We start from the raw sequence: 56,241 nt of genomic DNA on the forward strand, positions 1-56,241 counted from the left end.
GCCCGCAGATGCGCCAGCGCGAGGAAGGCGACCACCACCGTCGCGGTGATCACGGCGGTCAGTGCCGTCGCCGCGTAGCCGGCCCGGGCCCGCTCGACCAGATCGCCGGGTTCGGGTGGCCGGGGCCGGGGTGCCACCGCCGGCACGCGGCGCGCTACCGGCGCCGTGGGCCGGACGAGCGGGCGGTACCCGTTCGCCCCGCCCCGGTGCGGTGCCGCGGCACAGGGGCGGAGCAGGGCGGGCCGCCGCGTGTCCGGGCCCGGCAATCCGCCCTCGTCCGGATGGGCGGTTCCGGTCTCCCCCGGCGGGACCGGACCACATTGCACCCGGGCGGCGACGTCTTTCCGCGTGCCGGTACCGGTCACGCTGATGGCGGTGTTCATCGGATAGCCCTCCGTGCTGGTTGCTCGCGGAACCATCGGTATTCGATCACATGTTCGACGAACGAATGTTCGATTTCTACCACGCCGGAGGGATAATGTCAGTAGCAACACCGGACATACCTCGAACAGATGTTTGATAGATCGGAGAGGGCCGACTAGATTCACTGCACGACATCAAACCTCGGGCACAGCCGGTCCGGGCCGTCTGCCGGGACGGCGGTCACCGGGCCGGAGACCGACGAGAAAGGGCGGTTGTGGTGAGCCAATCAGACGACACGGGTGCCGGGGCCGGCCCCGGCACCGAACCGGGGGCGACCGGTGCGGATCTCACCGTGCGTCAGCGCAAGGTGCTCGAGGTCATCCGGTCCTCGGTGAGCCTGCGCGGCTATCCGCCCAGCATCCGCGAGATCGGTGACGCGGTCGGCCTGAACTCCACCTCCTCGGTCGCCCATCAACTGCGCACCCTGGAGCGCAAGGGGTATCTACGCCGCGACCCCAATCGTCCCCGCGCCGTGGACGTCCGCGGTATGGACGAGGCGGTCCGCTCGGTAACCACGCTGCCGCCCGCCGATACCACCGCGGCCACCGAGGCGGCCGGCGATACCGATCACCCGATCCCGACCTATGTACCGGTGCTCGGCCGAATCGCCGCCGGTGGCCCGATCCTGGCGGAACAGGCGGTGGAAGACGTGTTCCCACTCCCTCGCGAACTGGTCGGCGACGGTTCGCTGTTCCTGCTGAAGGTGGTCGGCGAGTCCATGGTCGACGCAGCCATCTGCGACGGTGACTGGGTGGTGGTCCGGCAGCAGAATGTGGCCGACAACGGCGATATCGTCGCGGCGATGCTGGACGGCGAAGCGACCGTGAAGACGTTCAAACGCAGCGGCAAGGACGTCTGGCTGATGCCGCACAATCCGCATTTCGAGCCGATTCCGGGTAACGACGCCCGCATTCTCGGCAAAGTCGTCACCGTGATCCGCAAGGTCTGAGACCGTTTGCCGGCACCGGGCACGCGCCGGCGCCGGACCATCTCCCGGTGGCGGTGAGGAGCCCATGGCAGTACCCCAGGTCGCGGTCGTCCGGCCACGTTCGGGACTCGGCTCCGGGCCGATCCCGAACCGGGTCTGGTATGCCGCCTACGGATCGAATGCCGATCCGGAGCGCCTGCGCTGCTACCTCACCGGGGCCCGCCCCGCCGGCACGGTCCACCGCCCGCCCGGTACCGGGCCCGGTGCCCTGGAGGGTTGCCGCGACCGGGCGGCGCCGGCGCGTACGATCGCGCCGACGCTGCCCGGGTTGCTGTATTTCGCCACTCAATCGGCGATCTGGACCGGCGGCCGCGCCTTCTACGATCCCACCGCCCCCGCCGAGACCCCCGTGCGCGCCTACCTGCTCACCCGGTCGCAGTTCAGCGATATCGTCGCCCAGGAGATGTATCGTCCGGCCGGCACCGACCTCGACCTGTCCGAGGCGGTGCGCACGGGCCGGTCACGCCTCGGCCCCGGCCGCTACGAAACCCTGGTCTGCCCGGGCATATTCGACGGCCTTCCCATCTTGACCTGCACCGCCCCGTGGCGCTGGCGCGAGATCGCCGGGAACCCACCGGCCGCCGCGTACCTCCATCGGATCGGCACGGGTCTGCGTGCGGCACATCGATGGTCGGTCCACGAGGCAGCCGGTTATCTGGCCGGTCGCCCGGGCGCCGCCGGACACTGGACTGCCGGTGAGGTGGCCCGGCTGCTGCGCGGCGAATACGACACCTGAGCTCCGCGACGGTCGTATCGGCGCTACCGCGGCCCCGTCTCACCCGTCCGCGGTCCGCAGTGCCACCGAGATCGATCGGGCGCCCGCGCGCACGATGTCGATATACCGGGATCGGTCCGCCGGACCGGCCTCCGCCCGCAACGGGCCGAGCTGGACCTCGTAGGGTGCTTCGTCGCCATGGAAGACCGGCGCGGACACATAGCTGAGCGGCAGCGGGTGCCGGGTGCGAATATCGGCCTCGGTATATGCGCGCGAGGTCAATCGGCCGAGCTGGCGCAGTGCCTCGGCCCGCAACTTCGGCTGCAGGAGTTCGGCGCCGAGCGCGCCGAGCAGTTCGGTCAGCAGATCCACGAGCCCGGCGTCGTCGGCTTCGGGCCGGAACATGGCGAATCCGTGTGCGGTGACGAAGCCGAGTAGTTCCGCCGCCCCGGACCGCCCGTGTGTCGTAGCCAGCCAGCGCTGCCGTTCGGCGGGCGTCCGCCACGGCATCACCGCGGCCCCCGCCGGGTAGACGACCGGAACCGATTGCCCGACGGACAGACCCGGCACTATCCGCGCACCCGCGTACTGTTTGGCGACGATGGTGAGCCGATCGTCGGAGATCCGGCTCAGGGTGGCTCCGCAACCGGCGGCCTCGGCCAGAGCCGCCAGCTCCGCGCCCACCGCGACCGCCGCGCCCACGGGTTCGGCGGGTGACAGGCGGGCCAATGCGGGTCCGCGCCGGTAGGCCAGGCTCGCGTCCCGGACCACCCAATGCGCCTCGCACAGCTCGGTGAGCACCGCGGTGACCGTGGCCCGGGCCAGTTCCAGACGTTCGGCGATCTCCGAAACGGTCAGCGCCCGCTCCGATTCCGCGAGCAGTTCGACCACCGCCACCACCCGGCGTGTCGGCGGGGATCCGGCCGTCGCCATATCCGATGCTCCCTTGTCGCCCGGTATCCCGGGATCTACACTGCATCGACTATTCGATAACACGACGTCGAATAGTCGACATCAGCTTACTTCAGGAGGCGCCATGATTCTGGACCGGTTCCGGCTCGACGACCGGGTCGCCGTGGTGACCGGTGCCGGGCGCGGACTCGGCGCGGCCATCGCCCTCGGTTTCGCCGAGGCGGGAGCCGACGTCGTGATCGCCGCCCGCACCGAATCCGAACTGACCGCAGTGGCCGAGCAGATCCGCCGGGCGGGTCGCCGGGCCCATATCGTGGTCGCCGACCTGGCCGATCCCGCGGCCTGCGCCGCCCTCGCCGAGACCGCGGCGGCGGAGTTCGGGCGGCTCGACATCGTGGTGAACAATGTCGGCGGCGCCATGCCCACCCCACTACTGGACACCACACCCGACGCCCTGACCCAGGCCTTCGGCTTCAATGTCGCCAATGCCCACGCCCTGGTCCGGGCCGCCGTACCGATCATGCTGGACACCGCCGACGGCGGGTCGATCATCAACATCACCTCGACGATGGGCCGGCTCCCCGGCCGCGCCTTCGCCGCCTACGGCACCGCCAAAGCCGCGCTCGCGCACTACACCCGGCTGGCCGCCATGGATCTGTGCCCGCGCATCCGGGTCAATGCCATCGCCCCCGGCTCCATCGCGACCTCCGCGCTCGAGGTCGCCGCCGACGCCACCCTGCGCGGCGCCCTGGAGAAAGCCACCCCGCTGCGCCGGATCGGCGATCCCGCCGATATCGCGGCCACCGCACTGTTCCTGGCATCCCCTGCCGGCGGTTACTTGACCGGGAAGGTGATCGAGACCGACGGCGGCCTGATCGCCCCGAATCTCGATATCCCGATTCCGGATCTGTGAGGAGACAGCTGTGACGTATCGCGTAGTGCACTGGGGCACCGGCAATGTCGGCCGCCACGCCCTGGCCGGGATCATCGATGATCCGCGGCTCGAACTGGTCGGCGTCAAGGTGTCCGGCAGCGCCAAGGAAGGCCGCGACGCCGGGGAACTCGCCGGGGCGCAGGCCCGTACCGGGATCCTGGCCACCACCGACGCCGCCGCGCTCCTGGCCACGAAACCGGATTGCGTGGTCTACACGGCCATGACCGACAATCGGCTCGTCGAGGCGCTCGCGGATCTGCGCACGATTCTGGCCGCAGGCGTCAATATTGCCGCGAGCGCCCCGGTCTTCCTGCAATACCCCTGGCAGGTGCTGCCGCCGGAGATGCTCGCCCCGATCGAGGAGGCGGCCGCCGCGGGCGGTGCGTCGTTGTTCGTCAACGGGATCGACCCGGGCTTCGCCAATGACCTGCTGCCGCTGGCGCTGGCCGGTACCTGCCGGCGGGTGGACCAGATCCGCTGCATGGAGATACTGGACTACGCGACCTACGACAATGCCGCGGTGATGTTCGACATCATGGGGTTCGGCAAACCTCTGGACGAGACCCCGATGCTCCTGCAACCCGGGGTGCTCTCCCTGGCCTGGGGCAGCGTGGTGCGCCAGCTGGCGGCCGGGCTGGGCGTGGAACTCGACGCCGTCACCGAAACCCACGAGCGGATTCCCGCGCCCGAGGACATAGAGATCGCGGCGGGCACGGTCGCGGCGGGCACCACCGCGGCCTTGCGATTCGAGGTCCGCGGAATGGTCGGCGACCACGTCGTCACGGTACTGGAACACATCACCCGGACGCGCGCGGATCTGGCGCCCGACTGGCCGCGGCCGGCCCAGGAGGGCGGCTCGTACCGCGTCGAGATCACCGGCGAGCCGAATTACGCCATGGACCTCTGCTTGTCCAGCGACAACGGCGACCACAACCACGCCGGCCTGGTGGCCACGGCCATGCGGGTTGTCAACGCGGTCCCCGCGGTGGTGGCCGCCGCACCGGGTATCCGCACGACCCTGGACCTTCCGCTGATCACCGGGCCGGGGCGGGCGGGATCCGGCGGATCCTGAACCGGGACCGTCACATGCCGCTCCGGTGGATCCCGGAGCGGCCGACCGTCAGCAGAAGGTGATGACGGTGCCGTTGACCACCGAGACACCCGATCCCGGAGTGGCCTTCTCCTCGTGTGCGGGCGGTCCCTCGCCCGCCCCGTTCACACGACTCGCCACACTGGATCCCGAGGGTTCCCGGCGTTCAGGACAGCTTCAGGCTGCGCCCGATGATCTCCTTCATGATCTCGGTGGTGCCACCGTAGATCGTCTGCACCCGCGCATCGAGGTAGGCCTGGGCGATCGGGTATTCGCGCATATAGCCGTAGCCGCCGTGCAACTGCAGGCAGCGGTCGATCAGGTCGACCTGCTCCTCGGTGCTCCACCATTTGGCCATGGCGGCATCCTCGGCCGAGAGGGTGCCCGCATTGAGCTCGGTGATGCAGCGGTCGACCAGCACCCGCACGGCCGTGGTCTTGGTGGCCAGTTCGGCGAGCACGAACCGGGTGTTCTGCAGGGCGCCGATCGGCTTACCGAAGGCCTTGCGGTCGCGGACGTACTGGCAGGTGTAGTCCAGGCAGGACTCCATCGCCGCAGCCGCCATGACCGCGATCGACAGCCGCTCCTGCGGGAGGTTCTGCATCAGGTGGATGAAGCCCTTGCCCTCCTCACCGAGCAGGTTGGCCGCGGGGACCCGGACATCGGTGAAACTGAGTTCAGCGGTGTCCTGTGCTTTCAGGCCCAGTTTGTCCAGGTTGCGGCCCCGTTCGAAGCCCGGCATCCCACGTTCCACCACCAGCAGGCTGAAGCCCATGGCACCGGCGGAGGGGTCGGTCTGGGCGACGACGAGGACGATATCGGAGTTGATGCCGTTGGTGATGAAAGTCTTGGCACCGTTGAGGACCCAATCGTCACCGTCGCGGACCGCGCGGGTTTTGATGCCCTGCAGGTCCGAACCGGTGCCGGGCTCGGTCATGGCGATGGCGGTGATGAGCTCGCCGGAACAGAACTTCGGCAGCCAGCGCTGTTTCTGCTCCTCGTTGGCCAGTTCCAGCAGGTACGGCGCGATGACATCGTTGTGCAGGCTGAAGCCGAGGCCGGAGTACTGTCCGCGTACGGATTCCTCCGTGATGATGGAGTTGTAGCGGAAATCCTGCACACCACCGCCGCCATACTCCTCCGGCATAGCCATACCCAGAAAGCCCTGTTTACCGGCCTCGAGCCAGACCGACCGGTCCACGACGCCCTGTTCCGCCCACTGGTCGTGGAACGGCGCCACATGCATCTCGAGAAACTTGCGGTACGACTCCCGGAACAGCTCGTGCTCGGGCTCGAACAGTGTGCGCTCCACACCAACCTCCTAGTGAACACTCCGGACGGGACCGCGCCGGCCCGTCACTGTGATCCACCGTACCCGGAATGCGAATCAGTGTTCACTTCACGGCCCGAATTACCTGGTGCTCCCCTCCCGCGCGGGACAGTCGCACCGCCTTCTTATTCACCGGCGGGACCGGCCCGCGTCAGACGGGCAGCAGTTCGCGCAACCGTCCGCCGAGCGTGCGGCCGCGATCGACGGCCTGATGGCCGAGCAGGAAGAGCAGTTCCTCCCGCACCGCCTTCTGCACCACCCGCGAGAGTTGTTCCGCGGCCTCGTCGATATCGCCGGTATCGCGCCACGGCCCGGTATCGATGGGCGTCCCGGCGGTGAAATAGAACCGTTCGGGACGCGGAATAGGCGTGATACCGATACCGCGCACCAGCGGCGGAGTGAGCTCGGTGTGGATACCGAGCGATTCGACCAGCAGTCGCAGCGGTCGCAGCAACCGGTCGTCCTTGTCGGCGATGATGTCGTAGGCATCGTCGATCCCGATCATCGCCACCGGCACGATCGGCGCACCGCATTCGATGGCCATCCGCGCGAAGCCGGTGCGGCCCTCCCACCGCAGCGCGTACTTCTCCCCCTTGCGGCGGATCGCCTCCCGGCCCCCACCGGGAAAGACGAGAACGACTTCGCCCCGGTCGAGTAGTGTCCGGCAGTTGTCCCGGGTCCCGCGCACCGATCCGTAGTAATGCAGTAGATGCCGGACACCCGGTACGGAGATGAGCAGATTCTCGGCGAGACCGCGGATCAACCGGCCGCGCATCCGCAGCACTTCCGGTAGCAGCAGCGGCGCGTCGATCAAGCCGAGCAGGTTGTGATTGGCGACCAGTAGCACCGGACCTTCGGCGGGGATGTTGTCCAAGCCGAAGAAACGGGGACTGCTCCAGACCCGGAGCGGCGCCAAGGCCGCCTCCAGAACCCGAAGGTCGATCGCACTCAGATCGACCGAAGCCGGCGCGCCGTCACTGAGCCCGGTCCGGTCCATCAGCGCCCCGCGCTGTCGGTCGTCGCCGCCGAGAGCGGTGCGGCCAATCTGTGACATAAAACCCTCCTGAGGTCGACTCATACCGATTGTGAATCGACATGGGTCGATATCCCACAGGGTTATGCAATGTCCCACATTTTCTGGACCTAGATCAGCCCGGGCTGGGTGTGTGCGAATCCGTCACGCCGGTGCGGCGCCTGCGTTGGCATAACCGGACAGCGCCGCCGCCAGCGCATTCGGCACGCGCGCCTGGACCCGGGTGCCGTTCTCGGTGTGCTCGGATCGCGAAATCCGGCCGTCGGCATGGATTCTGGCGAGTAAATCGCCGCGAGTGTACGGAAGAAGTACGCTCACTTCCACATCCAGCCCGCCGAGAACTTCGTCAAGCCTGGTACGCAACCGGTCGATACCGAGATCCTTGTGCACGGAGACGAACTCGGCCCCGGGCAGCATCCCGCGCAGCCGGGTCAGTTCCACCGGATCGACTTCGTCGATCTTGTTCACCACCAGCAGTTCCGGCGGCGCGGGCTGTCCGGATTCCCGGATCACCTCGGTGACGACCTCCCGGACCGCCTTGATCTGCTCGGCGGGCAGCGCGTCGGAACCGTCCACCACGTGCAGCAGCAGATCCGCGCCGGTGACCTCTTCCAGAGTGGAGCGGAATGCCTCGACGAGCTGGGTGGGCAGGTGGCGGACGAAACCGACGGTATCGGTGAACACCACCTCACGGCCGTCCTCCAGCTCGGCGCGGCGGGTGGTCGGGTCGAGGGTTGCGAACAGCGCGTCCTGCACCAGGACGCCCGAGCCGGTGAGCGCGTTCATCAGGCTCGATTTACCGGCATTGGTGTAACCCACGATGGCCACCGATGGCACGCCACTGGAGGTACGCCGCGCGCGCTTGGTGTCGCGGGCGGTCTTCATCTCTCGGATCTCTCGCCGCAGTTTGGCCATCCGCTCCCGGATCCGCCGCCGATCGGTTTCGATCTTGGTCTCACCGGGGCCGCGCAGGCCCACCCCACCATTGCTACCGGCCCGGCCGCCTGCCTGCCGCGACATGGATTCACCCCAGCCGCGCAGCCGGGGCAGCATGTACTCCATCTGGGCCAGCGCGACCTGCGCCTTACCTTCGCGGGAGGTGGCGTGCTGGGCGAAGATGTCCAGGATCAGCGCGGTCCGGTCGACCACCTTGACCTTGACGACCTTCTCCAACGCGGTCAGCTGTGCCGGAGTGAGCTCACCGTCGCAGATCACGGTGTCCGCACCGGTAGCCAACACCACCGCGCGCAGCTCCTCGGCCTTACCCGACCCGATATAGGTCGCGGGATCGGGCCGGTCGCGCCGCTGGATCAGGGCTTCGAGCACTTCGGATCCGGCGGTTTCGGCGAGCCGGGCCAGTTCGGCCATACTCGCCTCGGCCCGCGCCACGCTGCCCTCGGTCCACACCCCGACCAGCACGACACGCTCCAGTCGCAGCTGCCGGTACTCGACCTCGGTGATATCGGTGAGCTCGGTGGACAGACCCGCGATACGGCGGAGCGCGCTCCGCTCGTCCAGCTGGAGTTCGCCGGTGGTCGGATCGGCGGACCAACCACCACGCCGGGTACTCGGCGTGGCCCCGCTGGCATCGGGCGCACCCGAGTCGATATCGTCGACGGTGGCGACCGAATCCGTCTCCTGCGCGTCGAACGATTCAGGGGACCCGTTCACGGTCCCGGAAATGTCAGAGTTTCTCATACACCATCCATGCTGCCACTGATGCGCTGGTCGGCGCACATGATTTTCCGTCCGGACGCTGCTACAGCGCCTCCCACCACTGCGCGGCGAGCCGGCCGGTCGCGAGCAGTTCGGAGGGGCCGCGCAGCCACGCCGCGCCCGCGCTCAGCCCGACGCGAACCTGCCCGCCCGGAATCCGGACGCCGACCTCGCCGGTCCCGTCCGCGAGATCGAATCCGTCGGCCGCCAGGGCCGCGGCGGCTGCGGCGACGGTCCCGGTACCGCAGGAGCGGGTCTCGCCGACACCGCGTTCATAGACCCGCATATCGACCGTGCCGTCGGCATCGAGTCCGGTCAGGATCTCGATATTGACGCCCCGCGGGAACATATCGGGGTCGTATCCGGGAGGCGCCGTGAGATCCAGTTCGGCCAGCGCACCGGGCGACAGATCCGCGACACACGCCAGATGCGGATTGCCGACATCGATCCCCAGGCCGGGATGGCCCCATCCGGCCACCGTGGCGGTCGAAGCACCGAGCACCCGCACCGGACCCATCTGCACGGTCACCTCGCCGACGACCGCACCGGCCGAATGCACCACGACCGGACGCGCCCCGGCCCGGCTGCCCACTACGAACTCCGGCCCCTCGGCCAGACCGCGGGACACGAGATAGTGCGCGAAGACCCGAACGCCGTTCCCGCACATCTCCGCGATCGAACCGTCGGCGTTGCGGTAATCCATGAACCAATCGCCCGGGCCCACATCCTCGGGGTACTCGTCGAGTACCCCCGCGGTGAGTAGTTCGCCCGCCCGGGCGACGCGCAGCACACCGTCGGCGCCGAGCCCGCGGCGCCGGTCGCACAAGGCCGCCACCCGGGACACGGTCAGGTCCAGCCGGACCTCCGGGTCGGGCAGCACCACGAAATCGTTCTGGGTGCCGTGGCCCTTGGTGAATTCCACGTCCTTGTCGTTCCCGCTCCGGGACACGTCGCGGCTCTCCTGCACGTCGGGACTGTTCTGCACGTCGGTTCGGTTCTCCTCGTCCGCTGTTCTCACCGGGCAAACGTCCGGCGCTGCCGGGAAATTTCGTACAGCGCCACAGCCGCGGCCGATGGCGCTCCGAGCGAACTCGCACTGCCGCCCATCGGAATGGTGACCGTCCGGTCGCAGGCCGCCAGCCAGGCGGCGCTCATACCACTGGTCTCGTTGCCGACGACCAGAATCGTGGCGTCGATCAGATCCTCGTCGAAGACGGCGCGCTCACCATTCTCGTCGGTCCCCACGATCCGGGTGGGCACACCGCGCGCCACCTGCCGGTTCCGGAACTCCAGGACCTCCGCGGGCCCGGGCACCCGGAAGACCGGGACCGAGAACAGCGATCCGGTGGAGGCCCGGACGCAGCGCGGGTCGTACTGGTCGGCACCGTGCCCGGCGACCACCACCGCCGACGCGCCGAACGCGTCGGCGGACCTGATCACGGTGCCCAGGTTCCCGGGCGAATTCGGCCGGTCGAAGACGACGACCACCGGCGCCTCCCCGGGCTCGCCGAGTTCGCAATCGGTCAGGTCGCCCCCGGCGTACTCCGCCACCGCCACCAGTTCGGGCGGTCCCGCCGTCTTCTCCCCCAGGTCGGCCATCAGCTCGGGCGCCAGCCCGACCGCGGGCACCGCACTCGACTCCAGGATGTCGCGCGCCCACGCGGACAGCCCCGGATCACCCAGGCGGTACAGCAGGGTTTCCAGCGGCCAGTCGTGTGCGAGCGCCTGGGTGATCGGCCGGACCCCGTGCACCAGGAAGCGGCTGTCCCGGTGCCGTTTGGCGCGATTGTCCAGATAGGCCGCCCACACCTGGACAGCGGCATTGCGGCGATGGATCTGCCGGGTCACGAGCGGGTTCGCTCCTCGGGTATGCGATCGGATGCCCGCGGACCGGGCGCCGGTGGATGGGATACCGCAGAGTCTGCCAGCAGGGCGAGGGCGGTCGCGGTCGAGCCCGGGGCAGCGCCGTCCAACCAGCGCACCCGGCGATCACGCCGGAACCAGGACCGCTGCCGCCGGACGTAGCGGCGGGTCCCGATGAAGGTGCGCTCGCGCGCCTGGGCCTCGTCGTACTCGCCGTCGAAACAGGCCAGCACCTGAGCGTAGCCGATGGCCCGGCGCGCGGTCTGCCCTTCGCGCAGCCCGCGGTCGAGCAGCCCACGCACCTCATCCATCAGGCCCTGCTCGAACATCGCGGCGGTACGCCGGACGATCCGCTCGTCCAGTTCGGCCGTCTCCCGGTCCACCCCGAGAATGCGGGTGCCCCAGCGCGGCGCACCGATCACCGGCGCGGAGGCCGCGAACGGCCGTCCGGTGATCTCGACTACCTCCAGCGCGCGCACCATCCGCCGGCCGTCGGTGGGCAGGATGGTGGCGGCGGCGGCCGGGTCGGCCCGGCGCAGGGCTTCGTGCACGGCGGCCACCCCCTGCGCGGCCAGCACCGCTTCCCATTTCGCCCGGACCGCGGGATCGGTGGCCGGGAACTCCCACCGGTCGAGCAGTGCCTGGACGTACATCATCGAACCGCCCACCACCACGGGCACCCGGCCGCGGGCCATGATCGCCTCGATATCGGCGGATGCGGCGGCCTGGTACGCCGCGACGGTCGCCGTGTCGGTGACGTCGAGGACATCCAGTTGATGGTGCGGGATTCCGCGCCGCTGGTCCGGGGGCAGTTTCGCGGTCCCGATATCCATACCTCGGTACAGCTGCATCGCGTCGATATTGACGATCTCACCACCGAGCTGTTCGGCCAGGTCGAGAGCAAGATCGGATTTACCGGTCGCGGTCGGTCCGACCACCGCGACCGGGCGTGGGCCCCCGCTCACCGGGCCACGGCGGCCGGCCGCCACAGGCCGGCGAACCAGCCGACACCGAAGGGTGCGCCCCGATACCGCTCGGTCACCAACGGTGGTGCGGTGTCGACGGCGAAGAGCCCGGCGAGGGCTTGGTAGGCGGCGCGGCCGGACATCATCAGGTCGGCGCACAGGGCAGGGTCGAGGGCGAGCAGGGCCTCCGTATCGCCCGTCCCGGCCGCCCGGTCGAGCACATCCTGTACCGGTGCCGCCCGCGGATCGAAATATCCGGGAGCGGCGGTGGACAGGGTCGCGGCACCGTCGGCGACCACCAGCACCCCCTGTGCTTCGTCCTCGGCGTCGAGTTCGGCGCGCAGCTTCGCACCGAACTCGACGCATTTGCGCGCCGGAGCGTCGGCGGCGAGCATCTGCGCCCGCGCCGGCACATGCGGAGCCACCGCCCCGCGCAACCAGCCGGCGACGAGGACCGCCAGCGGCAGGTCCGGGGCCGGGGCCCTGGAGGTGCCCGCGCCCGGTCCGCCCAGACTCACCCGCACATCCACGCCGAAGCCGCGGAAGGTACCCGCCGTATCGGCGCCGTAGCTCTGCTCGCCGGGCCCGACGCCGAGCACCGTCCAGTGCGGTGTCGCCTCCGCCAGGGCCGCCCCCGCCGCGAGCACGGCCGCGCGGAGATCGTTCACCGCTGCCTCCGGGGGCCGCGTCCCGTCCCGCGCACCGGTGGGGCCGGAACCCATACCGGCCGGCGCGCCGCCGCACAACTCGGGGACGAGAACGGGCGGCGAGGGGATCAGAGCCGCTAAACAGAACACGCCGTCAACCGTAGCCCGTACCCGCCGACCAGGGACGCGGCCGGTTCTCCGGCATCGCCGCGCCCCGCGCACGGTACGAGTGTCTCTCCCGGAAACCGCGTGGCAATTGCTAGGGTGCGAAGTATCCGGACCAGGTCCGACAGGTCCGGATCTGCAGGTCCGGCTAGTCGCCGCCGCTGTCGGCGGTGTGGTTTCCGGAGGTGCGGCCGGGTTGAATGGTGGAACGTGCGGCCGCACGGGCAACGCACGCACGAGACGTCTACCCCGCCACGGCCGAGACGGGCGGACGTAGCCAGAATGAGCAGGCGTAGCCAGAATGAGCAGAGCATAGCCAGAATGTGCAGCGCGTAAACCAGGCAGCCGTGACGCGCGGCAGGGACGAGGAGCAATGACCCACAGCAACGGAACCGCCAAACCCGGCCCGGGCAAGCCCGGTCGCCCGTCCAGCGCTCCCAAGCCGGGCAACCGTCCCAAACCCGGCGAGGCGCATCCCACCCCGGCCGCGCTGAAAACGTCCGGGCCCGCCGCCGAACACCCGCATCCGGTGGTGGTGCCCAGCTCCACCGACCCCGGTGCCTGGGGCCGGGTCGACGAGGACGGCACCGCCTGGGTCAAGACCGCCGACGGCGAGCGGATCATCGGTTCGTGGCAGGCCGGGGACGCCGCCGAAGGGCTGGCGCACTTCGGTCGCCGTTTCGATGATCTGGCCACCGAGGTCGCCCTGCTGGAGGCGCGGCTGGCCGCCGGCACCGATGCCCGCAAGACCAAGGCCGCCGCGCTCGCCCTCGCCGAAACACTGCCGACGGCCGCGGTGATCGGCGATATCGAGGGCCTGGCCGCGCGGCTCCGCGCCATCGCCGAACATTCCGACGAGGCGGCCGCCCAGGCCAGGGAGGAGAAGGAACGCACCCGGCACGAGCACACCGAGCGCAAGGAGGCGCTCGCGGCCGAAGCCGAACAGATCGCCGCCGAATCCACTCAGTGGAAAGCCGCCGGCGACCGGCTGCGCGAGATCCTCGACGAATGGAAGACCATCCGCGGGGTGGATCGTAAGGTAGACGATGCGCTCTGGCGCCGGTACTCCAAGGCCCGCGAGGCATTCAACCGCCGCCGCGGCGCTCATTTCGCCGAACTGGATCGGGAACGGGCCGCGGCCAAGGCGCGTAAAGAGGAACTCTGTGTCCAGGCCGAGGAACTGTCCGAGTCCACCGATTGGTCCGGAACCGCGGCGGTGTTCCGGGAACTGCTGGTCGAGTGGAAGAACGCGGGCCGGGCGCCCCGGGAAGCCGACGAGGCGTTGTGGCGCCGGTTCAAGAGCGCCCAGGACGTCTTCTTCGCCGCGCGCAATGCGGCAGCCTCCGAACGCGATGCCGAGTTCGCCGATAACGCGGTCGCCAAGGAAGAACTGCTGAGCAGCTACGAACCGGCCATCGATCCCGATACCGACCTGGAAGGGGCCCGAGCCGCCCTGCGCGATCTGCAAGAACGCTGGGACGCTATCGGCAAGGTTCCCCGCGAGCGGATGCACGATCTCGAAGGCCGGTTGCGCGCCCTCGAGAAGCGGGTCCGGCAGGCCGCCGACGCCCAGTGGCGCCGTACCGACCCGGAAGCGCTGGCCCGGGCCGCGCAGTTCCGGGAGCGGGTCGCCCAGTTCGAGGAACAGGCGGCCAAGGCCACCGCCGCCGGGAGAACGCGCGACGCGGAGAAGGCTCTCGCGCAGGCACAGCAGTGGCGGGAATGGGCCGATGCGGCGGAGGGCGCGGTCAGCAACCTCTGATCGGCCCCGTTCGGTGATCCGTCCGCCCTGGCCACCGGCCGCGGCGGACGGCCCCTCTCTTCGGCGTCAGTCCTTACCGAACCGGTCGCGCCGCTGCCGCTCCTCTTCGCGGGCCGCGGCGAGCCGCCGCTGTTCCTCGGCCGCCAGTTGCAGCGCGGTCCGGCTCCAAACGACCTTCACCCAGTGGAAGGTCAGCACCATGATCGCCAGGGTGCCCAGCACCAGGCCGATACCGGGCCCGGACCCGACATAGTTGTTCAGGCCCGGGGTCTGCCGGTGCCAGATCGAGAACACCCCGAACGCACTGGCGACCGCCGAGCCGGCCACCGCGATCCACGCGAGCACCCAGCGCCGGGTCATCAGGGCCAGCAGCGAGAAGCCGATTCCGAAGATCAGGACGAACCAGACGAAGATCCGCGACGGCAGCCCGACGTGCTCGGCCGCGGCCGCCTCGGAACCCAGCAGCACATCGAAACCGCGTGCGCCGCCGGTATGCGGCAACACCAGCGACAGCAGCAGCAGGAACACCGCACCGGCCACCACCATGGCACGCACGCCCGGGTCGATCTCACCCGCGATCCGGCGCTCCACCGCGTCGAGATCTTCGCGGAATTCTTCGAACTGCTCGGTCTCGGCCGGATTCACGTGGTCCTCGTCTCCCTCGCCTGGTCGGTCGCTGGGGGTCGGCGCGTCGTGCGCCGGCGGGGTCGCGTCCCGCGCATCCTCCGCCGCGCGATCCGCGTCGCGCCGGTCGTCGTCGCCGGCGCCGTTCATGTTCCGCACCCGGAGGCGCAGCCCGCAGCGACCGGTTCCGGTGTGGGCGCCCCGATCCGCGGCAGCCCGAGCCCGACACCGATCGGCGCGGTCTTCGGCGTGGTACCGGCCTCGTGCGCGTCACCGGCCCGGGTCCGGCGATGCGCGCGGATCCCCGAGTCCGCGACCAGGTGATGCGGTGCCGCACCGGTCACCTCGACGGTGACCAGGTCGCCCGGACGGATCGGCGCGCCGGCGCCGTCGGGCCGGAAATGCACCAGGCGCCCGTCCCGGGCCCGCCCGCTCATCCGGGCGGTCGCGGCGTTCTTCTTGCCCGCGCCGTCGGCGACCAGGAGTTCCACCTCGGTGCCGATCAGGGCGTGATTGGCCTCCACACAGATCTGCTCCTGCAGCGCGATCAACCGGTCGTAACGCTCCTGGACCACCTTCTTGGGGACCTGATCGGCCATGTCCGCGGCCGGGGTGCCCGGTCGCGGCGAGTACTGGAAGGTGAAAGCGCTGGTGAACCGGGCCTGCCGCACCACCTCGAGGGTCTGCTGGAAATCCTCCTCGGTCTCCCCCGGGAAACCGACGATGATATCGGTGGTGATTGCCGCTTGCGGCATCGCCGCCCGCACCTTCTCGATGATCCTCAGATAGCGGGCCTGCCGGTAGGACCGGCGCATGGACTTCAGCACACGGTCCGAACCCGACTGCAGCGGCATGTGCAACTGCGGGCATACATTCGGGGTCTCGGCCATAGCCTCGATCACATCGTCGGTGAACTCCGCCGGATGCGGCGAGGTGAAGCGCACCCGCTCCAGCCCCTCGATCCCGCCGCAGGCCCGCAGCAGTTTGGCGAACGCACCCCGGTCACGGGGCTGTTCGGGGTCGGCGAAGGAGGCGCCGTAGGCGTTGACGTTCTGCCCGAGCAGCGTCACCTCGAGCACGCCCTGGCCCACCAGCGCCTGGACCTCGGCCAGCACATCGCCGGGACGCCGGTCCACTTCCTTGCCGCGCAGGGCGGGCACGATGCAGAAGGTGCAGGTGTTGTTGCAGCCGACCGAGATCGACACCCACCCCGCGTAGGCCGATTCCCGGCGCGCCGGCAGTGTCGACGGGAACGCCTCGAGCGATTCCAGGATCTCGACCTGGGCTTCGTCATTGTGCCGGGCACGTTCCAGGAGCACCGGCAGCGAACCGATATTGTGGGTCCCGAACACCACGTCCACCCAGGGCGCCCGGCGCAGGACCGAATCGCGGTCCTTCTGGGCCAGGCAGCCGCCGACCGCGATCTGCATACCCGGCCGGGACGCCTTGATCGGCGCGAGATGGCCGAGGGTTCCGTACAGCTTGTTATCCGCGTTCTCCCGCACCGCGCAGGTGTTGAAGACCACCAGATCGGCCGTCGCGCCGGGCGCGGCCTTCCGATAGCCCGCATCCTCGAGCAGGCCGGACAAGCGTTCGGAATCGTGCACGTTCATCTGGCAACCGAAGGTGCGGACCTCGTAACTGCGCGCGCCGGCCGACTCGATCCGGGTGGGGAGCGCTACCTGTCCGATCGAATCCACGCGTCCAGGGTACGGGCCACCGTCCGGGCCTTTTCCAGCAGATCCGCACCACCCGCCGTGGGGGCCGGACCGGGCCCGCCGCGACCGTGCCCGCAGAGCGCACCCGCCGTGGCACTTCCCACATATGGGGACGCGACCGATCCGTCCGCCACTGATGCCCCGGCGGCCCCGCGACGGGCAAATCCGGGCCGAGCGAACGGATTACAGCGGATGACCACCGGGTTAAACCCGAATTTCGGCTCGGTGTGGCGCCGGGGAGTGTCGCCGAAAGGCTCGCAAAACCGAAATTTCGGCTTAAGGTCAGTGCCATGACCGACACCGACGCCGACACGCCAGAGGCGGCCGGCGACACCACTGCTGTGCCCATGATCACCCTACGCGCCGTCGACAAGCACTTCGGTGCCCTGCACGTGCTGCGCGATATCAACCTCGAGGTGCCCCGTGGGCAGGTCGTGATCGTGCTCGGACCGTCGGGCTCCGGGAAATCGACGCTCTGCCGCACCATCAACCGGCTGGAGCCGATCGATTCGGGTGAGATCAGCGTCGACGGCGTACCGCTGCCGGCCGAGGGTCGCGCCCTCGCCGCCCTGCGCGCCGATGTCGGCATGGTCTTCCAGTCGTTCAACCTCTTCGCGCACAAGACGATCGTGGACAACGTCATGCTCGCGCCGTTGAAGGTCCGCGGCACCAAGAAGGACGCGGCCCGCCGCCACGCCATGGAACTGCTGGAACGGGTCGGTATCGCCAACCAGGCCGATAAGTATCCCGCCCAGCTCTCCGGCGGTCAGCAGCAACGCGTCGCCATCGCCCGGGCCCTCGCCATGAACCCCAAGGTGATGCTGTTCGACGAGCCGACCTCGGCTCTCGACCCGGAAATGGTCAACGAAGTCCTCGATGTGATGGTCTCGCTGGCCAAAGAGGGCATGACCATGCTGGTGGTCACCCATGAGATGGGCTTCGCCCGCCGTGCCGGCGATCGGGTGTTGTTCATGGCCGACGGCCAAATCGTCGAGGACACCGATCCGGAGACATTCTTCAGCGCACCGAAGTCCGATCGTGCCAAGGACTTCCTGGGCAAGATTCTCAGTCACTGAATCTGCCCGGCGGATAGACAGGCACAGACTCGAGGGCATCGCGCCGTCGAGGAGATGAGGGAAGGAAACCGATGAGGATCAACCGAGCACTCCGCATGGCGGTCGGCGCGGTCGCGGTGGCCGTCACCGCTGCCACCACCGCGGCCTGCGGCAGCGGCAGCGACAAGACCGCGCTGGAGAACGCCCAGGAGGGCGGACTCACCATCGGCATCAAATACGATCAGCCCGGTCTGGGCCTGCGTAACACCGACGGGACCTTCAGCGGCTTCGATATCGAGGTCGCCAAATACGTGGCCTCGAAACTCGGCGTCCAGCCGGACGGCATCAACTTCAAGGAAGCCCCCTCCGCGCAGCGCGAGACCCTGATCGAGAACGGGCAGGTCGATTTCGTGGTCGCCAGCTACTCGATCACCGACGCCCGCAAGGAGAAGGTCGATTTCGCCGGCCCCTACTACATCGCGGGGCAGAGCCTGCTGGTGCGGGCCGACAACAACGATGTCACCGGCCCGGACAGCCTGAAGGGTAAGACGGTGTGCTCGGTGACCGGTTCCACGCCCGCGCAGAATATTCAGAAGAAGTACCCCGAGACCCAGCTGCAGACCTACGACACCTACTCGCTGTGCCTGGAGGGCCTGAACAGCGGTGCCGTCGCGGCGGTGACCACCGATGACATCATCCTGGCCGGTTACGCGTCGCAGTCGCCCGGCAAGTACAAGGTCGTCGGCGAGAAGTTCACCACCGAGAACTACGGGATCGGCCTGAAGAAGGGCGATCAGGAAACTCGCGACAAGATCAACGACGCGATCGAGGAAATGATCAGCTCGGGCGCCTGGGACACCGCGTTCCAGGAGACGGTAGGTAAGGCCGCGAGCTACGAAACCCCGCAGGCCCCGCAGGTGGACCGGTACTGACCACCGCATCGGAGGGCCGGGCCGCGATCGTGGCCCGGCCCTCCGATCCCGGCCCATCCCGCCGATCGGAGGCGCGCAACCACCGTGTTCGATTTGATCTCGGAATACGACACCCAGTTGCTCGAAGCATTCTGGATGACCATAAAACTGACCGTGTTCTCGGTGGTGGGTTCCCTGGTGCTGGGTACCGTTGTCGCCGGAATGCGAGTATCGCCGGTCCCCGTGGCCCGCTGGGTCGGCACGGCCTATGTGACCGTGTTCCGCAACACCCCGCTCACCCTCATCCTGGTGTTCTGCTCTCTGGGTCTGTACTCCACCCTCGGGATGAACCTGGCCTCCGAGGGGCCCACCTCGCTGGCCGACAACAACTTCCGCTGGGCCGTGATCGGCCTCAGTGTGTACACGGCGGCATTCGTCTGTGAATCACTGCGGGCCGGTATCAACACCGTGCCGATGGGCCAGTCGGAGGCCGGCCGCTCACTGGGGTTGAGCTTCCTGCAGAATCTGCGGATCATCGTGCTGCCCCAGGCGTTCCGCTCGGTGATCGCCCCGCTGGGCAGCGTGTTCATCGCGCTGACCAAGAACACGACGGTCGCCTCCGCGATCAGCGTCGCCGAGGCGTCGTTCCTGATGAAGAACATGATCGAGACCGAAGCGGCGCTGCTGGCCATCGGCCTGATCTTCACGCTCGGTTTCGTGATCCTGACGCTGCCCGCCGGCCTGCTGTTCGGACATCTGGCCAAACGATTCGAGGTGGCCCGATGAGGCAATCCCTTCGCCTTCGCCGCGGCCTTCGCGGACCGCATGAACCTGCTCCGTGGGGGGCCAAATGACACGCCAGGCTTCTGTTCTGTACGACGCCCCGGGGCCCGTCGCCCGTGTCCGCAATATCATCTACTCGGTCGTATTGTTCGTGGTGGTCGTTGCCGCGGGCTGGTTCGTCTACCGCGGTTTCGCCGACAAAGGGCAGTTCACGGCCGAGAAATGGGAGCCGTTCCTGGACGGGGCGGTCTGGAGCACCTATATCCTGCCCGGCCTGCGCGGCACGGTGGTGGCTGCGCTGCTGTCCATCGTGTTCGCGATGGTGATCGGCATGGTCTTCGGTATCGCCCGGCTCTCGGATCACCGCTGGGTGCGCTGGACCGCGGGCACGATCGTGGAGATCGCCCGCGCGATCCCGGTGCTGATCCTCATGATCTTCCTGTTCGCCCTGTACTCCCAATACAACCTCTTCGAATCCGAATATCTGGCATTGGGCGCCGTGGTGACGGCACTGACCATCTACAACGGGTCGGTGATCGCCGAGATCGTGCGCGCCGGCATCCTGTCGCTGCCCAAGGGGCAGACCGAGGCCGGGGCGGCGCTGGGCCTGCGCAAGGGTCAGCTGATGCGACTCATCCTGCTCCCGCAGGCGATCACGGCGATGCTGCCGGCGCTGATCTCCCAGATGGTGGTCGCGCTGAAGGATTCGGCGCTGGGCTATGTGATCACCTACGAGGAGGTTGTCCGCAGCGCACAGCAGCTCGGCGCGGCCGAATCCAATACGATTCCCGCGCTCATCGTGGTCGCCATCATCATGATCGTGCTGAACGTGCTCCTCTCCACGGTCGCCACCGGACTGGAGAAGCGCCTGCGGGCCGGTCGTCGCAAACGCGGCGGCGCGGTCGTCGCGGCCGATTCGGTCATTGCCGACGCTGTTCCCGGAGTGGATATCACCAAGTAGTCCGCCGTGGTGCCGGGCCTCACGGGGTCCGGCACCACGGACCGTCGGCGGGAAACCACCACGCTGGGAGAAGCCGGTCCGGCCGAGATCCCGATGGAGACCGCCCGAGCCCGCGTCGAGTACTCCGGCCCCGGGGGTCCGGGAACATCCACGAGAAAAGTCACGCTAAGGAGTTACCGCAGATAGTGTCTTACTATGTGCGGTAACTGACGAGCCGTCCTGGCGCGATGCCCTGTCCGGGCGGCGGCGACTCGGGAAACCATCTGCGGTAGCGGTGTGGGAGGTTGGTAGTGGGGCGGGTTCGGGTGTTGCCGCGGCCGGCGGCAGGGGTGCGGTTGGCGGATGCGGTGCAGATCTATCTGGCCACGATCACGGTCCGTAATACCCGCGCGACGTATGCGGCGGCGCTGGATCGCCTCGTCGCCGATTTCGGCGCCGATACCGATGTGGCGCAGCTGGGCGCGGAACCGGACCGGGTCAGCGGCTGGTTCACCTATGTGTGGGGTCCGAAGTCCGCGAAGACGTTCAACATCCGGTTGACTGCGCTGGGTTCGGCGTTCGGGTACTGGCGTGAGCAGGGCTGGCTGGCCGGGGATCCGCTGGTGCGGTTGCGGGCGAGGCCCGCGCCGCCGGATTCGAGCAAGGCGTTGAGCCGGGAGCGGGTCGCCCAGATTCTGGGGTCGCAGGCACCGCTGCGGGAGCGGGTGTTGTGGCATCTGCTCTACGAATCGTCAGCCCGCGCCGAGGAAGTGCTGATGCTGGATGCCGGGGATCTCGACACGGCGAATCGGTGTGCGGTGGTGACCCGCAAGGGCGGAGCCCGGGAGGTCATCGCGTGGCAGACCGGTACCGCCCGGTTGTTACCGCGGATGCTCGCCGGCCGTCGGTCCGGGCCGCTGTTCCTCACCGACCGCAAGGCACGGCCGTCGGTGGCCATCAACGATGTCGACCCGGCGACGGGGCGGGCCCGGTTGTCCTACCGCCGTGCCGCCGAGCTGTTCGAGACCCACACCGCGGTCTTCGACGGCGGCCCGTACACGTTGCATCAGCTACGCCACTCCAGGCTCACCCACGCCGCGGAGGAGGGCGCGTCGACGCCGGTGTTGATGAAGCTGTCCGGGCACACCTCGGTACGCAGCCTCGTCAGGTACGCGCGGATCTCCGACGACGGGTTGCGGCGTTATCAGGCCGACAGCGACCCGGCTGCTCGCCGTCGTCGGTAGGAGCTTGATGCTGCGGATATCTCCGATGTCTCCGGACTTGCGAGGTGTTCTGCTATTCGTCGGTCGCGGCGCGGTCGGTGTCGTGGAGGCGGGGTGCCGTTGTTTCCTGGTGGGCGATTTCTCGGGTGTACCAGTCGGCGACGTCGTGGTCGGTCATCTGCAGTGCGGCGCCGATGGTGGTCCAGTCGTCACCGGCTTCGCGGGCCTCTCGTATCACCGGCCACCGACGGGTGGTGAGAAGTTCGATGAGGCGGCGGTTGGCTTCCAGGGCCTGCGCTGAGGTGACCTCGGCCAGTGCGGCGTGTTCGGTGAGTGTGGCGCGGAGGTGGTCGGCGGCGGGTCGGTGATCTGGCGGTGGCGGGTTCGGCGGGGAGGTAGTGGTGGGCAGCGGTGCGCTGGTCGCCCATGCGTGCAATCTACGGGACATCGCCGGTGCCTTGGAGTGCACTGTGTGGCACCGAGCCTGTGTTCACGATGTGAGATACGACTCGATGCGGGTTGCGGCGGGCCCGGTAGGTTTTCTGCTTGCTAATCTATGCAAATAGCAGGGTGGTCGACCGAAAGGCGGGAAGATGCCGGGATCGAGCAGGCCCTTATATCAGATGAAGGCGGAGTTCTTCAAGACGTTGGGGCATCCGGTGCGGATTCGGGTGCTGGAGTTGCTCAGCCAGCGGGAGCATGCGGTGTCGGAGATGCTGGCCGATATCGATGTCGAGGCGGCGAATTTGTCGCAACAGCTGGCAGTTTTGCGGCGAGCGGGGTTGATCACCAGTCGCCGGGAGGGTTTGTCGGTGACCTATGAGCTGACCTCGCCGCAGGTGGCGCAGTTGCTGACCACGGCGCGGGCCATCTTGACCGGAGTGGTGGCGGGTCAGGCGGAGGTTCTGGAACAGCCCGCCTGACGGTTCGGGCTCTCGGCGATCCTCGCGGCGCGTATCGGGGAGGATCGCGGGCTTCCTGTTTGCATATTTTCCTACATAGTCATCTAGTTGTTCACGGAGGAGATAGTGGTGGATACCGATCACATGCCCGCGCCGGCGATGGCGCCGGTGGCCGCGCCCACTGATCATGCGCAGGTCTTGGCGTGGGTGGCCGAGGTCGCGGATCTGACCGCGCCCGAGGATGTGGTGTGGTGCGATGGGTCGCGCCAGGAGTGGGATCGGTTGACCGCTCGCTTGGTGGACAAGGGCACCTTTGTGGCGTTGTCGGGGAAGCCGAACTCGTTCTGGTGTGTCTCCGATCCCGAGGATGTGGCGCGGGTGGAGGACCGCACCTTCATCTGCTCTCGAGACAAGCGGGACGCGGGGCCGACGAACAACTGGGTGGATCCGGTGGATATGCGCACGGTGATGACCGAGCACTATCGCGGCGCGATGGCCGGGCGCACCATGTATGTGATCGCGTTCTGCATGGGTCCACTCGACGCCGAGGACCCGAAATACGGTGTGCAGATCACCGATTCGGAGTATGTGGCGGTGTCGATGCAGATCATGACCCATTCCGGGGCGCCGGTGTGGAACAAGCTCGGCAACGACGCGGAGTTCGTCGAGTGTCTGCACTCGGTCGGTGCACCGCTGAGCCCGGGACAACAGGATGTGGCGTGGCCGTGTGACCACACGAAATACATTGCGCATTTCCCCGAAGACCGGACCATCTGGAGTTACGGCTCCGGCTACGGCGGCAACGCCCTGCTGGGCAAGAAGTGCTTCGCGCTGCGGATCGCCTCGGTTCTGGCCCGCGACGAGGGGTGGCTGGCCGAACACATGCTGATCCTCAAACTCACTTCCCCGCAGGGCCGTACCCATTATGGGGCGGCGGCGTTCCCGTCCTCCTGCGGCAAAACCAACCTCGCCATGCTCGAACCCGCCCTGGAGGGTTGGAAGGCCGAAACGGTCGGCGACGATATCGCCTGGTTGCGGTTCGGGCCCGACGGCCGGTTGTATGCGGTGAACCCGGAGGCCGGGTTCTTCGGTGTCGCCCCAGGGACCGGGGCGAAGACCAACCCGAACGCGATCGCCACCATCGAGCAGGGCAACTCGATCTTCACCAACACCGCTCTCACCGATGACGGGGATGTGTGGTGGGAAGGACTCACCGACACCCCACCGCAGCATCTGACCGATTGGCGTGGCAACGACTGGACTCCCGAGTCCGCGGCCGGGCCGGCCGCGCATCCGAACTCGCGGTATTGCACCCCGATCGAGCAGTGCCCGTCGGTGGCCCCGGAATGGGACGACCCTGCCGGGGTGCCGCTGTCGGCGATCTTCTTCGGCGGCCGCCGCGCCACCACGATCCCGTTGATCGCCGAATCCTTCGACTGGACCCACGGGGTGTTCACCGCCTCGGTGCTGTCCTCGGAAACCACAGCCGCCGCTGCGGGCCGGGTCGGTGTGGTGCGGCGAGACCCGATGGCGATGCTGCCTTTTCTCGGATACCACGTCGGTGACTACTTCGCGCACTGGCTGCGCCTCGGCGAAACAGCGGACCCAGGCAAGCTGCCGAAGATCTTCCAGGTCAACTGGTTCCGCCGTGATGCCGACGGACGGTTCCTGTGGCCCGGATTCGGCGACAACGTGCGCGTGCTGAAATGGGCACTGGAACGGATCGAAGGCACCGCGGCAGCGGATACCACCGCGATCGGCTACGTCCCGGTACCGCGCTCGCTGGATCTGTCCGGATTCTCCGAAACGGACCGACGCTCGGCACGGGCCGCGCTCGAAGTCCACCATGACGAATGGGCCGCCGAGGTCGCCTCCATCGAGGACTGGTATGCCAGCATCGGCGCCGAAACGCTACCCAATCCGCTGTGTGATCAGCTCGCCGCGCTGAAGAACCGCCTCGCCCACACCCCGGTCCGCCCCGCCGACACCACCGCCGGGGCATCGTGACCCTGCGCGCGCTGCTGCCCACCCGGGCGGACTGGACACCGGCGCTGCGCCGCCCAGGCCCGGACCTGCTCGCCGGTGTCATCGTCGCGCTGGTCGCGCTGCCGTTGGCACTCGGTTTCGGGATCAGCTCCGGTCTCGGGGCCGCCGCGGGCCTGGCCACCGCGATCATCGCCGGTGTAGTGGCCGCGGTGTTCGGTGGCTCCCGTTTCCAGGTCTCCGGTCCTACCGGCGCCATGACCGTGGTGTTGCTGCCGATCGTGGCCGAACACGGCGGATCCGGCGTGCTCGCCGTCGGATTGATGGCCGGCGTGGTATTGATAGTGCTCGCCGCTGCCGGTGTCGGGCGTGCCGTCCGCTATATGCCGGCGCCGGTGATCGAGGGATTCACCGCCGGTATCGCCGTGGTGATCGCGTTGCAGCAGTTCCCGTCCGCCCTCGGCGTCGGCGAGGCCGAGGGCGAGAAAATGTGGCAGCTGGCCTCCGACGCCGTCTCCCGTTACCTCGACCACCCCGACCCCGCCCCGCCGGTCACCGCCCTGCTGGTCGCCGCCGCCGTGCTGATCGGCGGCCGCTACCTGCCCAAACTGCCGTTCGCGCTCCTGGCGGTCGCGGTCGCCACCGCTGTGGCCGGACTCACCGGGCTCGACCTCACCCGCATCGGGGCCCTGCCCGCCGGGCTGCCCGCCCCGTCCCTCGGGTTCCTCGACCCTGGTCAGCTCGCATCGCTGATCGCGCCCGCGCTGGCTGTGGCCGCGCTCGCCGCGTTGGAATCACTACTGTCGGCCACCGCCGCGGATTCGATGTCGGTGGGCACCCGCCACAATCCCGACCGCGAACTGTTCGGCCAGGGCCTGGCCAACATCGCCGCACCACTGTTCGGTGGGGTCCCCGCCACCGGCGCGATCGCCCGCACCGCGGTCAGCGTCCGCTCCGGCGCCCGCACCCGCCTCGCCGCCCTCACCCACGCGGTCGTGCTGGCCGCCCTGCTCTACCTCGCCGCACCACTGGTCGCCCAGATACCGCTGGCCGCCCTCGCCGGTGTCCTGCTGGCCACCACGGTGCGGATGGTCGAAACCGCATCCCTGGCCGCTATCGCCCGCGCCTCCCGCGGGGACACCGCGATCATGGTGATCACCTTCGCCGCCACCGTCGCCTTCGACCTCGTCACCGCCGTCGCCATCGGTGTCGGCATCGCGGTCCTGCTGGCCCTGCGCTCGGTCGCCCGCGAAGCCCGCCTGGACCAGGTCCCCCTCGACGAGGGCGACCACCTCACCGAAGAACACGACCTGCTGCGCGACCACATCGTCGCCTACCGCATCGAGGGCCCGCTGTTCTTCGCTGCCGCGCACCGATTCCTGCTCGAACTGGCCGACGTCTCCGACGTGAAAGTCGTCATCCTGCGCATGTCCCGCATCACCGCCCTCGACACCACCGGCGCCCTCGTCCTCAAAGACGCCATCCGCAAGCTCGAACACCACCACATCACCGTCCTCATGTCCGGGCTGCGCGCCGATCACCTCCGCCGCCTCACCGCGATCGGTGCACTACCTGCTGCGGGCGAGGAAGCAGTCTTCGACAACACGGTCGCCGCGATCGCTCACGCGCGCGGCGAGCTTCCCGAACCGGTCGGCGGAATTCGATGAGCGGCGAACCGGCCACGCCGACCTTGACCCAGCGTGTGCGCTACACCGCCGGCGCGACCCTGCCACCGTCGATGCACCAATGGGTGATCGACGACCTCACCGGCCCCGGCGCGGCACGCCGATACCATCTGCGGATCCTGCTGCCGATCATGGCACCGCTGTGCGTGTTCCTGCTCATTCCGGGACCGCTGTGGATGGGGCTGGCGATGATGGCGCTGCTATACCTGCCACTGATCTACTTCACCACCGCGCTCATGTACGTCTACCGCCGCCACCGCCTCGCCAAGCACGGACTCGACCCGGCACTCGCCGATGCGCGAGAGCGCCAGAAACACGCCGCAGAACGCGAGGCCTACGAACGACGCCACGGGCGGTGAAGCGCTGTCGGCGCCGTCCGGTACAGTCCCGCATCCCCACGTCTCCGAAAACACCGGACCGGCATGTCCCCGCAGCGTGACTCCTCGAAGACATGCCTCATTCGTCGTCACGAGAGTCGGGATCGCGCAACGGTCGGTGGGCTCCCCCGAGATCGGTTAGATGAAAGCTGTAGTGCCCGTCGATGCCGATGTGGCTCCGGACGAACGGCGAGAGCCGCCCCACATCCGCATCCAGCACCGGGTAACCCTGGCCGCGCAGCTCGGCCAGCACGCGGTCCATGTAGACGGTGTTCCACAGCACCACGCAGTTCAACACCAGGCCCAGTGCCGAGAGCTGGTCTTCCATCCCTTCGTAATAGACCCGGGTCATCTCGCCTTTGCGGCCGTGGAAGATCCGGCGCGCGAGGTCGTGGCGGCCCTCGGTGAGGTTGGCTTGGGCTTTGATCTCGCGACGGTAGGGTTCGTCGTCGGCCAGGCGCAGCACGTGCAGGGTTTTGAAGATCCGCCCGAAATGCGCGACCGCGTGCCCGAGTGAGGTCGGTTGTCCGTCGCGGGAGATCATGCGGGTGACCTCGTGCGCGGACACTTCGCCGGTGTGGATGGATACCGCGATCCGGCACATGTCCTCCCAGTGCCGGCCGATCCGCTCGACATCGATGCGACCGCGGGCGGCCTTGTCCAGGGGTCCGTAGTCGGCGGCCGGGTCGATCCGCCACAACCGTTGATCGGGCAGGTTCGCCAACTGCGGCCGGTATTGGCGGCCGAGCAGGTGCAGCAGCCCGAACACGATATCGCTGTAGGAGCCGGTGTCGGTGATGATCGCCTCCGGCACCGTCCCACCGGACTGGCGCAACACCACATCCACAGCATGCAGCGAATCACGCGGCGTCCCCGACAACACCTGCGCGGCAAGGCCGGCGGCCTGGTCGTTGATCATGTTCAACCAGGTGATCCCGCGTTTGCGGCCGAAATACTTCGCGTTCGGGCGGGCATGGATGGTGCGCACCGGGACCACGAACCGCAAGCCGTCCACCGACGCGACCAGCCCACCGCCCCACGCCTGGGCCAGCGGGATACGGGCCTGGGCCTCGACCAGGGCGGTGTTGGCGGCGGCCAGGGTGTCGAACCGGAGATAGGACTGGTCGACGTGGTGCAACCGGTCCCGGGTCAACGCTTCCACCCCGGGGCTGGTGACCGGCCCGAACCCGACGTTCATCGCATGCGCGCACAACACCGCCGCGACCGACAACCCCAGATCGGCGACCCGAGCCGGATTGCCGGAGGCGTGGGTGAAGGCCTCGGTGAACCCGGGATGCCACGACATCACCTCCAACACCAGCTCCGGCAGATCGATCCGCGGCAACATCGCCTCCACCCGGCGGCGCAGATCGGTCAGGCTCGCCGGATCGGGTACCGCGGTCAGCGCGGCGGCGTGCAGCTTGCCGTCGTCGTCGACCGTGGCCGGCGTATCGCCGTCGAGCCGGGCCGCGACCTCCCGATACGCGGCATCCAATGCTTCGGCATGCTCAGCGAGCATCACCGCCGGCTCATGCGGAAGACCCAGCGCGTTGAGCCCGGCCTCACGCGCGGTTTCCCAACTCGCGCCGGTCAACAGGTGCGCGCGGGGATCACGCCATTTCGACGACGCCTCCACGAAGATGTTGCGGTGCTTGAGATGACGGTGGAACTGCTCGAGCACACAGAACGTGTAGGCCGCGCGATCAACGGTCTCGGCCGGACGGCCGGCCACATAGACCAGCCGCGACCACGCCCCGCCGATCAGATCGTGATCGATCCGGCGGGCATCGAGCCACCGCGCCCCGGACTTGCCGGGTTTCTCCGTGATCAATTCGGCCAGAGTGCGCATCGCGGCCAGCGCCGACGCACCCTCAGGAGTTGCGCCGAAAGCCAGGCCGCGCATCAGCCGGGGCAGAAACGGCCGCACGGTCGCGAACCGTCCGGCCAGCTCCTCGGCGCGCTGACCGTCGAGTTCAGCGTCGCCGGGTGGGACCAGTTCGTCGATGACCGCGACCGCCGACCGCAACACTGTGCCGGTCACCTTCGCCTCGATCAGGTCCCACACCACGCCCAACTCGATGCCCTGATCGATTTCCACCATTTCCAGCAGCACCCGCACCGCCTCGGCCAGTTTGCCGGCGTTCCGTGAGACCTGCGGATAGCGGCGCAGCTTCTCCTCTTTCGACTGCCGTTCGGCCTTGGACAGCAGCTCCGTGGTCATCAGCAGGTCGAACAGCTCCAGCACGTCATCCACAGCGCGGGCGCTCAGCACCGACACCGTGGCCGCCAAGACCGCCAACCTGTGCTCCCGGCTCATCCGGCGTAATTGAGTGGCCTTGCCCGACAATCCGTGCTGGGCCAAACCCAGCAGCCGCCGCGGCGGCACCGCCGACACATCCACCCCCGCCGAACCCGCCACCGCCAGATCACCGACCCGCTCCAAGGCGGCCAGCACCCCTTTCGACGACGGCCTAAACACCCCCTTACGCAGCCGATCCAGCTCACTGAACCGCTGTTTCGTGCCCGCCGGAACCTCCAGCAACCCCAACAACGCACCCGCCGAAGGCGGCGACAGCTGACCTGCCAGCTGTGCCCATAACCGCTGCTCGGCAGCCTCCCGCCCCGCAGCAACCAGCTTCTCCAGCGTCGTCACACCCGGCAGCAGTACGCGCCGGGCCCGGCACCACGCCACCGCACCCTCGAAAATCACCTTCGGGCCGTCCCCGGTGATCCACGCCTGATCGGCGATCCATGCCGCCAGATCCGCCTCCGACTCGCCGAACCCCACCAGCCCGTATGCGGCCTCGATCTCGGCCTGATGTTCGAACCGCGTCGTGCGTCGCACCATGTACTCGCCCAGACACGACGGATCCTCGATTTCCAACTGCTCGGCCAGATAAGCCACCAGCTCGACCGGCACATCGATCGGATCGGACAGGAACATCCCCAGGTAGCGGACAGTCACCACCTGCACCGCGAACCCGAGCCGGTTGTAACCCCGGCGCCGTGCCGCGACCAACCGCCGATCCTCATCATCCAGATAGCAGAACCGCTCCAACTCCACCCGGGACAACACACCGAACCGCCCATAACCGGGCACACCCGCATCAATCACGCCGACATGAAATCACCAGCTCAACAACAGGATTCAGCCCGTCTGCTTAGCGTGACTTTTCTCCCGGATGAGCCTCAACCCCCGACCCGCAACGCGCCGCCGTCGCACCGGACTATCGGGCGATCGCCGAGCGTGTTCGACCGGCGTCCGAACTCGAGCAGCACATCAGCTGTCCGGTCGGCGTACGTGGCGCCTCGATGAGACGGGCGATGGCCGGACTCCGCCGATCGCGAACCCGTGTTCGGGTCCGCTCCACTTCGTCGACCGCATCCATCTCCACATAACCGGGCCCGCCGCGGCTGATCGGCGCGAGGCATGCTCAATCCGGCGGGACGTCCTCGTCGCCGAACCCGGCGGACTCGTATTCGGCCTTGACCACCGCGTACGACACCGAATGCCCGTAGCCGCGGCGAGCGAGCATGCCGACCAGCCGCCGGATGGCCTTCTCCCGGTCCAGCCCCGCCGGCAGACTCCGCAGTTTGCGCCGCACCAGTTCGGTGGCGCGTTCGTATTCGTCGTCCGCGGTCACTGTGTCCAGCGCGGCCGCGGAATCCTCCTGCGATACCCCTTTACGCCGCAGCTCCTGTTCCAGCGCGCGCCGCCCCTTGCCGGAGACACCGTGCCGCTGCCGTACCCACTGCCGCGCGAAATCGGCGTCGTCGATCAGCCCGACCTCGGCCAGCCGGTCGAGTACCCGCTCGATCACCTCGAGCGGGTACCCCTTGGCGGACAGCCGCTGCGCGAGCTCGGCTCGGCTCCGGGCCCGGACGGCCAGTAACCGCAGGGCGGCCTCTTTCGCCTGTTCGATACCGTCCTGCGCGGCGTCGCCGACGCACCGGTCGATCCGCAGGTCGTCCGGTGAACCGGAGTCGGCCGGACGAGCCCGCTGCGGATCGGGCTCGTCCGGCCGTGGACTCCTGGCGGGATCGGTGGCCACACCACCGGCCGCCAGGAGTTCGTCGAGTCGGCGCCGCATCTGCGCCACCGGATCGGTGGCCTCGGTGCGCGCCCCGGACCGTTCGTCCACCGGGTCAGAAATCGGCCGGGGTCTCTTCCGTCGCGGTCACATCCGCACCGATCCCCAGCTTTTCCTTGATCTTCTTCTCGACCTCGTCCCGGATATCGGTGTTCTCCAGGAGGAACTTGCGGGCGTTCTCCTTACCTTGGCCGAGCTGATCGCCCTCGTAGGTGTACCAGGAGCCGGACTTGCGGATGAATCCGTGCTCCACCCCCATATCGATCAGCGAGCCCTCCTTCGAAATTCCGTGCCCGTACAGAATGTCGAATTCGGCCTGCTTGAACGGCGGGGAGACCTTGTTCTTCACGACCTTGACGCGGGTCCGGTTACCGACCGCGTCGCTCCCGTCCTTCAGGGTTTCGATACGGCGCACATCCAGCCGCACGGACGCGTAGAACTTCAGCGCCTTACCACCCGTGGTCGTTTCGGGGGAACCGAACATGACGCCGATCTTCTCGCGCAGCTGGTTGATGAAGATGGCGGTGGTGCCGGAATTGTTCAGGGCACTGGTCATCTTGCGCAGCGCCTGGCTCATCAGGCGGGCCTGCAGGCCGACGTGACTGTCACCCATTTCACCCTCGATCTCGGCGCGGGGCACCAGGGCGGCCACCGAGTCGATGACGATGATGTCGATGGCGCCGGAGCGGACCAGCATATCGGCGATTTCCAGGGCCTGTTCACCGGTATCGGGCTGGGACACCAGCAGCGCATCGGTATCGACACCGAGTTTGGCGGCGTAATCGGGATCGAGGGCGTGCTCGGCGTCGATGAAGGCCGCGACGCCCCCGGCGGCCTGCGCGTTGGCGACCGCGTGCAGCGCGACCGTGGTCTTACCGGAGGACTCCGGACCGTAGACCTCCACGATGCGGCCGCGGGGCAGACCCCCGATCCCCAGGGCGACGTCGAGCGCGATGGAACCGGTCGGGATCACCGAGACCGGCTGGCGGGCTTCTTCACCGAGGCGCATCACCGCCCCTTTGCCGAAGCTCTTCTCGACCTGCGCGAGCGCGAGTTCGAGCGCTTTGTCGCGGTCATAGGGCTGTGGCGCCATCTGACTCCCCTTTTCACCGGGTGGTAGGTAGGTGGTGTGGTTGGCGCCCACAGTAGAGGGCGGCACCGACAAGTTCCGGCCTCAGCCTAGACGAACAGGTGTTCGAGTCAAGCTACGCGGCCGCGCGTCGCGGGCCCCTCGGCACGCGGGTTCATCACTGCGGGAGCTCGGTCGTATCGCCCTCCGGCCGGGGCCCGTGGATGCGCCGCTGTGCCCAGGTGATGGGTATGGCGTCGATACTCGCCTCCCGCCGCGCCACCAGCCCGTCCGGCGCGAACTACCGCTGTTCGTTGCCGTAGCTGCGCCACCACCAGGCATGCTCGATCAACGCCCCCACCTCGGTGAACCGCCGGCCTTCGATGGCGACCTGCGGCAACCGCGCGAAAGCGGCGCGAATCATGCGCGCCGCGGCTCACCGCCCCGTGCGCGCGACATCACCAGCGCGAGCGCGGCACGTCGAATTCGGCGCACAGTGCACGCCACACATCACGCGGATCGACACCGGCTTCGATGGCGACAGCACCGGTCCGGCCGCCGAGCGCGGGGATGACGTGATCGTTGAGCAGGGTGTCGCCCCGGGCCTCGCCGAATTCGGTGTGCATGAGTTCCTGGAATTCCGTCAACCGCACCCGGCACAAGATACCCGCATCGACCTCGGCGGGCTCGGGACGGTCAGTGCGCCCGCACCGAGTCCAGGACCCGGTGGCAGATCTGTACCGGATCGGCCACCTCGGCGGTTCCCGCGGCCGCCGTCCGCGCCGCCGCCGTGAAACCCGGCTCGGCCAGCAGCCGCAGCACCGCGACGCGCACCGCCTCCGGGGTGAGCGGGCGGACCAGCAACGACGACCCCTGACGTTGCGCGCGATTGGCGAGTTCCCACTGGTCGCCGCCACCCGGGACGGTCACCACGGGTACTCCCGCGGCCAATGATTTCGCCAGGAGCCCGTGTCCACCGCCGCCGACCACCACGGCGGCGTGGGTGAGGAGTTCGTCCTGCCGGCCGAGCCCGGCGGTCGCCCATTCCGGCAACGATCCCGGTGGCTCGTCGAGCATCGAGATCGCCACCCGCACTCCGGCTCCCGCCAGTGCCTTCAGCACCGTCTCCGCCATTCCGGCCACCCCGGTGTGCGCGGTGGACGGCGCCACCACCACCAAGGGGCCGTCCCCCGGCGGTAATTCCAGGCGCCGGTCGGTGGGCTCCCACAACAGCGGGCCGACCAGTTCGGCCTCCTGCGGCCAGTCCGGCCGTGGTACCTCCAGCGCGGGCAGGGTGGCGACGAGCCGCGCCGCCGGACCCGGATCGGTGGCCGGCAGCCCCACCCCGGTCCGAGCGGCCTCCCGCTGCCGCTGCCCGGTCCGCACCGCGCGCGCGGTGAACATGCGCAGCACCGAGTCCCGGGCGCGACCGCGTACCCCGGTGCCCGGCGCGAGCCCGCTGCCGATCGGCGGCAGCCCTTTCGATGGAAGGTAGAGCGGATGCGGTGACAGTTCGACCCACGGCACCCGCAACCGTTCGGCGGCCATTCCGCCTCCCGCGGTGAGCACATCGGAGACGACGAGCTCCGGCAGCATCGCCCCGAGTTCGGGCAGGATCTCGGTCGAGATGTAGGCCGCCCGTTGATGAATCCGCGCACCGGCGTCGCCGTCGTCGTCGATCGGCCTGGGCGCCAGCCCCTTCAACCGCCGCACGCCGATACCGGCCGCCCGCGCGGCCTCGAACCAGCGCGGTCCGGTGAAGAGGACAGGATCGTCACCCGCATCCCGGAAACGCAGGCAGAGCGCGATAGCGGGAAACGCATGACCCGGATCGGGACCGGCGACGACAGCCACTCGCATCCGGTCATGCTATCGGCGCGCCCGCGGGCGCCGAGTCCGGGCCGTGCTTCGGTGGCCGTGCCGAGCCGGCCGCCGGGGCGCTGTCCGCCACAGCGATACCGCATTTCCCGTGCCGGCGGCTCAGCCGGCGAAGGTGTACAGCTCGAACCCGACGGCGCGCTCACCGGCGAAACCGTCCACCGGGCCCGTGGTCATCGCGACCACCGCGCGCACCTGATCGGCCACCGGCTCCGGACTCAACGCCTCCAGGTAGCGCCGGTGTTCGGCCAATGACGCCTCGGCGGCGCCGATGGTGGCGGTGACGTCCACCGCGTGGGTGGCGCCCGTGGGGACGGCCACGGCCGCCCAGCGGGCGGTCCACGGCGGTACCGCGGTGATCTCGGGGAAGATCCACTCGTTGCCGGCATCGGATACCGCGTCGAGCGCCGCGCGGCCGACGGCCCGGTGGTCGGCGCTGTTGACGATCCCGGGGGCCCAGGTCGACCCGAAATGTCCCAGCACCACCAGTTCCGGACGATGCCGGCGGATCGCCGCGGCCAGATCGCGGCGCAGCGCCGGGTTCGCTTCGATCCGACCGTCCGGATAGCCGAGGAAGTGCACCTCGCCGACCCCGACGACCGCGGCCGCGGCCCGCTCTTCGGCTTCCCGTAGCGGGCCCGCCTCGGCGGGCGGCATACCGACGATCCCCGCCTCGCCGTAGGTCACCAGCAGATAGCGCACATCTTTCCCCTGACCGGTCCAGCGGGCCACCGCGGCGGCCACTCCGTACTCGATATCGTCGGGGTGCGCGACGATCACCAGGGCCCGCTGCCAATCCTCCGGAAGGTGCTGCATGGCGCCATTCGAACACAGACGCCCGCCCGGTGACACGGAAAAGCCGGATGACCCTCCGGGCGAAGAGGCATCCGGCCGCATGTTCGCGCGGATCAGACCTTGGTGACCGAGTTGTCGTCCGAGCCGGAAATCGCCTTGTAGAGCAGGTACAGCCCGAACACCACCGCACTGATCACCAGGATCGGGAACAGTCCTTTGATGAGTGCGCCGATCACCGCCAGCGCGATCCAGACGACGGCGACCACGCCGATGATCTTCCACAACATTTTGTGCCTCCCAGCGGTTGTCTCCTGCTTCGAGCATGGCACCGCGGACACGGGAAATCACCAGGTGAAGCGCAATATCCGGGGAAGATCAGGGTTGACCCTGAGACCGTTACGGGCGGGTGTGAGCGCCGGGCGCCCCGGCCACGGGCGGCTGCCACGCGGGGTGCCCCGCGGCGGGGGCCCGGTCGGCGAGCTCGGTGAGTGCCTGCGCCCAGCCGTCCATCCGATCGGCGGCGTGTCGCAGCTCGGCGACGATACCGTCGAACTCGTAGCGGAGCGCTCCGGATTCGTCGACGGCGAGCACCCGGGTGGCCGCGGCGACCACCTGCTCGTACTCGGCCACGCCGCCGTCGAGCCGGGCGACGATCGACTGCAATGTCTCCCCGAGCCGATGCACGTCGGCCGCGTCGGTGATCTCGGCCGCTCCCCCACCGAGGACACGAACCGCACCTTCCATCGTGGCGATATCGGCGGCCAGCGCGGTGAGCGCGGCGGCGCCGGAACCGGCGGTGGCGATCAGATCCTCGAGTTCGTCGGCGGGCAGCCGCCTCGACCGGGCGATCTGCCCGGCCACCTCGTGCAACGCGCGTTCGGCGCGCGCCAATCGAGCCATGGCGGGCCGGGCGGCGGACCGACCGGAGGGAAGTTTGCGCGGGAGATAGCCGGCGAGCGGCAGCGGCGTCTGCCGGAGCCGCAGATAACGGCGGGTACTCAACGCGGCACCGGTGACCAGAGCGACCGCCCCGCCGCCGAGCACCACGACCGCCCAGGCGGGAGCGGACAGGATCACCAGCCCGACCGCCCCGGCGGTGGTGAGACCGGAGACCGTGCCGAGACCGATACTGCGCCGTCGGGCCCGGCGGCGCCGGCGGAGTTCGCGTTCCCGGGGATCCGCCCAGCGGCGGACCGCGACGAGCGCGTTCTCGCCGGCCTCTCGCAGACTGTCGGCGACATAGGCCGCCTGCGGCTGCAGTTCGGGCCAGGCGCGGGCGAACTCCCGGGACCCGCTGCGGAATCGGGACCTGTCAGACTTCATCGCTGTCCTCGCCGAACTCGGTGGAGCCGCTACTGCTGTGCGGTTCGATCCTTGTCCATCTGTGGTTGTGGTTGTGCGGGTTCGGCTGCCGACTTCCCGGCGTCGAGCGCCGAACCGGTGTTTCCGGCGGGCAGGGCATCGCCGCGCATGGATGCCCGGATCTGCTCGAGCCGGCTGTGACCGGCCATCTGGACGCTGGCCTGCTGCACCTCGAGCATGCGCCCCTGGACGGTGTTCTGGGCGAGTTCGGCGGATCCCAGCGCAGTGGCGTAGCGGCGTTCGATCTTCTCCCGCACGGCGTCCAGGCTGGGGACGCTGCCGGGCGCGGACAGCGTGCTGTCCATCTGCTGCAGGGAGGCGCTGACCTGCTCCTGCATCTTGGCCTGTTCGAGCTGGCTGAGCAGTTTGGTGCGCTCGGCGACCTTCTGCTGGAGCAGCATGGCGTTCTGCTCCACCGCCTTCTTCGCCTGCGCGGCGGCCTGCAGCGACTGATCGTGCAGTACCTTCAGGTCCTCGACCGACTGTTCGGCGGTGACCAACTGCGCGGCGAACGCCTCTGCGGCGTTCGTGTACTGGATGGCCTTCTCGGCATCACCCGCGGCATTGGCCTGGTCGGCGAGGACGACGGCCTGACGGGCGTTGGCGTTGAGCTTCTCGACCTCGTCGAGCTGCCGGTTCAGCTTCATCTCCAGCTGACGCTGGTTCCCGATCACCGAGGCGGCCTGCTGGGACAGGGCCTGGTGCTGACGCTGGGCCTCTTCGATAGCCTGCTGAATCTGGACCTTCGGATCCGCGTGCTCCTCGATCTTGGAATCGAAGAGGGCCATCAGGTATTTCCAGGCCTTCGTGAACGGATTAGCCATCGGTTGATCCCGCCTCCATCTACTGTGCCGCCTGGGCGACTCGGAGTGCGCGACCGTCACGCACTCGGTATCTGCCTATCCTCCACCATGCGGCGCCGGGTCCCGGCCACCGAACGACGCCGCGTCTCGCCGAGAACGGCCGCGCCGACGCATACTACGAATCTATCCGGTCACCGGCGCCACGCGCATTGTCACGATCGGGTATACGACGGCTATAACCGATCAGGCCGCTTCGACCAGCACGAGCGGGCCGTTGGTGGGCGCCGGGATGACGATCCTGGTCTCGCCGTCGACCTGGGTCCGGGCACCGGTCGCGGCCGACGCGACGGCGGGTTCGGCGGCCGCGGGCTCGGCGGCCGGCTCGGCCGGTGCCGGAGTGGCCGCTGCGGCGGGTTCGCGGGCCGAGGTGGCGCCCGCCGGCAGGTCCTCGCCGGCGATCGCGGTGCTCACGTCCCACAGCACCCGGGACAGCGGGACGTCGAGCGCCTCGCAGATCGCGGCCAGCAATTCACTGGACGCTTCCTTACGACCCCGTTCGACCTCGGAGAGATAGCCCAGGCTCACCCGCGCCGAGGTGGATACTTCGCGCAGGGTCCGGCTCTGGGCGAGGCGCGCACGCCGCAGACTGTCCCCGATCGCTTCTCGCAGCAGCGTCATCGAGTTCTCCTTCTCCCGGTAGGCGTCGCCCACGGCACGCACGCGGTTCTCTCTTCGCACAACGTCGGAACCGGCCCCGGGGGTTCCCGGGCCGGTCGCGGAACTGCTCACCGGGTGGGTGAATCGCCCCGCACGCACCGCAGCAGTTCCCGAACCGCGGCTTGTGTCGCTGTGAACCTGATATTCCACCGGTCGCCGGTGAGTTTCAACCGCATCACCTCGGTATGCCCGGGTCCGGCGAGTCCGAGGAAGACGGTGCCCACCTCGATCCCGTCCTGGGGATCGGGCCCGGCGACCCCGGTGAGCGCGATTCCCCAGTCGGCACCGCAGCGGGTCCGGGCGCCGACCGCGAGCTCCTGTGCGGTACTCGCGGCCACCGGGCCCTCGGCGGCCAGGACCTGCTCATCGACCCCGGCCAGACTGTGTTTGAGGTCGGTCGCGTACACCACCAGTCCACCGCGTAGCACGGCGCTGGCACCGGGCACGCCGGCGATGGTGGCAGATACCAGGCCCGCGGTCAGCGATTCGGCGGTGGCGACGGTCTGTCCGCCGCCCTTCAGAGCGGCGACGAGATCGGCGGCCGCGCTGTCCGCGGTCAGCGGACCGGAGTGCCCGGCCGTCATCCGCGGGTCCGGTGCGGTCCGGCGAGCCAGAGCCTGGCCGCCTGGCCGACGTAGTCAAGGCCGGTGACCACGGTGAGGACCAACGCGATCCACATCAGCGTCATTCCCGCGGTGGCGAAACCGCCCGAGAGCGGTAGCAGCAGCACCCCGATGGCCACCGATTGGACGAGGGTTTTGAGTTTCCCGCCGCGACCGGCCGGGATGACGCCGCGGCGCACCACCGCCAACCGCAACAGGGTGATCCCGATCTCGCGGGCGCAGATGACGACGGTCATCCACCACGGCAGATCACCCAGCAGCGAGAGCCCGATCAGTGCCGCACCGATCAGCGCCTTGTCCGCGATGGGGTCGGCGAGTTTGCCGAAATCGGTGACGAGACCGTATTTGCGGGCGAGCTGACCATCGAACCGGTCGGTGATCGCGGCGAGGGCGAAGAGGAGGGTCGCGGTGATTCGCCAGCCGGTCTGGTGTCCGCCACCGGCGAACAGCGCCAGAACGAACAGCGGCACCAGCGCGATCCGGATCATGGTGAGGATGTTCGCGATGTTCAGCAGTGGAACCGCGGATTCGGCGGGTGCGGGCACCGGCCCGCCGCGCGGTGGTCCGGGCACGGTCAGCCGCCGGTCCATCTCTTCGGGGTGCACGCTCATGGCCGCCTCTGCGTCGCGGCGCCGGGACAAGCGCGCGAGGTCGAGCGGGAGGGCGGAGTCTGCGGCACACACTCAGACTATCGGTAGCCCGGCCGACTACTGTGCACCCCATGACCTCACGGGGACCACTGAGTGGTTCGATCAGCGACGTGCCCGGTACGCAGACCGCCACCGTGCGGGTGCGTCGCGCCCGCACCTCCGATGTCCCGGCGATCAAATCGCTCGTCGATGTGTACGCGGGCCGCATCCTGCTGGAGAAGAACCTCGTCAATCTGTACGAGTCGGTCCAGGAGTTCTGGGTGGCCGAGCTCGGCGACCGCGTGGTGGGCTGCGGTGCGCTGCACGTGCTGTGGGCCGACCTCGGTGAGGTACGCACGGTGGCGGTTCTGCCCGAGGTGAAGGGCCACGGTGTGGGCAAAGTCATCGTGGAGCATCTGGTCGAGGTGGCGCGGGAGCTCGAGCTGCGGCGGTTGTTCGTCCTCACCTTCGAGGTCGAATTCTTCGCCCGGCACGGTTTCGCGGAGATCGAGGGCACCCCGGTGACCGCCGAGGTATACGCGGAGATGTGCCGGTCCTACGACACCGGTGTGGCGGAGTTCCTGGACCTCAGCTTTGTGAAACCCAACACTCTCGGCAACACCCGGATGCTCCTCACGCTCTGAGATTCACCGCCCACGGCCGGACACCCTCCGTGGTGGAGGACACCACGGCACCACGGCGCGCACTAGAGTCGGCTGGTGCCTCTTTTCGCTGTTCACTACACCTATTCCGAAGCGACCGCCCCCGCTCGGGACATGCATCGCCCGCGCCACCGGGCGTGGCTGTCCGACCGGCTCGCCGAGGGCGCGCTGGTGAGCAGCGGACCGTACCCGGACGGTTCGGGCGCCCTGCTGCTGTTTCGCGCGGCCGACGCCGCGGCCCTGGACGAGCTACTTGCCCAGGATCCATTCACGCAGGAGAAGCTGATCGACGGCGTGCGGGCGGTCGAATGGCGGCCCGCGCTCGGCGCGTTCGCCGACTGAGCAGTACCGCGTCCCGGCCGGGCGTCGGCCGGGACGCATCGGCTCTATTCGCCCGGACCGGCGGCCGACTTCGGCCGGGACTGCCCACGGGTGCGCAGCAGGCTGGCGACGGTCGCGACGACCAGGATGCCGAGGATCACCGACAGCGACAGTGCGGTGGAGATCTCCGGGACGCTCACGTGCTCGCCGCCGTTGATGAACGACAGGTTGTTCTCATGCAACGCGTGCAGTATCAGTTTGACACCGATGAAGGCCAGGATGGCCGCCAGACCGTAGGACAGGTAGACCAGCCGGTCCAGCAGGCCGCCGATCAGGAAGAAGAGCTGCCGCAACCCCATCAGCGCGAACGCGTTCGCGGTGAACACGATGTAGGGCTCCTCGGTGAGGCCGTAGATGGCCGGAATCGAGTCGAGCGCGAACAGTAGATCGGCGAAGCCGATGGCCACCAGGGCGAGCAGCATCGGTGTGAGCGCGCGCCGGCCGTCGATCCGGGTCACCAGTTTGTCGCCGTCGTAGGTCTCGGTGGTCGGCACGAAGCGCTTGATGAGCGCGACGATCCGGCTGTCGCGTTTCTGTTCCTCTTCTACCTCGTGGCCGCTCTCCTTCAGGAGTTTGGCCGCGGTGTAGACCAGGAAGAATCCGAACAGGTAGAACACCCAGCTGAAGGCGCTGATGGCGGCGGCGCCCACCGCGATGAAGACGCCGCGCATGACCAGGGCCACCACGATGCCGATGAGGAGCACCTTCTGCTGGTAGATCCGGGGCACCGCGAAGGTGGACATGATGATCAGGAAGATGAACAGGTTGTCGACCGAGAGCGCTTTCTCGGTGACGAAACCGGCGTAGTACTCGCCGGCGAAGGTGCCGCCCCATTTCCAGGCGATCACCCCGCCGAAGGCCAGGGCCAGCCCGATGTACACCGCGGACCAGAAGCCGGACTCGCGGAAGGTCGGTTCGTGCGGGGTGCGCACATGGGCGAAGAAGTCGAAGACGAACAACCCGAGGATCACCAGGATCGTGATTCCCCAGACGAGAGCGGTTACCTGCATACGGTGATCCGTTCAGCGGTGCGAGTCATGCCACCAATAATGCCCGATATGCCCGTTTCGGCCGACTTGCGGGGTGGTTGCCCGCCATCGTCGCATATCGGCTCCCCGGCCACCGGCAGCACGCCGGTCAGCCCGCATCCGGTGCCGGTGGCTCCTCGCCGCCACCGCCCCGGATCGACCACAGTAGGCCGTCGAGTTCGTCGGGTTTGATCAGCACATCGCGCGCCTTGGAACCTTCGCTCGGCCCCACCACGCCCCGGGTCTCCATCAGGTCCATCAAACGGCCCGCCTTCGCGAACCCCACCCGCAATTTGCGCTGCAGCATGGATGTGGACCCGAACTGCGAGGTGACCACCAGTTCCACCGCCTGCAGGAAGACATCGAGATCGTCGCCGATATCGGGGTCGACATCCTTCTTCTCCCCGGCCTTGGCCGCGGTGACGCCCTCGGTGTAATCCGGTTCGGCCTGGTTCTTGGTGAACTCGACGACCCCGTGGATCTCCTCGTCGCTGATGAAGGCGCCCTGCAACCGGGTCGGTTTACCGGCACCCATCGGCAGGAAGAGACCGTCGCCCATCCCGATGAGTTTCTCGGCGCCGGGCTGATCGAGGATAACGCGGGAATCGGTGAGCGAGGAGGTCGCGAACGCCAGCCGGGACGGCACATTGGTCTTGATCAGGCCGGTCACCACATCCACCGATGGCCGTTGGGTGGCCAGCACCAGATGGATACCGGCGGCGCGGGCCTTCTGGGTGATCCGGACGATGGCGTCCTCGACATCGCGGGGCGCGGTCATCATCAGATCGGCGAGTTCGTCGACGATGGCCAGAATGTAGGGATAGGGCCGGTACACCCGTTCGCTGCCCAGCGGCGTGGTGATGGCGCCGGATTTCACCTTGCGGTTGAAATCGTCGATATGGCGGACCTTGCTGGCCTGCATGTCCTGATACCGCTGTTCCATCTCCTCCACCAGCCAGGCCAGCGCGGCGGCGGCCTTCTTCGGCTGGGTGATGATGGGCGTGATCAGATGCGGGATCCCCTCGTAGGGGGTCAGTTCCACCATCTTCGGGTCGATCAGGATCATCCGGACCTCGTCCGGGGTGGCCCGCTGCAACAGCGACACCAGCATCGAGTTCACGAAACTCGACTTACCGGAACCGGTGGAACCCGCGACCAGCAGATGCGGCATCTTGGCCAGATTGGCCGAGACGAACTCGCCCTCGATGTTCTTGCCGAGGCCGATGACCAGCGGATGGTGATCATTGCGGGTGGCCGGCGCGGTGAGCACGTCGGCGAGGCGGACCAACTCACGGTCGGCATTGGGCACCTCGATACCGACGGCGGATTTCCCGGGGATCGGCGCGAGCAGGCGTACGTTCTCGGTCGCCACGGCGTAGGCGATATTGCGGGTCAGCGCGGTGATCTTCTCGACCTTCACGCCGGGCCCGAGTTCCACCTCGTATCGGGTGACGGTCGGGCCCCGGACGAACCCGGTGACCGCGGCATCGATCTTGAACTGCACCAGCACCTCGGTGATCGCCTCGATCATCGATTCGTTGGCGGCGCTGCGTTTCCGGGGCGGGTCACCTTCGACCAGCAAATCGATCGGCGGCAGCGTGTAATCACCCTCGGTGACCCGGTCGGTGACGAACTCCGGTTCCGGAGGCGGCGGCGGGGTCTGATCGACCACCGCGGGCGCGGCGGATTTGCGCTTCTTGCGCTTTGCGGGTTGTTCGCCGTCCGGGGCACCGGTGATCGGTTTGGCGTCCCGCAGGGGTGGCTCGGAGGCGGATCCCGCGAATTCGTCGGCCGGGTAGTTCTCGGCGGGAGCACGGCCGCGGCGGCGAGACCTGGTGGGTGCCTCCCCGGCATCGGTCTCGTACTCGTCGACCGGGTCGTAGCCGTCCCGGTAGTCCGCCTCGCCCTCGTAACCGGGGGCGCCGAAGAACTCACGGAGCCGCTGTGGCGCCTCGCGCACCGTCGTGCCGGTCACCAGCAGTACACCGAACACCATCGCGAGCAGCAGTATCGGCACCGACAGCCAGGCGGTGAAGCCATCGGTCACCGGGCCGCCGATGACGAATCCCACGAACCCGGCTCCCTCGGCACGCCCGGCCGCGTCGGTGGGACCGCCGTCGGCGATATGCCACAGCCCGAGCAACGGTAAGCCGATCAGCAGACCGCCCAGCACCAGCCGCGGCCGGATCTCCGGGTGGGGTTCGGTACGCATGAGCACCACCGCGATACCGGAGGCGACGAACGGCAGCAGTGCCGAGGCCGACCCGGTGAACGCGCGAATGACCGCGTCCACCGCGCGCCCGATCGGCCCACCGGCGGACAACCAGACAGCGGCCGCGATCACCGCGCTGAGCGCGATCAGACCGAGCGCGACCCCGTCGCGCCGATGGCCGTGCTCGATCTCGCCGGCCCGGCTGATGGCCCGGGTGGTGGCGCCCAGTCCCCGGGCGGCCATGGTCCAGCCGCCGCCCACCATCCGGCCGAACACCGCCAGCGGCGCCGTATCGGAGCGTCGGGCGGCGGGCCGGCGCGCCGCGGGGCGGCGGGGACGGGCGCCGGCAGCCGGGCGCGCGGCCGCCTTACGGGTGGTTCTACGAGCCGGACCCTGGGCCGCGGCCGCGCCGGCCGCGCCGCGTGTACTACCCGAACGAGAACGCGCCGCGGTGGTCCGCCCCCGAGCCGATCCCGCCCGCGCACCAGGTGTGGTTGTGCCGCGGGACTTACCTGCCATGGCCTCAGGCTAGCCGCAACAACCCCAACCGGACCATCCGCAACACTGGTTACCGCCGCCCCGGCGGTGTGCGCGGCCGGTTCGCGCCGCGGTGCGGGCCGGTCGGCGCGGGGTGATCGGCGGCGGCGATTCGCGCCTCGACCGCCGTCGATGCCGGATGCGGTGGACGGGCCGGGCGGTGCTGCGCCACCCCGGCCGTGCCTCCGTCGGCGGCGTTCAGATGGAGCGGTCGAGTTCGAGTACCTGCCGGACCGCGTCGGGTTCCCCGGCCGTTTCGATCCGGACCTGATCACGCCCGAAGGCGTGCAGCAACAGTTCGGACGGCGCACCGGTCAGCGTCACCACCGGTCCGGTGCCGTCCACGATCCGAGCCCGGTCCTCGCCGAGCGTCGAGAGCTCCACCGGTACGGGGGATTTCCGATACGCAATCTTCCCCATCCTGCGCACCGTCGCCCACAACCGCTGCTGATCCTCGGCCGGCAGGTCCCGCGGTTCCCAGCCCGGGCTCGCCCGGCGGACATCCTCGTGATGGACGAACATCTCGCCGAGATTGGCGATCGCGTCCACCGGGCGCAGCGGTGACCACCAGGGTGGTCCGGTACGGATCTTGTCCAGCAGTCGGTCGAACTCCTGCCGGGCCGTCTTGCCCTGCACCTTCTGCAGATAACCGGCGAGGGGACGCAACATGATTCCCGGTGCGGCATCGGGCCGTCGCTCCCGGACCACCAGGTGCGCCGCGAGGTCACGTACCGTCCACGCACCACAGAGGGTGGGCGCGTCCGGGCCGGTGCTCTTCATCGTTTCGACCAATGCACGGCGTTCACGCTGAGCCATGTTCACACGATGAATCTAGCCGAGACCCAGCCATCGGGGAGGGAACGTGTTGCCGATCCGGTTGCTCACCGGCAGAGATGCTCTGTACGTTGTCATCGGTCCATAGGGTCGTGGACCGAAAACACAGAGGGGAATACCTTTGAAGAAGATTCTCACCGTTGCCGCCGTTCTGGTGGCGACCATCGGCTCGATGTTCGTCGCTTCGGTGACGCCGGCGCACGCCCAGTACAGCAGTCACTACGGCGCCATCGCGGTGTCCCTGTCCACCGGCAACTACGGCTGGTCCTACGACTACGACAGCTACGCCGAGGCCGAATCGGCCGCGGAGAGCAGCTGCGGTGCCGCCGACTGCGTCGCCAAGATCTCCTGGCGCAACGGATGTGGCGCGCTGGCGGTTTCGGACAACTGGCTGAGCTACGGCTCCGGCGCCACCAAGGCCGCCGCCCGGTCCGAGGCGCTGGCCAACAACCCGGGCAATGCCTACATCGAGCACTGGAACTGCACTTCCGGCTACGACCTGTGAGCTCGTACCGACCACATCTTCCGGCCGGCGCCGAACTCGCCGATTACACCGTAGGGGAATCAGAACTGTGAAAATTCGACCGATCCGGGTCGTGGCCGCCGCGACGATGGCCGCCGCCGCCCTCACCTTCACCGCGTGCTCGTCCACCGAGGATTCCTCGACCGAGGCCGCCGCGACCAGCACCGAGACCGCCGCCGAGTTCGAATCGGGTAAAACCCAGGACGGCCGCGAGGAGGGCAAGGCGCCGACCACCACACCCGCGCCGAATCTGCCCAAGCCGACGGCCGAGGAACTCAACGACAAGATCAACCGGGCGCTCGACGGCTCGGTCGGCGAAGACGAGAAGGTGGCCTGGATCGAGGATGCCGAACAGGATCCGCAGCTGGTCGACAAGCTGGTCGAGGCGGCCAAGAAGAACGAGGTCACCGTCAAGATCACCAATGTCGGCGAACCGGCCGCCGGCAAGGTGACCGCCGATGCCGATGTGACCATCGGCGGCAGCCCGGTGGAGAACGCGACCGTCGATTTCGTGGCCGAAGGCGATCAGTGGAAGATCGCGCACGGATTCGCCTGCAATATCGTCAAATCCGCACAGCTGGATTCGGCGGCCTGCCAGCCCGACGCCTGAGTCGACGCAGCTCCACAGAGACGAGAAACCGCCGGAGGGCCGAGCCCTCCGGCGGTTTCGTTCGTCCGGCTAGACGCCGATGACGGTCGGCACGATCATCGGGCGCCGCCGGTAGGTGTCGGCGACCCAGCGGCCCACGATCCGCCGCACACCCTGCGCGATGCGATGGGTATCGGTAACGCCCTCACCGGCCAGCCGCAGCAGCTCGGCCTCCACCAGCTCCGCCGCCTCCGCCAGCGCGGTCGGATCATCGGAGAACCCGCGCCCGCTGACCTCCGGTGGACTCACCGCCTTACCGGTGGTCTCGTCGACGGCCACCGTAATGGCGATGAAACCACCCTCGCCGAGTACCAGCCGGTCCGACAGCGTGGATTCGCCGACATCGCCGACCGACAGGCCGTCCACATAGACGTGCCCGACCGGGACGCGGCCGACGATGGAGGCGATTCCATCGACCAGATCCACCACCACACCGTCCTCGGCCAGCACCACCCGCTCCTCGGGCACGCCGGTGGCGACGGCGAGCGCGGCATTGGCGCGTAGATGCCGCCATTCGCCGTGGACGGGCATGGCGTTGGTCGGCCGAACGGCGTTGTACAGGTACAGCAGTTCCCCGGCCGACGCGTGCCCGGAGACGTGCACCTTCGCGTTCTGCTGGGTGATGACGGTGGCGCCGAGACGGGCCAGCCCGTTGACGACCGTGAACACCGAGTTCTCGTTACCCGGGATCAACGAGGAGGCCAGCACCACCAGATCGTCGGCGCGGATATGGATCTGCCGGTGGTCACCGCGGGCCATCCGGGACAGCGCCGACAGCGGTTCGCCCTGGGAACCGGTGGAGATGAGCACCAGTTTGTCGCCGGGCAGGGTGGCGGCCTGATCGAGATCGACCACGATCCCGTCGGGCACCGACAGATAGCCCAGATCCTGCGCGATCTGCATATTGCGCACCATGGACCGGCCGACGAAGCACACCCGGCGCCCGTACTTCTGCGCCACGTCCACCACCTGCTGGATCCGGTGCACATGGCTGGCGAAGGACGCCACGATCACCCGGTTGCGCGCCTTGCCGATCACGGTGTCCAGGACACCGCCGATCTCGCGCTCCGGGGTGACGAAACCGGGGACCTCGGCGTTGGTGGAATCGACCAGGAACAGGTCCACGCCCTCGTCGCCGAGGCGGGAGAATCCGGCGAGATCGGTGAGGCGGCCGTCGAGCGGCAGCTGATCGAGCTTGATGTCCCCGGTGTGCAGCACCGTCCCCGCGGGGGTGCGGATGGCCACCGCGAGGGCATCCGGAATGGAGTGGTTGACCGCGAAGTATTCGCATTCGAACGGTCCGTGCTCGGTGCGCTCCCCCTCGGTGACCTCGAGCAGCCGCGGATGCAATCGGTGCTCCCGGCCTTTCGCGGCGACCAGCGCGAGGGTGAACTTGGAGCCGATCACGGGGATATCCGGGCGTAGCCGCAGCAGGAACGGCACCGCGCCGATATGGTCCTCGTGTCCGTGGGTCAGGACCACGGCCACTACATCGTCGATACGATCCTCTATCGGCCGGAAATCGGGCAGGATCAGATCCACACCGGGCTGCTGGTCCTCGGGGAAGAGCACCCCGCAGTCGACGATCAGCAGCTTGCCGCCGTACTCGAAAACGGTCATATTGCGACCGATTTCGCCGATACCGCCGAGCGCGAAGACCCGCAGGCCATGCTTCGGGAGTTTCGGGGGCAGCGCGAGCCGGTCCTGGGCGGCGGCCTCCGGAGTAACGGGGGGCGCGGAACGGGCCTGATCGCCGCGGCCGCGGCCGGACTGCCGGCCCTTCCCGCCGCGACGCGATCGCTGGCCCCGGGCTTCCGGGGCGGCGGTTTCGGTCACGGGCGCGGATTCGGTTGCCACCGTCTCGGTTTCCCTTTCGACAGTGGGTTCGGCGGGCTCGGCCACCTCGGGCGTAGGTACGGGTTCCTGCTGCGGTTCGGGCGCGGGGGCGGCCGGACCGGCCTCGCGCCGGGCGGTACGGCGGGGGCGGCGGGCGGCGGGTTCACTCATTCGAGCACCCCGGCGGCCCGCAGATCCGCGGCCAGATCCTCGAGCTGTTCCGGACTGGGCATGATCTGCGGCAGTCGCGGTTCACCGGCGTCGATACCGAGCAGGCGGAGCCCGCCCTTGGTCATCGCGACACCGCCGAGGCGGGCCATCGCGGCATTGAGCCACAGCAGACTGGTGTTGATATCACGTGCCCGCACCACATCTCCGGCGCTGAACGCGTCCACCATCTCGCGCAGCCGCTCCGGGACCAGATGCCCGATCACACTGATGAAACCGACCGCGCCCATCGCCAGCCACGGCAGGTTCAACATATCGTCGCCGGAGTAGAAGGCCAGATCGGTCTCGGCGATGAGTGCCGCACCCGCGTTCAGATCACCCTTGGCGTCCTTGACCGCGACGATCCGCGGGTGTTCGGCGAGCCGGCGAATGGTGTCGGAGGCGATCGGAACGACCGAGCGCGGCGGAATGTCGTACAGGGTGACCGGGAGGTCGGTGGCATCGGCGACCGCGGTGAAATGCGCGTACAGGCCTTCCTGGGTGGGCCGCGAGTAGTAAGGGGTCACCACCAGCAGGCCGTGCGCGCCCGCGCGCTGGGCGTTGCGCGCCAGTTCGATCGAATGCGCCGTGTCATAGGTGCCGGCGCCGGCGATCACGGTGGCGCGGTTGCCGACCGCGTCGACGACCGCGCGCAGCAGATCCGCCTTCTCCGATTCGGTGGTGGTCGGCGATTCGCCGGTGGTACCGGAGATCGCGAGCAGGTCGACACCGCGGTCGACCAGACGATGTGCCAGGGAGACGCCGGTGTCTATGTCGAGCTTGCCCTCGGCACTGAAGGGGGTCACCATCGCGACACCTACTGTGCCGGACGCGCTCAACACCGGGGGCGTCGATTCACCGTTCGTCATGGTCAGAAAGGCTACCCGGTCACCTGGTAGGGCTCGACACCCTCGTCGGTGTTCGCGGCCACCGAACCCACCGAAGACGGCATGATACCGCCATAGCGTCGTCATTTCCGTCCTTGAAAGACATCAGAAATGGCGTCACACTGGTGTCATGGATCTGACCCGATACACCGTCCGCATCCGCGAGGACCTGGTGGCCGCCGCCGCCCTGGGCGACGAGAAGACGCAGGCCACGGCCGCCGCGCTGGCCGGCGCCGTGGAGAACTCGGCCCGGCTGGCCCTGCTCTCGGCCCTCACCGAACTCGCCGATACCGTCAGCGCCGAACTGGGCGACCGCACTGTGCGTGTCTCGCTGCACGGCACCGAGGCCGATATCGAGGTGCGGCGCGCTCCGGCCGGCGACAATCCGAGCTTCGAGGAGATGACCGGCGATATCAGCCGGGTCACCCTGCGTCTGGTCGAACAGGTGAAGGCGCGTGCCGAGGAAGCCGCCGCGCAGAGCGGGCAGTCGTTGAACTCCTGGATGTCCGGCGTGGTGTCCGGCGCGCTGCGCGACCAGATGCGCGGCGGTTACGGCCACCCAAAACGCGACGAGCAGTCCTAGTCACCGGACACCGCGGCATGGCGGCCTCACTCGGAGACCAGTATCTCGCCCGAGGCCGCGATATCGGTGCGGCGATCGTCTCCACCGGCGCTGACCAGCACGGTCGCCACAGTGCGGCGCCCCCGCGGGCAGCACCCGGACCGTCACCGCACCGTCGGCGGCGGTCTCCAGAGCCGCGACCGCGAGCCGCACGACCCGCGCCCGGATCGCATCCGGCACCTCCGCGAAGCCCCCGTCGTCGAGCAACAGCACCTCTACGCCGCGGGCACGGTCCGCCCGCGCCGCACCGCTGAGGCGATTCCTCGTGAACCTGATCGCCTGCCTCTTGTCCTTGCGGGACCGGAAACGCGGCGGTGAAACCTTCGAGCCCTTACGTTTCCCCGTCACAGAAAGAAGTTGCGGTAGGCGGTATTCAGGTCCGCCAACGCCTGTTGCAACACCACCGACGACACCTCGGCCAGTCACACCCGCTCCCGCGTTTTCTTCACCTCGGTCAGGCGTTAGGACAACTCACCGTCGGGGATGTATGACAACCCGTTCTCGAAGGCCTCCCGCCGAGCGGCGCGTCGTTGAACACCACTCGCGCGCACCCGAACGCCTGCGCCAACGACACCTGCTGACCCGGGTCGGGTAGACGCGGAACAGCACCAACCCGACGCCCTCGCCGCGCTGGTCGTCACGCATGACGTGCTGGCCGACGCTGCCGGGCAACGGCCGTTCACCTTCGAAGAGGCGGAACTGCCGCACTCGCAGTCGACACAATGACCGCGATTGTTGCCTTATCCAAGTGATGTCTCCATTAGTTGAGCGGCGACCGTGGCGCCGAGTTCCCAGCACGCTTCGAGGTCCGCCTTGGATGGCTTCCCGGATACCACCATGTAGTCGGCTACCTTCACCCACCCGAGCCCGGTCGTGATCGAGGTGATGCCCTTCTCCGCGCCCTCGGTGCCCTCGTTGCCGTGGAAGTACGCCCCGAACGGGCGGCCACGGGTCGAATCGAGACAGGGGTAGTAAATGACATCCAGGCCGTGTTTCAGGCCGCCGCTCATGTACCCGAGGTTGGCCGGGGTACCGAGCACGTACCCGTCGGCTTCCAATACGTCCGTTGGGGAGAGCGACAGGGCGGCGCTGCGCACGACCTCCACGCCCTCGATCTCCGGGTCGGTCGCCCCCGCCAGGACCGCTTCGAACATCGCCTGCATATGCGGGGACGGTGTGTGGTGGACGATCAGCAGCCTCGGCACATCACCGAGCCTAACGGCTCCCGGCGACGGTCTCAGGCTCCGGTGCGGCGCTCGTGTTTCTCCAGTTCCACCGCGCGGCGCATGGTGTCGCGGGCCCGGGAACGATCGCCGGCGCAGTCGTAGGCACGCGCCAGCCGGTAGGACACCCGCCAGTTGTCGGGGTCGGCTTCCCATTCCTTCTTCACCGACAGGAACAGTTCGTCGGCAGCCGCGCGTTCGACCCGTCCGGACGGACGACGCGGCAGATCCGCGGTATCCAATTCCAGGCCCTCGTCGTGGATCCGGCGGGCCAGCCGCTGATGATCCAGCGCCGACCGCAGGGTGGACACGACCATCCACACCCCCAGCAACGGCAGGATCAGCACCCCGACACCCAGCGCGATGGCCGCGACCTCCCCAGAGGTCAGCAGCGCCACCGCGATCCGGCCCAGCCACAAGAAATAGAAGATCAGCGCCAGCACCAGCGCCGCCACCATCGCGACGATCTTCCACACCTCGCGGCCGGATCCACCGGCGGAATCGCTCACAGGTCGAGGAACGGGTCGAGGCCGACGGTGAGCCCCGGCCGCAGACCGATCTGGCGCACCCCGAGCAGGACACCGGGCGCGAACGACGAGCGGTCGATCGAATCGTGGCGAATGGTGAGCGTCTCCCCCTGGGTCCCGAACAGCACCTCCTGATGCGCCACCAGACCCGCCAGCCGCACCGAATGCACCCGCACCCCGCCGACCTCCGCCCCGCGCGCACCCGCGAGTTCGGTGGTGGTGGCATCCGGGACCGGCCCGGCGCCCGCCTTCTCCCGGGCCTCGGCGATGATCCCGGCGGTCCGGTAGGCGGTACCCGACGGCGCGTCGGCCTTGTTCGGATGATGCAGCTCGATCACCTCGACCGATTCGAAGAACCGGGCGGCCTGTTCGGCGAACCGCATGGACAGCACCGCTCCGATCGCGAAATTCGGCGCGATCAGCACGCCGACCTCCGCCCGCCCGGCCAGCCAGCCCCGCACCTGGTCGAGCCGCGCGTCGTCGAACCCGGTCGTCCCGACCACCGCGTGGATCCCGTTCTCCACCAGGAACTGCAGATTGCCCATCACCACATCGGGGTGGGTGAAGTCGACCACGACCTGGGCGCCGGTTTCGACGAACCGGCTCAGCGGGTCGTCCTTGTCGACCGCGGCGACGAGCTCGAGATCGGCGGCCGCCTCGACGGCCGCACAGATGGCCTGCCCGACCTTGCCCTGCGCTCCCAGAACGCCAACCCGAATCGGTTCCGTCACCTCGCCACTCCCTGTTCGTCGTCCGACCTGCGCACCGAGCCTACTGTCTATATTTGCGCCGCCTGCGACGGCGCGGGGTCGAGGCCCCCTCGGTCCCGCCGTTCGGGCCTCGAGACTCGCGCCTTCGGCGCATGCGCTTCGAGGCTCGAAAGGCGGGACGGGCCTCGCCCCTTCGAGGGCCTGGCTGAACTCGGCACCGGATCGGTGTGCCCGTTCGTCGCTGTATCAGGTGGCAGGCTCTGCACCCGGTGCTTCGATCAGGCCGCTCGCTTGCCATGCCGAGCCTTGTGGCCCGATCCGGAGTGCACATCAGCGGTGATCGTGGCCGCCCCTTCCGGATCAGCACCCGAACTGGGCAACAACGGAGCGTTGCGGCCGACCGTCCGGAAACCAGCGATCATTGAGCACTTATAGGGTCGTGAGCCTCGCCGGGCTGATCCAGGTGCACGACAGCGTCCACCTTCTGTCTGTTCCGGGTGGTCTACCTCAGTGGTCGGGGCCCGCCCCGATTCCGGACCGACGGGGCGAAGGAGGGAAGACTCGGGGGCACAGGGCCCCGACCCGCGGCGCCGGAGGCGCCGCAAACAAACACAGTTCAGAAGATGATCACCTGGCGGAGGGCATGCCCGGCGGCGAGTTCGTCCATGGCGCCGTTGATATCCGCCAGCCCGATCCGGGCGGAGATGAGTTTCTCCACCGGGAGGCGGCCCTCGCGCCACATCCGGACGTACTCGGGGATATCACGCGAGGGGACCGCCGAACCCAGATAGCTGCCGACGATCGAGCGGCCCTGGGCCACCAGGCCCAGTGGTGAGATTGTCGCGCGGGCGTCGGGGGCGGGCAGACCCACCGTTACGGTGACACCGCCGGGCGCGGTGGCCGCGATCGCGCTCTCGAAGGCCCGGGCGGAGCCGACCGCTTCGACGACGACTTCCGCCTGGACACTCCGGTCGGCGACTTCGGCGGGCGTATACGCGTTGTCGGCCCCGAGCTCGCGGGCCAGCGCCAGCTTGTCCGGGACCGTGTCTACGGCGATGACCTCCCGGACCCCCAGGGAGACGGCCACCAGGACGGCAGCCATACCCACACCGCCGAGGCCCACCACCATGACCCGGTCGGTCGCGGCGGGTTTCGCCGAGTTCAGCAGGGCGCCGCCGCCGGTCAGGACCGCGCAGCCCAGCACGGCGGCGACTTCCGGCGGCACGTCGTCGTCCACCGGCACCACGGAACGCCGGTCCACCACCGCGTGTGTCGCGAATCCGGAGACTCCTAGATGATGGTGTACCTCGGCGTCGGCGCGGTGTAGTCGCCGGCCGCCGCCGAGTAGTTCGCCCGCGTTGTTGGCCGCGCTGCCGGGGATACACGGGGTCCGGCCGCCGGAGGTGCATCCGGCGCATTCGCCGCAGCGCGGCAGGAAGGTCATCGCGACTCGCTGTCCGATGGACAGATCGGCGCCGGGACCTGCCTGGACGACCTTGCCGGAGGCTTCGTGACCCAGCAGCATCGGCACCGGCCGCACCCGATTGCCGTCGACCACCGAGAGGTCGGAGTGACAGAGTCCGGCGGCTTCGATGCGCACCAGGATCTCGCCGGGCCCCGGTTCGGCGAGATCGAGTTCGCTGATGGTGATCGGCGCCGACTCGGCGTACGGCACCGGTGCACCGATCCGTTCCAGGACTGCCCCACGAATTCTCATGTGACCACGGTAGGCCGCGCGCGGTTTGATCATGATCCGGTTCGGACTATTCTCTGTGGCGTGCCGGTGCTCCCGTTGGCCGCCTTGTACCGAGCCCGGGGTCGGGACCGGCACGACTCGAGGAGATATTCCTTTGTCCGTTCAGTTCAACCACACCATTGTCGGATGCCGTGACAACCGGGAATCGGCCGAATTCTGGGGCGATATCCTGGGCGTGGAGCCGGGCGCCCCATGGGGCCACTTCATTCCCCTGGCCACCGCCAACGGAGTCACGTTCGATTTCGCGAACGTCCCTCCCCACATCACCGAGATCCAGGGCCAGCACTACGCGTTCCTGGTCTCGGAGCAGGAGTTCGACGCCGCCTACGCCAAGATCCAACGTTACGGTCTCGAACACTGGGCCGATCCCCGGCAGCAGGCCGCGGGCGAGATCAACCACAACGACGGCGGCCGCGGGGTGTACTTCCTGGATCCCAACGGCCACTACCTGGAGTTGATCACCGTCCCCTACGGCGGCTGGCTGGCGTAGCCGCTACCGGGTGCCGCGGCGCAATCCCAGCGTCGCGGCACCCAGGCAGGCCACCGCGACAACGCCCACGAACCACGGGAACACCGTGTGCAGGCCCCAGGTGGTGGCGGCCCAGCCCGCGAGGACGGTCGGCAGCGCCATGGAGGTGTAGGCGAGCAGGTAGTAGGCGGACATGGTCTCGCCGCGCCGGTGTTCGGGCACCACCTGGGAGAGGTGGCGCAGCGACCCGCCGAATCCGAGACCGAAGGTGGCACCGAGCAGGACACCGGCCACCAGCACCGCGACCCAGTTGTGCGTACCCAGCGCGGGCACGGTGAGGACCAGGGCGACGGCCATTCCGATATCGCCGCCGACGGCCGCGCGGCGGGCCGGAATCGCGGTGGCGAACAACTGGACGAGCGCGGCCGCCGTCGCGGTCACCGCCACCACGACCCCGCCGAAGACGAGGTTGTGGATACCGGTCTGCTGCGCGGCCAGCGACGGATACAGCGACAGCAGCACGCCGAGCACCGACCACGCGGCCATGACCCCCATCGCCGCGAACCAGAAGTCGGCGCGGATCTCGCGGGGTACGGCGGGACGGGCGATGCGGATCCGGCCGGCGACCCGCGCCCCGTGCGGTTCGCGTAAGGCCAGTACACCCGCAGTGACGAGCAGGCAGACGATGCTGATCACCACATACGGTGTGCGCAACGGATGGGGTGCGTACTGGGCCAGCAGCGCCGAGCCCATGATGGCCACCGCCATGCCCACATTGAAGGCGACGCCGGTGAGTTGACCCGAACGCGCGCCGCGATGCGGGCGCAGATCCAGCAGTGCCGCCGCGCCCGCGACCACGGTGGCCCCGACGGCCATCCCGTGCAGGGCGCGGGCGAGCAGCAGCATGGGCACGGTATCGGCGAGGACGAACACCACGAGGCCGGCGATCATCACGCCGAAGGCCCCGAGCAGGACGGGTTTGCGCCCGACCACATCGGAGATCCGGCCCGAGACCAGGACGGCAGCGAGGGCCGCGATCGCGTAGACCGCGAAGACGACGGTGGTGGTCAGCGGGGAGAGATGCCACTGCTGTTCGTAGAGACCGTAGAGCGGGGCCGGTACACCGGAGACCCCGAGGGCGACACCCGTCGCGCCGAGGACGAGACCGTAGGCCCAGGGTTGGATCGTTCTGTCGTCGGTGAGTACCGCCGCTGTCGCTGCCATGAGAACCCCGAAACAGGTAAGTTTGACGTTGATCGAACTACATCGAGCCTAAACCGAGGTTCGATGATCATCAAACCCGAGCGAGTAGATCATGACACAGACCACACCGATCACGGATACCCCGACGCAGGTGGCCCCGCTCCCCGAGGTCCTGGCCGCGCTCCAAGACCCGGTGCGTCTGGAAATGGTCCGCCGCCTACACAATGCGGACGATGCCGTACGCTGCGCCGCACTCTACGAAGTGATCAACAAATCCACCGCCACCCACCACTTCAAGGTGTTGCGCGAAGCCGGTGTCATCGAACGCTTGATGATCGAGGGACAGACCTACCAGCGACTGCGCACCGGCGACCTCGACCGGGCCCTGCCCGGTCTGCTGGACTCCGTCGTCGGCGCCGCCAATCGCGCGGCCTCCCGCGCGGGCGACTGACGCCCGAGCGGACGAGGCGCCCGGCTCGGCAATACAGCGAAACCCGCCGACCGCCCGAAACACCGAACCGTGCGCGATCCGGTATCCGGGCCGCCTGGTTCAGCTCACAGCGAGTCGGCGCACCGGCGCCGGAAGATCACGGACCCGCTGATACGGGCCCGCCACCGACGCGGCGAACGGCCGGGACAGCAGCGCCGCCGCGACCTCGCCGACCTCCTCGGTGGTCACCGCATCGATCCGGGCCAACGTCTCGGACACACTGCGGTGGTTGCCGTAGCTGAGTTCACTGCGGCCGATCCGGTTCATCCGGGACGCCGAATCCTCCAGGCCCAACACCAACCCGCCGCGCAGTGAACCCTTGGCCCGAGCGCATTCGGCATCGGTGATACCGTCCGCGGCGATCTCCTCGAGTACCCCGCGGGCCAGCGTCGCCACCTCACCGAGGTTCTCCGGCTGGCAGCCCAGGTACACCGAGAACGCGCCGGTGTCGGCGAAGGTGTCCACACTGGAATACACCGAGTAGGCCAGCCCGCGTTCCTCCCGGATGCGCTGGAACAGCCGGGAACTCAGACCGCCGCCGACCACCGTGTTGAGCACCGACAGCGGCCACCGCAGCTGTCCTTCGTGGCGGCCGTAGGCCCGCACCCCGAACACCAGATGTGCCTGTTCGCTGTCCCGGTGGGACCAGGTCAGCCTCGGCTCGTCGCGGGTACGGAACCGGCCCTCGCGCCGCGGCGCGGGCTGCGCGCCGGGGTCGAGCCGCCCAGCGACCGCGCGATGCACCAGTTCCACGGTGTGTTCGTGCTCGATATT

General features: G+C 68.6%; 58 protein-coding genes (2 of these 58 only partly in view). 21 read left to right on the forward strand and 37 right to left on the reverse strand.

The genetic code is table 11. The features are described from left to right. Positions 1-383, reverse strand: partial view of a hypothetical protein gene (locus ACQPYS_RS20340; RefSeq protein ID WP_433490477.1) — the 5' portion only. It extends 88 nt beyond the left edge of the window; the window shows 383 of its 471 coding nt (coding positions 1-383); the start codon lies at positions 381-383; its stop codon lies beyond the left edge, outside the window. Positions 384-640: 257 nt separating this feature from the next. Here ACQPYS_RS20340 and lexA point away from each other — a divergent pair, with 257 nt between their 5' ends. Both lexA and ACQPYS_RS20350 read left to right on the forward strand, forming a co-directional pair. Continuing rightward, positions 641-1,372 carry a transcriptional repressor LexA gene (gene lexA / locus ACQPYS_RS20345; protein ID WP_431939717.1) on the forward strand — a complete coding sequence of 244 codons (732 nt, stop codon included), beginning with the start codon at positions 641-643 and terminating at the stop codon, positions 1,370-1,372. A gap of 64 nt (positions 1,373-1,436) precedes the next feature. Further along, a complete protein-coding gene (locus tag ACQPYS_RS20350; protein WP_063040221.1) occupies positions 1,437-2,147 on the forward strand; it encodes a hypothetical protein in 711 nt (236 codons plus the stop codon). 39 nt (positions 2,148-2,186) lie between these two features. Here the strand turns inward: ACQPYS_RS20350 and ACQPYS_RS20355 are convergent, their stop codons facing one another. Then, complete coding sequence (locus ACQPYS_RS20355; RefSeq protein WP_433490478.1) at positions 2,187-3,059, reverse strand: helix-turn-helix domain-containing protein; 873 nt, start codon at positions 3,057-3,059, stop codon at positions 2,187-2,189. Between the two features lie 103 nt (positions 3,060-3,162). Between ACQPYS_RS20355 and ACQPYS_RS20360 the strand changes: the two genes are divergently transcribed. Both ACQPYS_RS20360 and ACQPYS_RS20365 read left to right on the forward strand, forming a co-directional pair. Continuing rightward, positions 3,163-3,951: an SDR family oxidoreductase gene (locus tag ACQPYS_RS20360; RefSeq protein WP_433490479.1), complete on the forward strand. Its 789-nt coding sequence runs from the start codon at positions 3,163-3,165 to the stop codon at positions 3,949-3,951. A gap of 10 nt (positions 3,952-3,961) precedes the next feature. Then, a complete protein-coding gene (locus ACQPYS_RS20365) occupies positions 3,962-5,044 on the forward strand; it encodes an NAD(P)H-dependent amine dehydrogenase family protein (RefSeq protein WP_433490480.1) in 1,083 nt (360 codons plus the stop codon). Positions 5,045-5,228: 184 nt separating this feature from the next. Here the strand turns inward: ACQPYS_RS20365 and ACQPYS_RS20370 are convergent, their stop codons facing one another. The 7 genes from ACQPYS_RS20370 to ACQPYS_RS20400 form a co-directional block, all read right to left on the reverse strand. After that, positions 5,229-6,374, reverse strand: a complete 1,146-nt coding sequence (locus tag ACQPYS_RS20370) for an acyl-CoA dehydrogenase family protein (RefSeq protein WP_431939722.1) — start codon at positions 6,372-6,374, stop codon at positions 5,229-5,231. Positions 6,375-6,543: 169 nt separating this feature from the next. Further along, entirely contained in the window at positions 6,544-7,446 is a 903-nt protein-coding gene (locus ACQPYS_RS20375; RefSeq protein WP_433490481.1) for a lysophospholipid acyltransferase family protein, read from the reverse strand. A gap of 123 nt (positions 7,447-7,569) precedes the next feature. After that, positions 7,570-9,123 (reverse strand): GTPase HflX, encoded by a 1,554-nt coding sequence (gene hflX / locus ACQPYS_RS20380; protein WP_433490482.1) that lies wholly within the window; start codon positions 9,121-9,123, stop codon positions 7,570-7,572. Between the two features lie 61 nt (positions 9,124-9,184). Then, the gene (dapF, locus tag ACQPYS_RS20385; RefSeq protein ID WP_063040338.1) at positions 9,185-10,063 is read right to left on the reverse strand and encodes a diaminopimelate epimerase; all 879 of its coding nucleotides are present in this window, start codon (positions 10,061-10,063) and stop codon (positions 9,185-9,187) included. A 92-nt stretch (positions 10,064-10,155) separates the two neighbouring features. Next, complete coding sequence (locus ACQPYS_RS20390) at positions 10,156-10,989, reverse strand: TrmH family RNA methyltransferase (protein WP_433490483.1); 834 nt, start codon at positions 10,987-10,989, stop codon at positions 10,156-10,158. Beyond that, a complete protein-coding gene (miaA, locus tag ACQPYS_RS20395; protein WP_433490484.1) occupies positions 10,986-11,969 on the reverse strand; it encodes a tRNA (adenosine(37)-N6)-dimethylallyltransferase MiaA in 984 nt (327 codons plus the stop codon). Before miaA ends, ACQPYS_RS20390 begins: the two co-directional genes overlap by 4 nt. After that, positions 11,966-12,637 (reverse strand): hypothetical protein, encoded by a 672-nt coding sequence (locus tag ACQPYS_RS20400; RefSeq protein WP_433490485.1) that lies wholly within the window; start codon positions 12,635-12,637, stop codon positions 11,966-11,968. The genes miaA and ACQPYS_RS20400 overlap by 4 nt, the downstream gene beginning before the upstream one ends. Positions 12,638-13,154: 517 nt before the next feature. Here ACQPYS_RS20400 and ACQPYS_RS20405 point away from each other — a divergent pair. Continuing rightward, on the forward strand, positions 13,155-14,543 hold the full coding sequence (locus ACQPYS_RS20405; RefSeq protein WP_433490486.1) for a DUF349 domain-containing protein: 1,389 nt from the start codon (positions 13,155-13,157) through the stop codon (positions 14,541-14,543). A gap of 66 nt (positions 14,544-14,609) precedes the next feature. On the opposite strand, the gene ACQPYS_RS20410 is transcribed toward ACQPYS_RS20405, so the two are convergent. Further along, entirely contained in the window at positions 14,610-15,317 is a 708-nt protein-coding gene (locus tag ACQPYS_RS20410; protein ID WP_431939728.1) for an Rv2732c family membrane protein, read from the reverse strand. Then, positions 15,314-16,867 carry a tRNA (N6-isopentenyl adenosine(37)-C2)-methylthiotransferase MiaB gene (gene miaB / locus ACQPYS_RS20415; RefSeq protein ID WP_433490487.1) on the reverse strand — a complete coding sequence of 518 codons (1,554 nt, stop codon included), beginning with the start codon at positions 16,865-16,867 and terminating at the stop codon, positions 15,314-15,316. The genes ACQPYS_RS20410 and miaB overlap by 4 nt, the downstream gene beginning before the upstream one ends. Before the next feature lie 365 nt (positions 16,868-17,232). Between miaB and ACQPYS_RS20420 the strand changes: the two genes are divergently transcribed. The 5 genes from ACQPYS_RS20420 to ACQPYS_RS20440 all read left to right on the forward strand — a co-directional run bounded on the left by ACQPYS_RS20420 (position 17,233) and on the right by ACQPYS_RS20440 (position 21,818). After that, positions 17,233-17,961 carry an amino acid ABC transporter ATP-binding protein gene (locus ACQPYS_RS20420; protein ID WP_157107399.1) on the forward strand — a complete coding sequence of 243 codons (729 nt, stop codon included), beginning with the start codon at positions 17,233-17,235 and terminating at the stop codon, positions 17,959-17,961. A gap of 71 nt (positions 17,962-18,032) precedes the next feature. Continuing rightward, positions 18,033-18,872, forward strand: a complete 840-nt coding sequence (locus ACQPYS_RS20425; RefSeq protein WP_063040249.1) for a glutamate ABC transporter substrate-binding protein — start codon at positions 18,033-18,035, stop codon at positions 18,870-18,872. A gap of 84 nt (positions 18,873-18,956) precedes the next feature. Continuing rightward, positions 18,957-19,637 carry an amino acid ABC transporter permease gene (locus ACQPYS_RS20430; protein ID WP_084481623.1) on the forward strand — a complete coding sequence of 227 codons (681 nt, stop codon included), beginning with the start codon at positions 18,957-18,959 and terminating at the stop codon, positions 19,635-19,637. Between the two features lie 64 nt (positions 19,638-19,701). Next, on the forward strand, positions 19,702-20,595 hold the full coding sequence (locus tag ACQPYS_RS20435; RefSeq protein WP_063040251.1) for an amino acid ABC transporter permease: 894 nt from the start codon (positions 19,702-19,704) through the stop codon (positions 20,593-20,595). Positions 20,596-20,924: 329 nt separating this feature from the next. After that, positions 20,925-21,818: a tyrosine-type recombinase/integrase gene (locus tag ACQPYS_RS20440; protein ID WP_433490488.1), complete on the forward strand. Its 894-nt coding sequence runs from the start codon at positions 20,925-20,927 to the stop codon at positions 21,816-21,818. A 52-nt stretch (positions 21,819-21,870) separates the two neighbouring features. On the opposite strand, the gene ACQPYS_RS20445 is transcribed toward ACQPYS_RS20440, so the two are convergent. Next, positions 21,871-22,245 carry a hypothetical protein gene (locus ACQPYS_RS20445; RefSeq protein WP_433490489.1) on the reverse strand — a complete coding sequence of 125 codons (375 nt, stop codon included), beginning with the start codon at positions 22,243-22,245 and terminating at the stop codon, positions 21,871-21,873. 145 nt (positions 22,246-22,390) lie between these two features. On the opposite strand from ACQPYS_RS20445, the gene ACQPYS_RS20450 reads away from it, so the two are divergent. The 4 genes from ACQPYS_RS20450 to ACQPYS_RS20465 all read left to right on the forward strand — a co-directional run bounded on the left by ACQPYS_RS20450 (position 22,391) and on the right by ACQPYS_RS20465 (position 26,726). Beyond that, positions 22,391-22,720 carry an ArsR/SmtB family transcription factor gene (locus tag ACQPYS_RS20450; protein WP_433490490.1) on the forward strand — a complete coding sequence of 110 codons (330 nt, stop codon included), beginning with the start codon at positions 22,391-22,393 and terminating at the stop codon, positions 22,718-22,720. A 123-nt stretch (positions 22,721-22,843) separates the two neighbouring features. Continuing rightward, positions 22,844-24,706 (forward strand): phosphoenolpyruvate carboxykinase (GTP), encoded by a 1,863-nt coding sequence (locus ACQPYS_RS20455; protein WP_433493088.1) that lies wholly within the window; start codon positions 22,844-22,846, stop codon positions 24,704-24,706. 2 nt (positions 24,707-24,708) lie between these two features. Continuing rightward, positions 24,709-26,349: a SulP family inorganic anion transporter gene (locus ACQPYS_RS20460; protein ID WP_433493089.1), complete on the forward strand. Its 1,641-nt coding sequence runs from the start codon at positions 24,709-24,711 to the stop codon at positions 26,347-26,349. Next, positions 26,346-26,726: a DUF5313 family protein gene (locus ACQPYS_RS20465; protein WP_433490491.1), complete on the forward strand. Its 381-nt coding sequence runs from the start codon at positions 26,346-26,348 to the stop codon at positions 26,724-26,726. Before ACQPYS_RS20460 ends, ACQPYS_RS20465 begins: the two co-directional genes overlap by 4 nt. Positions 26,727-26,823: 97 nt before the next feature. Here the strand turns inward: ACQPYS_RS20465 and ACQPYS_RS20470 are convergent, their stop codons facing one another. From ACQPYS_RS20470 to pgsA, 13 genes are all read right to left on the reverse strand, one after another. After that, entirely contained in the window at positions 26,824-29,859 is a 3,036-nt protein-coding gene (locus tag ACQPYS_RS20470) for a Tn3 family transposase (protein ID WP_433490492.1), read from the reverse strand. Positions 29,860-30,178: 319 nt separating this feature from the next. Further along, positions 30,179-30,835: a recombination regulator RecX gene (gene recX / locus ACQPYS_RS20475; protein WP_433493090.1), complete on the reverse strand. Its 657-nt coding sequence runs from the start codon at positions 30,833-30,835 to the stop codon at positions 30,179-30,181. A gap of 55 nt (positions 30,836-30,890) precedes the next feature. After that, the gene (recA, locus tag ACQPYS_RS20480; protein ID WP_063040348.1) at positions 30,891-31,928 is read right to left on the reverse strand and encodes a recombinase RecA; all 1,038 of its coding nucleotides are present in this window, start codon (positions 31,926-31,928) and stop codon (positions 30,891-30,893) included. Between the two features lie 277 nt (positions 31,929-32,205). Next, positions 32,206-32,328: a hypothetical protein gene (locus tag ACQPYS_RS20485; RefSeq protein ID WP_433490493.1), complete on the reverse strand. Its 123-nt coding sequence runs from the start codon at positions 32,326-32,328 to the stop codon at positions 32,206-32,208. A gap of 34 nt (positions 32,329-32,362) precedes the next feature. Then, positions 32,363-32,557, reverse strand: a complete 195-nt coding sequence (locus tag ACQPYS_RS20490) for a DUF3046 domain-containing protein (RefSeq protein ID WP_039825751.1) — start codon at positions 32,555-32,557, stop codon at positions 32,363-32,365. A 43-nt stretch (positions 32,558-32,600) separates the two neighbouring features. After that, a complete protein-coding gene (locus ACQPYS_RS20495; protein WP_433490494.1) occupies positions 32,601-33,764 on the reverse strand; it encodes a glycosyltransferase in 1,164 nt (387 codons plus the stop codon). Between the two features lie 120 nt (positions 33,765-33,884). Continuing rightward, positions 33,885-34,598 carry a PIG-L deacetylase family protein gene (locus ACQPYS_RS20500; RefSeq protein ID WP_433490495.1) on the reverse strand — a complete coding sequence of 238 codons (714 nt, stop codon included), beginning with the start codon at positions 34,596-34,598 and terminating at the stop codon, positions 33,885-33,887. Positions 34,599-34,690: 92 nt separating this feature from the next. Further along, on the reverse strand, positions 34,691-34,864 hold the full coding sequence (locus tag ACQPYS_RS20505; RefSeq protein WP_030521672.1) for a hypothetical protein: 174 nt from the start codon (positions 34,862-34,864) through the stop codon (positions 34,691-34,693). A 109-nt stretch (positions 34,865-34,973) separates the two neighbouring features. Next, on the reverse strand, positions 34,974-35,900 hold the full coding sequence (gene pspM, locus ACQPYS_RS20510) for a phage shock envelope stress response protein PspM (RefSeq protein WP_433490496.1): 927 nt from the start codon (positions 35,898-35,900) through the stop codon (positions 34,974-34,976). Between the two features lie 29 nt (positions 35,901-35,929). Continuing rightward, positions 35,930-36,763, reverse strand: coding sequence for a phage shock protein PspA (gene pspA / locus ACQPYS_RS20515; protein WP_063040262.1), 834 nt, complete (start codon positions 36,761-36,763; stop codon positions 35,930-35,932). A 222-nt stretch (positions 36,764-36,985) separates the two neighbouring features. Continuing rightward, the gene (locus ACQPYS_RS20520; protein WP_063040350.1) at positions 36,986-37,420 is read right to left on the reverse strand and encodes a helix-turn-helix domain-containing protein; all 435 of its coding nucleotides are present in this window, start codon (positions 37,418-37,420) and stop codon (positions 36,986-36,988) included. Positions 37,421-37,527: 107 nt separating this feature from the next. Beyond that, positions 37,528-38,043 (reverse strand): CinA family protein, encoded by a 516-nt coding sequence (locus ACQPYS_RS20525; protein ID WP_431939734.1) that lies wholly within the window; start codon positions 38,041-38,043, stop codon positions 37,528-37,530. Next, positions 38,040-38,672, reverse strand: coding sequence for a CDP-diacylglycerol--glycerol-3-phosphate 3-phosphatidyltransferase (pgsA, locus tag ACQPYS_RS20530; RefSeq protein WP_063040352.1), 633 nt, complete (start codon positions 38,670-38,672; stop codon positions 38,040-38,042). Before pgsA ends, ACQPYS_RS20525 begins: the two co-directional genes overlap by 4 nt. Positions 38,673-38,803: 131 nt before the next feature. Here pgsA and ACQPYS_RS20535 point away from each other — a divergent pair, with 131 nt between their 5' ends. Both ACQPYS_RS20535 and ACQPYS_RS20540 read left to right on the forward strand, forming a co-directional pair. Further along, entirely contained in the window at positions 38,804-39,355 is a 552-nt protein-coding gene (locus ACQPYS_RS20535; protein ID WP_084481625.1) for an amino-acid N-acetyltransferase, read from the forward strand. 75 nt (positions 39,356-39,430) lie between these two features. Continuing rightward, complete coding sequence (locus ACQPYS_RS20540; RefSeq protein WP_433490497.1) at positions 39,431-39,715, forward strand: YciI family protein; 285 nt, start codon at positions 39,431-39,433, stop codon at positions 39,713-39,715. Between the two features lie 44 nt (positions 39,716-39,759). On the opposite strand, the gene ACQPYS_RS20545 is transcribed toward ACQPYS_RS20540, so the two are convergent. From ACQPYS_RS20545 to ACQPYS_RS20555, 3 genes are all read right to left on the reverse strand, one after another. Continuing rightward, a complete protein-coding gene (locus ACQPYS_RS20545; protein WP_433490498.1) occupies positions 39,760-40,764 on the reverse strand; it encodes a TerC family protein in 1,005 nt (334 codons plus the stop codon). Between the two features lie 127 nt (positions 40,765-40,891). Continuing rightward, positions 40,892-43,513 carry a DNA translocase FtsK gene (locus ACQPYS_RS20550; protein WP_433490499.1) on the reverse strand — a complete coding sequence of 874 codons (2,622 nt, stop codon included), beginning with the start codon at positions 43,511-43,513 and terminating at the stop codon, positions 40,892-40,894. Positions 43,514-43,729: 216 nt separating this feature from the next. Beyond that, the gene (locus tag ACQPYS_RS20555) at positions 43,730-44,353 is read right to left on the reverse strand and encodes a TIGR03085 family metal-binding protein (RefSeq protein WP_433490500.1); all 624 of its coding nucleotides are present in this window, start codon (positions 44,351-44,353) and stop codon (positions 43,730-43,732) included. 133 nt (positions 44,354-44,486) lie between these two features. Between ACQPYS_RS20555 and ACQPYS_RS20560 the strand changes: the two genes are divergently transcribed. Both ACQPYS_RS20560 and ACQPYS_RS20565 read left to right on the forward strand, forming a co-directional pair. Then, positions 44,487-44,870 (forward strand): DUF4189 domain-containing protein, encoded by a 384-nt coding sequence (locus ACQPYS_RS20560; RefSeq protein ID WP_063040274.1) that lies wholly within the window; start codon positions 44,487-44,489, stop codon positions 44,868-44,870. 67 nt (positions 44,871-44,937) lie between these two features. Further along, positions 44,938-45,498, forward strand: coding sequence for a hypothetical protein (locus ACQPYS_RS20565; protein ID WP_245664725.1), 561 nt, complete (start codon positions 44,938-44,940; stop codon positions 45,496-45,498). Positions 45,499-45,567: 69 nt separating this feature from the next. Here ACQPYS_RS20565 and ACQPYS_RS20570 read toward each other — a convergent pair whose 3' ends face one another. Beyond that, positions 45,568-47,544, reverse strand: a complete 1,977-nt coding sequence (locus tag ACQPYS_RS20570) for a ribonuclease J (protein WP_431939739.1) — start codon at positions 47,542-47,544, stop codon at positions 45,568-45,570. Beyond that, positions 47,541-48,449, reverse strand: a complete 909-nt coding sequence (gene dapA / locus ACQPYS_RS20575) for a 4-hydroxy-tetrahydrodipicolinate synthase (RefSeq protein WP_063040278.1) — start codon at positions 48,447-48,449, stop codon at positions 47,541-47,543. The genes ACQPYS_RS20570 and dapA overlap by 4 nt, the downstream gene beginning before the upstream one ends. Before the next feature lie 148 nt (positions 48,450-48,597). Here dapA and ACQPYS_RS20580 point away from each other — a divergent pair, with 148 nt between their 5' ends. Further along, entirely contained in the window at positions 48,598-49,050 is a 453-nt protein-coding gene (locus tag ACQPYS_RS20580) for a hypothetical protein (protein ID WP_431939740.1), read from the forward strand. A gap of 493 nt (positions 49,051-49,543) precedes the next feature. Here ACQPYS_RS20580 and ACQPYS_RS20585 read toward each other — a convergent pair whose 3' ends face one another. The 5 genes from ACQPYS_RS20585 to ACQPYS_RS20605 form a co-directional block, all read right to left on the reverse strand. Continuing rightward, positions 49,544-49,663: a hypothetical protein gene (locus tag ACQPYS_RS20585; protein WP_433490501.1), complete on the reverse strand. Its 120-nt coding sequence runs from the start codon at positions 49,661-49,663 to the stop codon at positions 49,544-49,546. Between the two features lie 166 nt (positions 49,664-49,829). After that, positions 49,830-50,294, reverse strand: coding sequence for a flavodoxin family protein (locus ACQPYS_RS20590; RefSeq protein ID WP_433490502.1), 465 nt, complete (start codon positions 50,292-50,294; stop codon positions 49,830-49,832). 32 nt (positions 50,295-50,326) lie between these two features. After that, positions 50,327-50,770, reverse strand: a complete 444-nt coding sequence (locus ACQPYS_RS20595; protein WP_431939810.1) for a hypothetical protein — start codon at positions 50,768-50,770, stop codon at positions 50,327-50,329. Positions 50,771-50,817: 47 nt separating this feature from the next. Then, positions 50,818-51,570, reverse strand: coding sequence for a 4-hydroxy-tetrahydrodipicolinate reductase (gene dapB / locus ACQPYS_RS20600; RefSeq protein ID WP_433490503.1), 753 nt, complete (start codon positions 51,568-51,570; stop codon positions 50,818-50,820). 595 nt (positions 51,571-52,165) lie between these two features. Next, on the reverse strand, positions 52,166-53,266 hold the full coding sequence (locus tag ACQPYS_RS20605) for an alcohol dehydrogenase catalytic domain-containing protein (protein WP_433490504.1): 1,101 nt from the start codon (positions 53,264-53,266) through the stop codon (positions 52,166-52,168). 133 nt (positions 53,267-53,399) lie between these two features. Between ACQPYS_RS20605 and ACQPYS_RS20610 the strand changes: the two genes are divergently transcribed. Beyond that, positions 53,400-53,795: a VOC family protein gene (locus tag ACQPYS_RS20610; protein ID WP_433490505.1), complete on the forward strand. Its 396-nt coding sequence runs from the start codon at positions 53,400-53,402 to the stop codon at positions 53,793-53,795. 3 nt (positions 53,796-53,798) lie between these two features. On the opposite strand, the gene ACQPYS_RS20615 is transcribed toward ACQPYS_RS20610, so the two are convergent. After that, positions 53,799-54,998, reverse strand: a complete 1,200-nt coding sequence (locus ACQPYS_RS20615; protein WP_433490506.1) for an MFS transporter — start codon at positions 54,996-54,998, stop codon at positions 53,799-53,801. A gap of 91 nt (positions 54,999-55,089) precedes the next feature. Here ACQPYS_RS20615 and ACQPYS_RS20620 point away from each other — a divergent pair, with 91 nt between their 5' ends. Beyond that, positions 55,090-55,428 carry an ArsR/SmtB family transcription factor gene (locus ACQPYS_RS20620; protein WP_431939750.1) on the forward strand — a complete coding sequence of 113 codons (339 nt, stop codon included), beginning with the start codon at positions 55,090-55,092 and terminating at the stop codon, positions 55,426-55,428. Positions 55,429-55,527: 99 nt separating this feature from the next. Here ACQPYS_RS20620 and ACQPYS_RS20625 read toward each other — a convergent pair whose 3' ends face one another. Further along, a protein-coding gene (locus ACQPYS_RS20625) for a M16 family metallopeptidase (protein WP_433490507.1) crosses the window boundary here: on the reverse strand, positions 55,528-56,241 show its 3' portion. Its footprint extends 702 nt past the window's final position; the window shows 714 of its 1,416 coding nt (coding positions 703-1,416); its start codon lies off the right edge, out of view; its stop codon occupies positions 55,528-55,530.

Source organism: Nocardia grenadensis (assembly GCF_050942415.1).
Taxonomy (GTDB): Bacteria; Actinomycetota; Actinomycetes; order Mycobacteriales; family Mycobacteriaceae; genus Nocardia; species Nocardia grenadensis.

Bases quoted from the DNA above. Each gene is read 5' to 3' on its own strand.
- ACQPYS_RS20375 (WP_433490481.1), bottom strand. From the start codon at position 7,446: ATGTCACAGATTGGCCGCACCGCTCTCGGCGGCGACGACCGACAGCGC.
- ACQPYS_RS20435 (WP_063040251.1), top strand. From the start codon at position 19,702: ATGACACGCCAGGCTTCTGTTCTGTACGACGCCCCGGGGCCCGTCGCC.
- dapA (WP_063040278.1), bottom strand. From the start codon at position 48,449: ATGACGAACGGTGAATCGACGCCCCCGGTGTTGAGCGCGTCCGGCACA.
- ACQPYS_RS20450 (WP_433490490.1), top strand. From the start codon at position 22,391: ATGCCGGGATCGAGCAGGCCCTTATATCAGATGAAGGCGGAGTTCTTC.
- ACQPYS_RS20420 (WP_157107399.1), top strand. From the start codon at position 17,233: ATGATCACCCTACGCGCCGTCGACAAGCACTTCGGTGCCCTGCACGTG.
- hflX (WP_433490482.1), bottom strand. From the start codon at position 9,123: ATGAGAAACTCTGACATTTCCGGGACCGTGAACGGGTCCCCTGAATCG.
- ACQPYS_RS20620 (WP_431939750.1), top strand. From the start codon at position 55,090: ATGACACAGACCACACCGATCACGGATACCCCGACGCAGGTGGCCCCG.
- pspM (WP_433490496.1), bottom strand. From the start codon at position 35,900: ATGAAGTCTGACAGGTCCCGATTCCGCAGCGGGTCCCGGGAGTTCGCC.
- ACQPYS_RS20350 (WP_063040221.1), top strand. From the start codon at position 1,437: ATGGCAGTACCCCAGGTCGCGGTCGTCCGGCCACGTTCGGGACTCGGC.
- ACQPYS_RS20355 (WP_433490478.1), bottom strand. From the start codon at position 3,059: ATGGCGACGGCCGGATCCCCGCCGACACGCCGGGTGGTGGCGGTGGTC.
- ACQPYS_RS20535 (WP_084481625.1), top strand. From the start codon at position 38,804: ATGACCTCACGGGGACCACTGAGTGGTTCGATCAGCGACGTGCCCGGT.
- recA (WP_063040348.1), bottom strand. From the start codon at position 31,928: ATGGCGCCACAGCCCTATGACCGCGACAAAGCGCTCGAACTCGCGCTC.
- ACQPYS_RS20455 (WP_433493088.1), top strand. From the start codon at position 22,844: ATGCCCGCGCCGGCGATGGCGCCGGTGGCCGCGCCCACTGATCATGCG.
- pgsA (WP_063040352.1), bottom strand. From the start codon at position 38,672: ATGGACCGGCGGCTGACCGTGCCCGGACCACCGCGCGGCGGGCCGGTG.
- ACQPYS_RS20425 (WP_063040249.1), top strand. From the start codon at position 18,033: ATGAGGATCAACCGAGCACTCCGCATGGCGGTCGGCGCGGTCGCGGTG.
- ACQPYS_RS20615 (WP_433490506.1), bottom strand. From the start codon at position 54,998: ATGGCAGCGACAGCGGCGGTACTCACCGACGACAGAACGATCCAACCC.
- ACQPYS_RS20570 (WP_431939739.1), bottom strand. From the start codon at position 47,544: ATGAGTGAACCCGCCGCCCGCCGCCCCCGCCGTACCGCCCGGCGCGAG.
- ACQPYS_RS20595 (WP_431939810.1), bottom strand. From the start codon at position 50,770: ATGGTGGCGGCGCTGGTGCTGGCGCTGATCTTCTATTTCTTGTGGCTG.
- ACQPYS_RS20520 (WP_063040350.1), bottom strand. From the start codon at position 37,420: ATGACGCTGCTGCGAGAAGCGATCGGGGACAGTCTGCGGCGTGCGCGC.
- ACQPYS_RS20605 (WP_433490504.1), bottom strand. From the start codon at position 53,266: ATGAGAATTCGTGGGGCAGTCCTGGAACGGATCGGTGCACCGGTGCCG.
- ACQPYS_RS20410 (WP_431939728.1), bottom strand. From the start codon at position 15,317: ATGAACGGCGCCGGCGACGACGACCGGCGCGACGCGGATCGCGCGGCG.
- ACQPYS_RS20485 (WP_433490493.1), bottom strand. From the start codon at position 32,328: ATGATTCGCGCCGCTTTCGCGCGGTTGCCGCAGGTCGCCATCGAAGGC.
- ACQPYS_RS20545 (WP_433490498.1), bottom strand. From the start codon at position 40,764: ATGCAGGTAACCGCTCTCGTCTGGGGAATCACGATCCTGGTGATCCTC.
- ACQPYS_RS20405 (WP_433490486.1), top strand. From the start codon at position 13,155: ATGACCCACAGCAACGGAACCGCCAAACCCGGCCCGGGCAAGCCCGGT.
- ACQPYS_RS20465 (WP_433490491.1), top strand. From the start codon at position 26,346: ATGAGCGGCGAACCGGCCACGCCGACCTTGACCCAGCGTGTGCGCTAC.
- ACQPYS_RS20580 (WP_431939740.1), top strand. From the start codon at position 48,598: ATGGATCTGACCCGATACACCGTCCGCATCCGCGAGGACCTGGTGGCC.
- ACQPYS_RS20525 (WP_431939734.1), bottom strand. From the start codon at position 38,043: ATGACGGCCGGGCACTCCGGTCCGCTGACCGCGGACAGCGCGGCCGCC.
- ACQPYS_RS20550 (WP_433490499.1), bottom strand. From the start codon at position 43,513: ATGGCAGGTAAGTCCCGCGGCACAACCACACCTGGTGCGCGGGCGGGA.
- pspA (WP_063040262.1), bottom strand. From the start codon at position 36,763: ATGGCTAATCCGTTCACGAAGGCCTGGAAATACCTGATGGCCCTCTTC.
- ACQPYS_RS20505 (WP_030521672.1), bottom strand. From the start codon at position 34,864: ATGTTGTGGAAGATCATCGGCGTGGTCGCCGTCGTCTGGATCGCGCTG.
- ACQPYS_RS20360 (WP_433490479.1), top strand. From the start codon at position 3,163: ATGATTCTGGACCGGTTCCGGCTCGACGACCGGGTCGCCGTGGTGACC.
- recX (WP_433493090.1), bottom strand. From the start codon at position 30,835: ATGCGGCGCCGACTCGACGAACTCCTGGCGGCCGGTGGTGTGGCCACC.
- ACQPYS_RS20445 (WP_433490489.1), bottom strand. From the start codon at position 22,245: ATGTCCCGTAGATTGCACGCATGGGCGACCAGCGCACCGCTGCCCACC.
- ACQPYS_RS20500 (WP_433490495.1), bottom strand. From the start codon at position 34,598: ATGCAGCACCTTCCGGAGGATTGGCAGCGGGCCCTGGTGATCGTCGCG.
- ACQPYS_RS20495 (WP_433490494.1), bottom strand. From the start codon at position 33,764: ATGCGAGTGGCTGTCGTCGCCGGTCCCGATCCGGGTCATGCGTTTCCC.